Source organism: Sulfitobacter delicatus, assembly GCF_900102535.1.
In the GTDB taxonomy this organism is placed as follows: domain Bacteria; phylum Pseudomonadota; class Alphaproteobacteria; order Rhodobacterales; family Rhodobacteraceae; genus Sulfitobacter; species Sulfitobacter delicatus.
The window spans coordinates 132,754-189,730 of sequence record NZ_FNBP01000003.1; the positions used below are offsets into that span (position 1 = coordinate 132,754).

The window sequence follows — 56,977 nt, forward strand, 5'->3', positions numbered from 1 at the left end:
GGGGGGTAAAGTGGTGGGCGACCCTGGAATCGAACCAGGCGTGCGTCTCCGCGAGGGAGTTACAGTCCCCTGCCACACCTTGCGGCCTGTCGCCCACTTTGCCCTGTGCATTGCACCTGACGTGGGGGCGTGATTACAAGCGACCCAAAGGACCGTCAAGGCGAATTCCCGAGAAATGTCAGGGAAATCGCGCGAAAGGATAAAGAGATGAAAAAACCCAAATGGGTCGTGCAGAAAGAGCAGGACAAGAAGGCCGAAGCGGCGCAGACAGTCTGGCTGTTTGGCCTGCATGCGGTGCGCGATGCGTTGATGAACCCGCGGCGCGAAAAACTGCAGTTGATGGTAACGCCAAACGCGCAAGCCAAGCTGGAAGACGCCATTGCTGAGGCGGGAATCACACCCGAGGTGGTCGACCCGCGCAAGTTCCGCCCGCCGCTTGATCCCAACTCGGTGCACCAAGGAGCTGTGTTGGAAGTGAAGCCGTTGAACTGGGGCAAGCTGGAAGATGTTGCCATCGGCGATGCCGCCCCGCGGGTGCTGTTGCTCGACCGGGTTACGGATCCGCATAACGTGGGCGCGATTCTCCGTTCGGCTGAGGTGCTGGGGGCTTCGGCGGTGATCGGGACGCGGCACCACTCAGCGCCCGAAACCGGCGCACTGGCCAAAACGGCGAGCGGCGCGTTGGAGCGCCAGCCCTATCTGCGGCTGCGCAATCTGTCGGACGCGATACGCGCGCTGCAAGACATGGGCTATCTGGTGCTTGGGCTGGACGGCGAGGCCACACAGACGATTGAAGAGGCCGTTGAGGGCCGCAGGGATCGTCCGGTGGCTCTGGTTCTTGGTGCTGAAGGGCCGGGGCTGCGCGAGAAAACGCGGGAGACCGTGGACGCGCTTGTGCGGATTGATGCAGCAGGGGGCTTTGGCTCGCTGAATGTATCGAATGCGGCAGCGATTGCGCTCTATGCCAGCCGGGTCGGGGGCTGAAGATCGGCAAGAACTGGCTCAAAACCGGGTCAAAGGCGGGGCGTAATGGCTCCGCCCCTTTGAAAACGCGGATCACTCCCTAAATTTAAGAGTGACCGCAGGCCCGGAACGCCTGCTGGCCTACTACTGTCCCTCGTTCCGTACCTCTACGCCTCGTGGTTTTCCATGGGGCGTTTTTTTGTGCGTCGTGCACAGATCCCGAAAACACAAAAGCCGCCCCGGAGGGCGGCTTTGCGTTTCCTACGGGGTGGTAGGATCAACCTGGAGCGGGCGAGGCGATTCGAACGCCCGACCCTAACCTTGGCAAGGTTATGCTCTACCCCTGAGCTACGCCCGCATCCGGTTGGTGAGGCGGGAATACCCATTTGGGTAGGTGGCTGCAAGAGGGAAAATGGGGCCAGCGGGGTAAAGCTGGTGATTTATTTGGCGGCGCAATTTAGGGGGCTGAAAACACAAAGGGCCGCATCCGAAGATGCGACCCTGTGTTGACCAAATGGAGCGGGCGAGGCGATTCGAACGCCCGACCCTAACCTTGGCAAGGTTATGCTCTACCCCTGAGCTACGCCCGCTTACCGTTTGGTGAGGGCGAAATACCTATTGGCGCGGGGGGCTTCAAGAGGGAAATGTCGTTTCTCGCGGAAAAATTTGCGCAGCCGGGGGCGCTGCCCCCGGACCCCCGCGGGTATTTGAAAAAGGATGAAGTAGGGTGGGGGTTAGGTGATTGCGTGAGCCAATAGGCCAAGAGCCGACAGGGCGATCATGGCGAGGGTCAGGAGCATCCCGATCTGGCGTAGGATGATCTTTTGCGGGGTCACGGCAAAGCCTAGCGGGTGCAGAATGCGGCCTGCGATGAGCATCAGGCCAAGTCCGTGCACTGCGAGTGGCGGAGCGCCATTGGCTTCGGTCAGGGCCAACAGGATGAGCGCGATTGGCATATATTCAGCCGCATTGGCTTGGGCGCGCATGCGTTTGAGGAGGGCTTTGTCGCCGGTGTCGCCGAGAGAGATGAGCTTGGCCCGGCGGTAGGCGATCACGTGCCAGCTGAGGCCAAGAAAGACCAGCGCGTTGAGGGCAGCGTAGGTGGCGGTGATGGTCAGCGGCATGGGGTGTCCTTTTGCGCGGGGTGAGCGCTGCGATGTAAACCTGTGTTGCCGCAAAAGAAAAGGCCCCGCGCTGGCGGGGCCTTTTGTGATCTTTCAGCCGATCTTAGTGGCTATGCTGTTTGTCCCAGTCTTCCTGCTTTGGAAGCTGCTCGAACGTGTGCTCGGGCGGCGGGCTGGGTAGGGTCCATTCCAGCGTGTCCGCGAACTCGTTCCAAGGGTTATTGGCCGTGGAGCGGGCGCCGCGGGTCAGCGTGTAGGCCATGATCCCGAAGAAGAACAGGAAGGAGGCGAAGCTCAGGAAAGCACCCCAGCTCGACCACTGGTTCCAGTAGGCAAAAGCCTCTGGGTAGTCGATGTAGCGGCGTGGCATGCCCTGACGGCCCAGGAAGTGCTGTGGGAAGAAGGTCAGGTTTGCACCGATGAACATCATCCAGAAGTGCAGCTTGCCAGCCCATTCGGGGTACATACGGCCAGTCATCTTGGGCAGGTAGAAGTAGATACCTGCGAAGATGGCGAAGACCGCGCCGAGCGACATCACATAGTGGAAGTGCGCCACGACGTAGTAGGTGTCATGATAGGCGCGGTCCACGGCGGCCTGGCTCAGCACGATGCCGGTGACGCCACCGACGGTGAAGAGGAACAGGAAGCCAAAGGCCCAGAGCATTGGTGTTTTGAACTCGATGGAGCCGCCCCACATGGTGGCGATCCACGAGAACACCTTCACACCCGTCGGCACCGCGATGACCATCGTGGCCAGCATGAAGTAGGCCTGCTGGTTCAGGGTCATGCCCACGGTGTACATGTGGTGTGCCCAGACGACAAAGCCCAGAGCGCCAATCGCGATGATCGCCCAGACCATCGGCAGGTAGCCGAAGACCGGTTTGCGCGAGAAGGTCGCGATGACGTGGGAGATGATGCCGAAGCCGGGCAGGATGATGATGTAAACTTCGGGGTGACCAAAGAACCACAGGATGTGCTGATAGAGCACCGGGTCACCGCCACCGGCGGGGTCAAAGAAGGCGAAGCCGAAGTTCCGGTCCATCAGCAGCATGGTGATCGCGCCGGCCAGAACCGGCAGGGACAGAAGGATCAGCCAGCTTGTGACGAAGATCGACCATGCAAAGAGCGGCACCTTGAACAGGGTCATGCCGGGGGCACGCATGTTCAGGAAGGTGGTGATCATGTTGATCGCGCCGAGGATCGAGGAAGCACCCGAGACGTGGACCGCGAAGATCGCGAAGTCCATCGACATGCCTGCTTCGCGCACGGAGAGCGGCGGGTAGAGCACCCAACCCACGCCGGAGCCCAGTTGGCCATTGCCGCCCGGTGTCAGCAGCGAACAGACCGCCAGGGTGGTGCCCGCGACATAGAGCCAGAAGCTGAGGTTGTTCATCCGCGGGAACGCCATATCCGGCGCACCGATTTGCAGCGGCATGAAGTAGTTGCCGAAACCGCCAAACAGAGCGGGAATCACGACAAAGAACATCATCAGGATGCCGTGGCCGGTGATCAGCACGTTCCACAGATGACCGTTGGGCGTACAGGCGGCAGAGCTATCCGCGATGAAACGCGCGCCTTCCATACACATGTATTGAACGCCGGGGTTCATGAGCTCAAGGCGCATGTAAACGGTGAAGGCCACTGAGATAAGCCCAACAAAGGCCGAGACGATCAGGTAAAGGATACCGATGTCTTTGTGGTTGGTGGACATGAACCACCGGGTGAAGAACCCCCGGTCGTCGTGGTGATCTTGGCCGTGAATGGCTGCGTCTGCCATGCGGTGCCTCCTGCAAATGAATTGGTCACAAGGCACCATAAGCGGCGCGCTGCGTCGTCGCGCCCGTTTTAGAGCGCACATCGCTTGGGGGCAATGGGCGCGATGGTCGCAGGTGGGGTATTTTTTGCGCGGCTATTTGTCCCGCTTATCGCGGTATCAACCGGGCAGGGCAGGCTCTTCCGTCGGGCAGGCAGGGCCGGGGGCCTCGTTACCAAAAACGCCGTCAAATGTTGCCTGCAAGGCGAGATCGACATCGTCCATGGTGACCGGCAGGCCCAGATCGACGAGCGAGGTCACCCCGTGGTCGGTGATGCCGCAGGGCACGATGCCGCCAAAATGGCTTAGGTCCGGCTCGACGTTAATGCTGATACCGTGGAAGCTCACCCATTTGCGCAGCCTGATTCCAATCGCTGCGATCTTGTCTTCGGCGGGGCTGCCACCTGCTTGGTTCGGCTTTTCGGGCCGCTGGACCCAGACGCCGACGCGGCCGGGGCGAATCTCTCCGCGCAGGTTGAACTGGTCGAGCGTGGCGATCACCCAGTCTTCGAGTTGGCGCACAAAACAGCGGACGTCGCGGCCCCGGGCGGCGACGTTGAGCATGACATAGGCCACCCGCTGGCCCGGTCCGTGGTAGGTGTACTGTCCACCGCGCCGTGTGGGGTAGACGGGGAAGCGGTCCGGATCGGTCAGGTCGGCAGGCTTGGCCGAGGTGCCTGCAGTGTAGAGCGGGGGATGCTCGACCAGCCAAATGCATTCTTCGGCCTCGCCCGCCGCGATGGCGGCGGCACGCGCTTCCATCCACGCTTCAGCGGCGCGGTAGTCGGTTAACCCGTCCGTGATGATCCATTCAACCATGGGTCAGCCTTAGCAAGCCCTGCGCTGCACCGCCAGCGCTCAGGCCGCCGCTTCGCGCTCTTCCAGCACTTTGCGCAGCAGTTGTGCGTAGTTCTGCGCGCCCTGCGCTCCGGTGATCAGGTATTTCCCTTCAAAGATCATTGATGGCACGCCAGAAATCCCACGCGACGTCCAGATCTGCTGTGCTTCTCGGGTTTGTTCGGCATGGCTGCCACTCGTGAGAACTTCTAGCGCTTCGGCACGGTCTAGTCCCACCGATGTGGCGACATCGGCCAACACGTCTTTATCGCCGACATTCTTACCTTGGGTGAAATGCGCATCGAACAGCGCCATTTTCAGCGGGTGCTGCAGCCCTTTGCCCTGCGCCCAGGTCAATAGCTGATGTGCGAGGAAGGTGTTCTGCATGCGCGTTTCGTCGGAGAAGTTAAAGGTAAAGCCCAACTCGCGGCCCATATCGGTCAGACGCTTGCGGTTCTTGACCGACTGCGCGGGGGTGGAGCCGTATTTCTCCGCCAGATGCTCGGCCATGTTCTGGCCCTCGGCTGGCATTTGCGGGTTCAACTCAAATGGGTGCCAGCGCAGATAGGCGCCCACACCGATTGCACCGAGCGCTTGCTCCAACTGTTTGTAGCCGACGATACACCAAGGGCACATGACATCAGAGACGATGTCGATCTGCACAGTAGGTGCGTCTGTCGGATGGGTTTGAGCGGGGGCGGCGGTGTCTGCAGGCATGTTCTGTTCCTTATGGCTTGGGTTTCAGATGGTCCCGAACGGGCCGCGTTTCAACGGTGAAAATGCGGCGGGGCTCAGGTGAACGGGCATTCAGGCTTTCCCTGTCCTTCAGACAGTTCTCGCGCTCCAGATTGTTTCCATTCCCGACGGTCGTTTTTTCCCTGCAATCGTTTGGCGAAGCTTGTGGTTGTGCTAGGCTGCTCGCGATATTGTGATTCATTTGGAGTAACATCATGTATTTTAAGCATTTGGCCGTGGCTTTGGTGGCCACATCAATGGTCGCGATTCCCGCAGAGCGTGTAGAGGCTGACGCTGGAGACTTTATCGCCGGGGCAATCATCGGTGGGATCGTAGGCGCAAACGCCAAGAAACAACGCGCTACCACCCGTTCAACAAAACGCCGCACGACAACTAAAAAACGCAGCACGCTGCCTTCCACTCAAGAAGGTAAGAATATCCAGTCATCGTTGAACTATTTTGGGTTCGATGCGGGCAGCGTTGACGGCCAGTTGGGTCGCAAGACGCGGGATGCGGTGTCGCAATACCAAGCCTATCTTGGCTATCCCGTGACAGGCAAACTCTCGACATTTGAGCAGAACTTGCTGATTTCCAGCTACAACCGTGCGCAGGCGGGGGGCTATGCGGTGCAGCAGCAAGTCGCGGCCAATCCCGATGGCACGCGCGGTTTACTCAAAGCCTACCGGGCCGAGATGGCTGGGCAGAGCGCGCCCACCACGGCAGGCAATACAACGATTGTCGTGGCCCCTCAGGCCCCCGCAGCTGCAGCGCCCGCGGCGCCTGCGTCCGCATTGGCAGGCGCTTCGACGCTGGCGGCGGCGGTCGCACCTGCCGTACCGGCTTTGCCAAACTTCATGGGTGCGGGCTCGCAAGCCTCGTTGGCCTCGCATTGTAATACAGTGTCGCTCGTGACCAACACCAACGGCGGCTTTGTCACCCTTGCAGGCATGAGCGATCCTGACGTGGCGTTGAACGAACAGTTCTGCCTTGCGCGGACCTACGCTATCGCCAAATCGGAAGAGCTGGTTGGTAAAATCCAAGGGTTCACCCCCGATCAGGTTGCGGCGCAATGCACGGCGTTTGGTCCGGCGATGAAAGATCACGTCGCGGCGCTGTCGCTGAAGCCGCGGGATGCGGTAACTGCGGACGTGGCGGCCTTTATCCCGACCACAGGCATGGCGCCCGCCCAACTCGTCGGTACCGCGCGGATCTGTCTGGGCGTGGGTTACCGGACTGATAACATGGATGTTGCCGTGGGGTCGGCTCTGCTGCTCTATACTTTGGGCGAAGGGGTCTATGGCGAGTTGATGGGCCACCATCTGGCGCAGGGCTTTGGCCCGGCTAAGCGCAACGATCTGGCGCTTGCTTGGTATGAAGCCGGTGTTACTGCCGTTGATTCCGGGGCGGCGGCTGTCTTCGTACCTGGTCAGCCGGAGCGCACGGAACTGATCCGCCAGGCTGCAGCGCGGATGAATGGGGCACCTGTTCCCGCCCAGCCGTTGGTTCAACCCGCTTCGGGCAATGCCCTGCCCACGTTCTCCATCAGCGAGTAACAGGTCAAAACAGAAACGCGCAGGGCCGGGGGTATCCTCCGGCCCTGTTTGGTTTTCGCCCGCTGAAAGCTCGAAAAGGGACCCGCAAAACCGCTTTCGCAAAAGAGTGAAAATATCTGCCGATTGCCTCTTCACAATCTGCAGACCTTTGGCTAAACCCCACGCACCAACCATGGCGTGCGGTCGTGGCGGAATGGTAGACGCGCAGCGTTGAGGTCGCTGTGGGGTAACACCCGTGAGAGTTCGAGTCTCTCCGACCGCACCACTTTATCACCTTTTATTGTTGACCTTCGATTAGAATTGGCACTTTTGGCTTGTTTTGTCCCAATATTTGTCCCCACTGCAACTTGGGACAAATGGTCATGACAAAGGTAGCTGGGAAAGCAGATTGATACATTGCGTTTTGCGGAAGGCACTGCCAATACCTCAGGCATCCCTGCCAATTTACACCCGTATGAAGCCGTTATCCCTCTCTCACGCGGGCAAAAGGTGCCTGTAGAGATGTGCGGAGCAACAGGAGGCGCTCTTACCTTCAATCTCGACAACCATGAACTGTCGAAGGAGGAAGCAACTGAGAGGAGGGCGCCACTAAGATCGCGGTCGCCATTCACACGCAGATGGAGCCCTGATCGGAGAGAAGTTGGTCGATCACATGTAGTACGGCGGGTATCTCAATCAGCGCGGTACATTCTGAGAAGGCGGGGCGCTAGCCGCCCTAATACCTACTTTTCTTTGCTTCAATATAAGGCGGTGCGGTGGGCGTCGTGGGATCGTTGCAGCTAGAGACGCTGCCAATTACCGCAGCAAGTCCGAATAGGGTTTTCCATGATAGGGCACTTCGTGCGGTGAGGATCAGTGCAAGGGCGACCGTTCCGAAGGCATCCCCGGCTTCTCCTGCATCCCCGGCGATCCTCATTTGGAACTTTCTCGGGGCAGCTTTAGCGAAATACGCCTTACGCCGGCGCGCCGGACCCTGTTCGGAAGTGTTATGATCTGTCACGTTCGTCTTCCTCTTCCGGCGTATGAGCAATGACTTCCAGTTCGGTGGCCCTCCAGCGTCGTGTTTCTTCATTGAAGAAAATCCGACCTTCGTCACGATAACGGGCGAGGTAGCTTCGGAAGGTGTTGTAGTTCAGTGTGTCTTCATTTGCCTCAAGAGGAGTCAGAACTTTTCGCTCCTCTTCGCGCTCAAGGCGTTGTGGGTGGGAATTGAAGGCAATGGTGGCGTTTCGATCTCTGCGGATGCCGTCCAGGACCGCCCTGTAGATCTCCTTCGTACTGGCCCCGCCATATATGAAGGTATCAGGTAGGTTTAGGTAATCGAGAACCCGCGCGAGTAATTCGAACTTCGTTGCCGTGCGGGGGGTGAACCGATCGTCATCACGCAAGGCCTGAGGGAATTCGCCTAACAAACGCTGGAACTTATAGAGCATCGCCCGTTCTTGTCGAAGGCGATCAATCTCGCGTTCGAGCTTGCCTATGCGATCCGTGAATAAGGTTGTTGCGTTTTTCATACCCGCAACAAGGAGGCATAAAAGGCCCTGCAGTCAAGCACCTGAGCGGAGAGCTAAGCCGGTATCACCAGAAAATATAAATATAAATCAACTAGTTAGCGTTTTGGTAATTAAGTGATTACCCTGTATCGTTATAACGATACAGGGTAAAACGGGTTATGGCAAATTATTTCTGAACAACTGAAATACTGCCTCGATGTCATGTTAAAAAGCAATTCTGCATCGCTCGAACGGATCGCCGGGACGAAATGTACGAATCACCGCCAGCCTTCCGCCCGTCCTTTGTAACAGGCTGATGCGGAGCTGGTAAAACGCAACAGCAGGACGTTGGGGGGGTGGGTGTCCCAATTATATTCCTGATTTCAGTTGGGAAATAAATGGATTTATCAATTCAAATCAGTGCATTGCCTAATGTTTGGCAGAAAACGAGGAGAGTTCGAGTCTCTCCGAGCGCACCAAGGTTGTTCCTGCAAAGCAGAGCAACCCCGGTAGATCCCTTCTTATATGCTCAATGCGATGCGCAAGAATTTGCCGATTCGCGTTGCGCTGCTACATGCCCAGCATCGTTCTGCAGTTCACATCTGATCTTCTGACCCTCAGAGTGTTTGCAGCTCAGGCGGCGATGCCGTTTAACGGAAGAAATATCGCGCGGGCCGCATTTGCGGGGAGCGGTAGCGAACAGGAGGGCAGCGGGTGACGCGAGCAGGCAATCATGGAACAGCGATAACTCTTGCGATTGGGCTGTTGTTTGGCGGGGCCGGGGCGACCTTGGCTGCTGAGCTCACGCTCACCGGCGTCTCTGAGGATTCTGAGCTCTATGATACGCTGTTGGGCGGGTCGCTGCTGGCAGAGCAGACCGACGAAGATGCGGAGCCCGCCACCCCGCAAGAGATCGTGGCGGCGGCGCAGGCAGACTATGCACGGCTGCTCGCCGTGCTCTATGACAATGGCTATTTTGGCCCGACGCTGAAAATCACACTCGACGGTGTCGACGCTGCGGCGATCCCGCCCGTGCGCCCGCCGCGCCGCGTGGACCGCGCGGTCATCTCCGTTGATCCGGGCCCAAAGTTTAAATTCGGGACTGCCCGTATCGCCCCCTTGACCCCGGAAACTGAACTGCCCGAGGGTTTTGCGACCGGTGCGACAGCGAGCCTCGGCGTGCTTAAAGAAACCGTCTCCAGCGGCATCTCGGGCTGGCGCGCCGTTGGCCATGCAAAGGCGGAACTGGCGGAGCAGGAATTGACCGCCCGTCACCAAGAACGCCAGATCAACGCCGACCTGCGGCTCGCGCCAGGACCGCGCCTGCGTTTTGGCGCGCTGGCGATCACCGGCAACGAAGATGTGCGCACCGAGCGGGTTCGTGAGATCGCAGGCCTGCCGGTGGGGGAGGTCTTTGATCCTGAAGAGGTCGAACTTGCCACAGAACGTCTGCGCCGCACCGGTGCCTTTGACGCAGTGGCATTGACCGAAGCCGACAACATCGGACCGAATGCCACGCTGCCGATCACCGCGCGGGTGGTCGAAGCGCCCAAGCGACGCTTCGGCTTCGGGGCGGAGCTATCCTCGCTCGAAGGGCTAACGCTGAGCACCTTTTGGCTGCACCGCAATTTGCTGGGCGGGGCTGAACGCCTGCGCCTGTCGGCTGAGGTCGAGGGGATTGGCGGCAATTCCGGCGGCGAGGACTACAAACTCGCGGCGCGGTTCGAACGGCCTGCGACCTTCAATCCAGACACGGATTACTACGCGCTGGCCGAGTTGGAGCAGCTTGACGAGGTCAATTACTTCTCCCGCCAGCTTGATCTGGAAACCGGGATCGAGCGGATTGCCAACCAGCAGCGCCGCTATACCGCCGGTGTCGGCCTGCGCACCGCGGAGACACGCGATGCCTTTGGCACCAACCGTTACACGCTCTTGACCCTGCCGCTGAGCGCTGAATTCGACTACCGCGACAAAGATCTCGACGCGAAAGACGGCTATTACGCCAAGGCAAGCATCACGCCATTCGCGGCGATTTCCGGCTCTGACAACGGGCTGCGCACCTATCTCGACGCGCGCTTCTACCGCACATTCGGCACCGAACGGCCCGTCACCTTGGCCTTTCGCGGTCAGTTAGGGTCGCTGAGTGGTCCGGAACTCTCCGAGGCCCCTGCGGATTACCTGTTCTATTCCGGCGGTGGCGGGACCGTGCGCGGGCAGCCTTACCAATCGCTCGGTGTTGAGCTTCCCAGTGGCGATACCGTGGGCGGGCGCAGCTTTCTCGGGGTCTCGGCAGAGGCCCGTGTGACGGTGACCGAGAAGATCGGCGTCGTCGGGTTTGCTGATGCAGGCTATATCGGTGCAGAAGAATTCTACGACGGGTCAGGCACTTGGCACTCAGGCGCGGGGCTGGGGCTGCGCTATGCCACGGGCATCGGGCCGATCCGCGTCGATGTGGCCGTGCCGACCTCGGGGCCAGAGGTCGATGATGATTTCCAAGTCTATATCGGGATCGGACAGTCTTTTTAATGCGACAGCTTCTTCAGTTCCTCACCTTCGCTTTTGTCTGGCTTGCGAGTCTCGCCCCCGCCTATGCTCAAGATGACGACAAAGGGTTTCTGACCCGTACCCTGCAAGACGCGCTGAGCGGCGCGGGGCGGGCGGTGAGCATTGACGGTTTCTCCGGCGCGCTCAGTTCAGCGGCGTCCTTCGACAGCATGACCATCGCGGATGACGATGGCATCTGGCTGACGTTGGAAGATGTTGTGCTGAACTGGAACCGCTCCGCTCTGCTGCGGGGGCGGTTAGAAGTGGAGCAACTCACCGCGGGCCGTTTGAACCTTGACCGGCTGCCAGTGAGCGAAGAGGACGCGCTGCCGGACGCCGAGGCCAAACCGTTTGCGCTGCCTGACCTTCCGGTATCCATTGAAATTGCAGAGTTTTCCGTGGCCGAAATCAATCTCGGCAAACCGATTTTGGGCGAAGCGGCGCAACTGTCGGTGGAGGCGAATGCGCGGTTGACCGACACAGTAGGCATCGTCGATTTTCAGGCCCGCCGCACCGATGGCAAAAAGGGTGTCTTTGACATTCAGGCGGATTTTGACCGCACGGAGGCCGTGCTCGACCTGCTGCTGAAGCTGGAAGAGGATCCTGAGGGCATCGCCTCGAAGCTGCTGAACCTGCCGGGGCAGCCTTCGGTCGAAATGACCGTCGCGGGCAATGGCCCTCTGGATGACTTTGCGACCGATGTGACCATTGCAACGGACGGACAAGAGCGTCTGGCCGGGCAGGTGACGCTGGGCAGCGAAACACCGCAGCGCGCTAATGGAACACCGGACCGCCGCATTCAGGCCGACATCGGCGGTGATATCACAGCGCTCTTGGCCCCACGCTATCGCGACTTTTTTGGCGAGGACGTCCGGCTGGCGCTCGACGCGCTGTTGGAAAGCAACGGGGCTGTCGATGTCAGCAGCTTTACGATCTCCGCCAATGCAGTTGATCTGCAAGGCAAGGTCCGTCTCAATCAGGAAAAATGGCCAAGTCTGATCGACATTGAGGGGCGCATTGCGAACCCCGATGGCACCTCGATCCTACTGCCCGTATCGGGCGAGGGCACGCGGGTCGACGGGGTCACGCTGCGGGTGGACTATGACGCCGCAGATGGCGACCGGTTTGATGGCGATTTTGACATCACCGGACTGGACACCGGCGCCTTGCAGATTGCGCAGACCACGCTGGCGCTGGACGGCATTCTAGAGGGCAACCTCGGCAGTCTCGGACAGTTTCTGGGCGATGTGACCTTTGCCGCCGAAGGGCTGAAGCTGACCGACCCGGCCAGCGCCGCGGCCATTGGCGACAAGATCACCGGCAACGCCGAAGTGCGCTTTGTCGAGGGCGAACCGGTTGAGATCAACGGATTGACGCTCACCGGCGCTGACTATGGTTTGGAAGGTCAGGCCGCGATCGACGGTGTCGACACCGGGCTGCTGACGAACCTGAAGGTGACGTTGGAAGCTGATGATATCAGTCGCTTTTCCGCGCTCGCAGGCCGCGATCTTGCGGGGAGTACGGCTGTGGCGCTGAACGGGACGGTGACCCCGCTTGGGGGCATGTTCGATCTAGCGCTAGCGGGGATCACCGATGACCTCAAGATCGGCGTCGAACAGGCGGATGCCTTGCTGGCCGGACGAACCAATCTGAGCATGATCGCCCTGCGCAATGAGAACGGGACCTTCCTGCGCCAACTTGACCTGAAGAACGACGCGCTTAATCTGACCGGCAACGCAGAGCTGCGCAGCGAGGACAGCCGGGCGGAATTGGATTTCACGCTGGCAGACGTCTCGCTGGTGCTGCCGCAATATGAGGGGCCGATTGCGGTTAAGGCGACAGCAGAGCAGGACAGCCGCGGCTGGACGGTCGATGCGGTGACCGATGGGCCCTATGATGCCGCGCTGACCGCGTCGGGCCTCGTCACTGGTCCGGACGCGCGGATCGACTTTACTGCCGACATCCCGCGGATCGAAGATTTCGTTCCCGAGGCGGACATCACCGGCCCCGTCACGGCAAAAGGCGAGTTGCGCCAGACCCCGCAGGGCTGGCAGATCGACACCGAAGCCGGCGGTCCTTTCGACGCGCAGGCGTCCGTAAAGGGCTTGGTCTCACCGCGCGTCGATGTGTCCTTCGATCTGTCCCTGCCAGACATTCAACCTCTGGTGCCGCAGGTCAGCGGCGCGGTCGAGGCGAGCGGGACGTTGGAGCAGACCGAGCAGGGCTTCGTCGTCGATACCATCGCCAGCGGCCCCTATGGCAGTCGCATCTCGGTCGAAGGGCTAGCCACCGGGCCTGACATGGCGCTGAGCTTCGACCTCTCGCTGCCAGACGTCAGCCCTTTGGCGCCGGGAGTGAACGGACCGCTGAATGCCACGGGCAACGTCCGCCAAACCCCGGACGGCATTGCCTTGGATGTGAATGCCAATGGCCCTTACGGCAGCCGCGCGATGGCCGAAGGGTTGGTGACTGGCGAGGTGTCACTGCGCTTTGACGTTGCAGTGCCCAATGTGAACCCGCTGGTGCCCGGCGTGTCGGGACGTTTTGCAGCGAACGGCGTGTTGCAACAGACCGAGGCCGGTGTGGTCATCGACACCAGCGCCAGCGGCCCTTACGGTGCACAGGCCACCATCGAAGGTTTGGTAACCGGCCCCAATGCCGCAGTGGACTTTCAGCTGAACATGCCCGACATCGGCGCGCTGGTAGATCAGGTGAACGGTCCCCTCAGCGTTGCAGGCTCCGCCCGGCGTGAAGGCGAGGCATGGCGGATCGATACGCAGGCGAACGGCCCCGCAGGCACCAATGCAAGCATCGCCGGTCTGGTTAATCCGGACGGCACGTTGAACCTCGATATCTCGGGCAACGCCCCTCTGGGGCTGAGCCGCCCCTTCCTCGCCCCGCGCGATCTGCAGGGACGTGCGGAATTTGACCTTACGATCAACGGCCCTCCGGCACTGACTTCGGTGAGCGGACGCATCTCGACCAGCGGTGCCACCTTTACCGCGCCGAACCTGCGTGTGGCGCTGCGCGGTATTGATGCGGATCTCCAACTTGGCAACAACCGCGCCCAAGTGAACGTCAGCGCACAGGCTGTAGACGGCGGGCAGTTGCAAGTCGCGGGGGCGGTGACACTGACCCCCGCCTTGCCTGCGGATCTGAATGTCACCGTGCGTGGCCTCGTTTTTGCGGACCCGAGCCTCTATACGACGACGCTGAACGGCGATCTGCGCGTGGCAGGCCCCTTGTCAGGGGGGGCGCAGATCAGCGGGCGTATTGATGTCGGGGAAACCAATGTGCAGGTGCCCTCAACGGGTCTGACATCCATTGGCGACATCCCCCCGATCACCCATGTGAACGCGCCAGCCGACGTCATCACTACCCGGCGCAAAGCGGGACTGGAAGGTGCTGAGGCCGGAAGCGATCCGACCGATAGCGCCTCGGGTCCGGGCTTTGGGCTCGACATTCAGATCAACGCGCCAAATCGTATCTTTGTGCGGGGTCGGGGGCTGGATGCCGAACTCGGCGGCAACCTGCGTCTGACCGGAACCACCAATCAGATCCTCTCTGTCGGGCGGTTTGAGTTGATCCGCGGTCGGCTCGATATTTTGGGCAAACGCTTCCTGCTCGACGAAGGCTCGGTGCAGTTTCAGGGCGAGTTGATCCCCTATATCCGCTTTGTCACCTCGACAGATACCAATGCCGGCGAGGTGCGGGTGATTGTCAGCGGTCCGGCGAACGAGCCGGAGGTAACCTTTGAGTCGACCCCAGCCGCGCCGCAGGACGAGGTGCTGTCGCAACTGCTCTTTGGCCGGAACATCTCGGAAATCTCGGCCTTTCAGGCGTTGCAACTGGCCAGTGCGGTGGCAACGCTCGCCGGGCGCGGTGGCGATGGGATCATCGGCAATCTGCGCGAAGGCTTCGGGCTGGATGATCTGGACGTGACCACGACGGACGACGGTGCGACCGCGCTGCGTTTGGGGAAATACCTCACGGACAACATCTATACTGACGTGACAGCGGCATCGGATGGCACTGGGGAAGTCTCATTAAACCTCGACATCACCGAGAGCCTGAAAGCCAAAGGCACCCTCGGATCAGATGGCGAGAGCAGCATCGGTATCTTTTTCGAGAAAGACTACTAAGCGTGCTAAGGGCGCCGCGACGGTGCCCTTGGACGCAACGGCTCAGTCTTGATCGCGCGGGGTGAATTGCCCGTAGCGGCCTTGGTCGAACATCAGCCCCGACGCGCCGTCTTCGCGCAGGGCGATGTGTCGTACATGGCCTAGAATCAGCGAATGGTCCCCAGCCGGGTGCACTGCGTAGGTGTCACAATGGAACTGGGCGAGCGATCCCGGAAAGCTCGGCGCGCCGCCGGGGCCCTTGGTCCAATCGAAACCTGTAAAGTCATGGCCCTGCGTCGCGAAATGCTGGGCCAGCGCCTCTTGGTCTGCGCCCAATACATGGATGCAGAAAGAGGATGCGGCGGTGAAACTGTCATGTCGCTTGGACGAAATCGCAGGGGACCAGAGCACCAGCGGCGGGTCCAGTGACACGGAGGCAAATGAATTGGCCGTCATCCCCAGCGGCCCTTGAGCGCTTTGCGTGGTGACCACGGTAACACCGGTGCCAAAACGCCCGAAGGCGCGGCGCAGCGCCGTGGTGTCGCCGCCGTCGGCGGAAAAGGGGATCAGGTCATCGCTCATGACGACAAGCGGTGCCATGTGACCGCTGATTTGTCCAGCGGTGGCGGGCGATTGTGGGGCACTTCTGCGTCAGCAGATGCTGATCTCTCGGCCAGCGGGAACCCCCGCCCATGTAGCGGGTTGTCCCCGCGATGAGAGGCAACATTGGCCCCCGCGCGGGGGCGGATGCTGGCTGTCGCGGGGCGGGGCGCATAGCGCGTTCCGCTCAATAAGGCACCCGAATGCCGTTCACTGAGAAAAGGCGCGCAACGTCGCGCCGGAAAGAGACAGATCATGATGAATGCACGTAAATTCACCCTCGCAACCGCACTTCTGACCGCTGGTTTTGGCAGCGCCGCGCTGGCCGATGACAATGAGACCGTCGACCACGCCGAGGTCGGCTCCCTGTCCTGTGATGTGGGCGATGGCACCGGTTTTGTCTTCGGCTCCACCCGCGAGTTGACTTGCACATTTAACCCCGTCGAAGAGGGTCTGGCCGACGAGACCTATGTCGGTGAGATCAACCGCTGGGGTGTCGACATCGGCAAGACCCAGAACGGTCAGATGTCTTGGCTGGTATTGGCTCCGACCGAGCAGGAATATTACGAAGGTGGCCTGAACGGCAGTTACAAAGGCGTCTCCGCTGAGGCGACCGTGGGCGTGGGCGCAGGGGCGAACCTGATGACGGGCGGCTCCGAAAACACGCTGATGCTGCAGCCGCTGAGCGTCAACTCCCAGACCGGCGTGAACTTTGCCGTAGGTGTGGGCGAAATCAACCTGCAGCGCGTAGAAGGTTAATTCTGCTGCAATTTGAGAATTGGGTGGCCGTTCCTTTCGGGAGCGGCCATTTTCTTATGGGTTTCTAAGGTCAGTCAGCGACTACATCCGCCAGCCAATGTACCTTTCCTCGCGCGCCCGTATAGGCCTCTTCAAAGGTGTGAAATACTGCCGCGCCGTGATGGCCAATGCTATACTACCCGCGGCCATCCTCCGGGTCTCTGCGAAACTCGTCGAACCCATAGGCGCCGTCAGGCCGCTGGAAAATGTCGACGCAAATGGTCTCCCCATCAAGATTGACCGAGCGGATCACTTTGTTCTCATGCGCCATGGGCTGCTTTCAGGCGGTTAGGTGCAACCGGCGACGGGAAACCCCACCGCCGGTCTAATTTCGTCCGCCGCCTTAGCGGTTCATCCTGTTGTCGATCAGATCATCCACCACCGAAGGATCGGCCAGTGTCGAGGTGTCGCCCAAAGCGCCGTAGTCATTCTCAGCGATCTTACGCAAGATACGCCGCATGATCTTGCCGGAGCGGGTCTTGGGCAGACCGGGCGCCCATTGGATCAGGTCGGGGGAAGCAATCGGGCCGATTTCCTGCCGGACCCAGTTCCGCAACTCGGTGCGCAGCTCTTCGGACGGTTCCTCGCCGCTCATCAGGGTGACATAGCAATAGATACCTTGGCCCTTGACCTCATGCGGGTATCCGACAACGGCAGCTTCGGCGACCTTATGATGCGCAACCAGCGCGCTTTCCACTTCTGCCGTGCCCATGCGGTGGCCCGAGACGTTGATAACGTCATCTACGCGGCCAGTGATCCAATAGTCGCCGTCCGCGTCGCGTTTGCAGCCGTCGCCTGTGAAGTAATAGCCCGGGTAATCCGCGAAATAGGTTTTCTCGAAGCGCTCATGGTCGCCCCAGATGGTGCGCATCTGGCCGGGCCAACTGTCGGCGATGCAGAGCACGCCTTCGGCGGGGTTGCCGTCGATTTCCTGTCCGGAGGTCGGGTCCAGCACGACGGGTTTGATGCCGAAGAAGGGTTTCATCGCAGCACCTGGTTTCATGTCATGGGCGCCGGGCAGGGGGGTCATCAGGTGGCCGCCGGTTTCGGTCTGCCACCATGTGTCGACGATGGGGCAGCGGCTGTGGCCGACGACCTCGTGATACCATGTCCAGGCTTCGGGGTTGATCGGCTCGCCCACGGTGCCGAGGATGCGCAGCGACGACAGGTCGCTCTTGGTGACGAAGTCCTTGCCTTGCCCCATGAGCGCGCGGATGGCGGTCGGGGCAGTGTAGAACTGTGTCACCTTGTGCTTCTCGCAGACCTGCCAAAAGCGGCTCGCGTCGGGGTAGGTCGGCACGCCTTCGAACATCAGCGTGGTAGCGCCATTGGCCAGTGGGCCATAGACGATATAGCTGTGGCCGGTGACCCAGCCCACGTCCGCGGTGCACCAGTAGATGTCGCCATCGTGGTAATCAAACGTCACCTCATGGGTCAGGGCCGCATAGGTGATATAGCCGCCGGTGGTGTGGACCACGCCCTTGGGCTGGCCGGTGGAGCCGGAGGTGTAGAGGATGAACAGCGGGTCTTCGGCGCCCATGGCGACGGGCTCGCAGGTCTCGGAGGCTTCTTTCGCCAGCGCGTTGTAGTCGCGGTCGCGGGCGTCGTCCCATGCCACATCGCCGCCGGTGCGGCGCACGACGAGGCATTGCACGGAGGCATCGCATTGCGCCAGCGCCTTGTCGGCATTGGCCTTAAGCGGGGTCGCCTTGCCGCCGCGCGGGGCTTCGTCGGCGGTGATGACCACCTTGGCCTCGGAGCCGTTGACGCGGGCGGCCAGCGCATCGGGCGAGAATCCGGCAAAAACGATGGAATGGATCGCGCCGATCCTTGCGCAGGCCAGCATGGCATAGGCGGCTTCGGGGATCATTGGCATGTAGATGATGACGCGGTCGCCCTTGTCGACGCCAAGATCGCGCAGAACATTGGCCATGCGACAGGTATTGGCGTGCAAGTCGCGGTAGCTGATGTGCAAAGCGTCGTCCTTGGGGTCGTCCGGCTCCCAAATGATCGCGGTCTGGTCGCCGCGGGTTTCTAAGTGGCGGTCGATGCAATTGGCGCTGACGTTCAGCTCGCCATCGGCAAACCAGTTGATCTTGACCGCGCCGAGGTCGAAATTCACGTCGCGCACTTGGGTAAAGGGTTTGATCCAGTCGATCCGCTGCGCCTGTTCGCGCCAGAAACCGTCAGTATCGGTGACCGAGGCGTCATACATCGCCGCATAGCGTTCGGCATTCACATGGGCGCGGGCGACCATGTCGGCAGATGGCGGATAGGTCTTGTCGGTGGCGTCGGACATGGTGGTTCCTCCCTGAATGTGCGCGTCATGCCACGGTGTGCAGGCCAGGCCTGCCTCCCCCTGGCGTCCTCCTCGGCGGGATCATAACGGTCCGTGAAAAGAAGTGAATAAGCAACTGGAATACAAGGGCTTGTCTGTAAAGGTTTTTCCGGATTGTCACAGTTATTGTAAATTTTGAGATCGTGGCGGCAGATTCAGGCGTCTTTTCAATCCGTTGACGGTCAAACCTTGGCAATACGGCTTGCGGGCGGGAAATTTGCGCGGCATCACAGGGTTGGCAGGTCGCGCAGCCCGCGCTAGCCTGTCTGCCAATCCGCCCGACAAGGGGCGGCAAAAATGGGAGAGAGATCATGAACAAATTGCTGAGCGGCGCTGCCGCCTGTGCCCTGAGTGTCGCCTTTGTAGGCGAAGCTGCGGCGACCGACTGGAACGCCTCTGTCTGGGGCAAACGCCGCGCCTTTACCGAGCATGTTGAGAAGATTGCTGAACTGGTCAGCGAGAAGACCGACGGCGAATTCACCATCAACGTCAGCTACGGCGGTCTGTCCAAGAACCGTGAGAACCTTGACGGTATCTCCATCGGCGCATTTGAAATGGCCCAGTTTTGCGCGGGCTACCACCCTGACAAGAACCGCGCGATCACCGTGCTGGAACTGCCTTTCCTCGGCGTAAGCAACCTCGAAGAAGAAGTTGCGGTGTCCAAAGCTGTCTATGACCACCCCGCCGTGGCCGAAGAGATGGCGCAGTGGAACGCCAAGATGCTGATGACCTCGCCCATGCCGCAGTACAACCTTGTGGGCACCGGCGATCCGCGGACCACGCTGGAAGATTTCGACGGCATGCGGGTGCGTGCGACCGGCGGTTTGGGCAAAGCGTTTGAAGCCGTGGGCGCTGTGCCTACCTCGGTGACGTCCTCCGAAGCTTATAACGCGATGGAATCGGGTGTCGTCGACACCGTGGCCTTCGCCCAGCACGCGCATCTGTCCTTTGGCACGATCAACAAGGCCGATTGGTGGACCGCGAACCTCAACCCCGGCACTGTGAACTGCCCGGTTGTCGTCAACATCGACGCCTATGATGCGCTGAGCGACGAAGAGCGCGAAGCGCTCGACAGCTCAGTCGACGAGGCGCTGGATCACTATCTGGCCAACTACGGCGAGCTGCTCAAGAAATGGGATTCCATCCTTGAGGAAAAGGGCGTCGAGAAGGTTGAATTCAGCGACGACGTGATCGCCGAGTTCAAGGAAAAAGCCGCTGATCCGGCGCGTGAAGCTTGGATCAAAGAGATGGAAGCCCAAGGCATCCCGGGTCAGGAGCTCTATGACCTCGTGATGGAAACCCTTGAAAAAGAACGCGCTTCCAACTAAGCGGCGCGTGCTCTTTGTGATTTGGGGCCGTGCGGAACACCGCGCGGCCCTTGGTCTCTGCGCAGATATTCATTGAAAGGGATCGCCCATGGCTGGTTCATCTGCCGTGCTGGAGGACAGCAGTCTTCTTAGCCGCCTCGATAGGGGGCTCTTGAAGCTAGAAACCATCTTTGCCCTGGTCTCGGGCATTGCTGTTTTCATGCTGATGGTCTTGGCCGTCTGGTCCGTGGGGGGGCGCAAGTTTTTCTCGACGCCGCTGGCGGGTTACGTCGACTGGATCGAAGCCGCGATGCCTTTCATCGCCATCATGGGCATTGCCTATACCCAGCGGATGGGCGGGCATGTTCGGATGGACATCGTCATTGGCCAGCTTAAGGGTCGCGCACTCTGGGCGGCGGAACTGCTCTCGGTGGTGCTGATCCTTTTGCTCATGCTGGCCCTCACTTGGGGCGCATGGGCGCATTTCGACCGCAGCTTTGACATGACCAAGCCCCTGTGGAGCCGCGACAGTTCAATCGACATCGGGCTGCCGATTTGGCCGAGCAAACTGGTGGTGCCGCTGGCCTTTGGCGTGATCTGCCTGCGGCTGGTGCTGCAAATCTGGGGCTATGGACGCGCCTTAGTCCTGGGGCTCGAGCGCCCTGTCGCCGTGCCGCTGGTGCAATCCGCGGCGGAACAAGCAATGGCCGAGGCCGAACATCTGGATGGACGTGACTGATGGATCCTATTGAAATCGGCCTTTGGGTCTCGGCTGGCATGATGGTGATGGTGATCTTGGGCATGCGGGTGGCCTTTGCCGCCGCCATGGCGGGGCTCGTGGGCCTCATCTGGATTTTCTGGGCCAAGAAGGGCATGGAGTGGGACCAACTGGGCTGGGCACTGACCGTGGCGATCAAGACCGCCGGGCAGGTGCCGCACTCGAAAGTGTCGAGCCAGACGCTGTCGCTGATCCCGACCTTCATTCTCATTGGTTTTCTTGCCTATTACGCGGGTCTGACCAAAGCGCTTTTCGAGGCCGCCAAACGTTGGATCGCTTGGGTGCCGGGCGGCTTGGCCGTGTCGACCGTTTTTGCGACGGCGGGATTTGCCGCCGTCTCCGGCGCGTCCGTGGCCACTGCGGCGGTCTTTGCGCGTATCGCCATCCCTGAGATGCTGAAGATTGGCTATAACAAACAGTTCGCGGCGGGTGTTGTGGCGGCAGGCGGCACGCTGGCCTCACTGATCCCGCCCTCGGCGATCCTCGTGATCTACGCGATCATCGTGGAGCAAGACGTGGGCAAGCTGCTGCTGGCAGGCTTCATCCCCGGCGCATTCTCTGCCGTGGTCTATGCAATCCTGATCGTTGGTATCGCGATGATCTGGAAGAACGTTGGCCCGCCCGTCGGCGGCTTCACATGGCGCGAACGCTTTGCCTCGCTGCCGGCGGCCTTGCCGATCGTGGCCGTGGTCGTGATCATCATCTTCTTCGTCTACAACCCCTTCGGCGACGCTTGGGGCACGCCGACAGAGGGCGGGGCCGTGGGGGCGTTTATCGTCTTCTGCATGGCGGTCTTCCGAGGCATGCGACTGGCCGAGTTGAAAGACGCGCTTCTGGAGACCGCAAAGCTCACCGTGATGATCTTTACCATCATCTGGGGCGTGCTGATCTACGTGCGCTTTCTGGGCTTTGCCGATCTGCCCGGCGCCTTCGCTGACTGGATCTCCTCACTCGAAACCTCGCCCATGCTGATCCTGATCTGCATCCTGCTGGCCTATGCGGTGCTGGGGATGTTCATGGATGCCATTGGGATGCTGCTGCTGACCCTGCCGGTGGTGTATCCGGCGGTCATGGCGCTGAACGGGGGCGAGATGGTCTCGGCCGCGGACAGTGCCTTTGGCATGTCCGGCCCGATGTGCGCGATTTGGTTCGGCATTCTGGTGGTGAAAATGGCTGAGTTCTGTCTCATCACCCCGCCCATCGGTTTGAACTGTTTCGTCGTTGCGGGCGTGCGCCCTGACCTCAGCGTGCAGGACGTGTTCCGCGGCGTGATGCCCTTTTTCGTGGCAGACGGTGTGACCATCGCCCTTTTGGTGGCCTTCCCGCAGATCGTGCTCTGGCTGCCGTCACTGGCGGGTTGATCACCCAATGCTCGGCTTCTCCGCGGCGGCGTCTTCCGTCGCGGGGAGGCTCACATCCGGCTCGGACTTGTCGAGGAAATGCCCGATCATATTGAGGGCGGTGACGTTCTCACAGATCACCTTGAATACCACGAGGAAGGGCACCGCGACCAGGGCGCCCGCAATGCCCCAGAGCCAGCCCCAAAAAACGACCGTCAGGAACACCGCAACCGTGTTCAACTCCAACCGCCGTCCGACGAGGTAGGGGGTGATGAACTGCCCCTCCAGCCCGGTCAAAATCTGGTAACCCAGCGGCGCAAGGATCGCGTAGCCCACACTGTCGAAGGTTGCGATGGCATAGGCACCGACCAGTACCGCGCCGATCACGCCGCCGATATAGGGCAGGAAGTTCAGCAGGAAGGCGGCGAGCCCCCAAACGTAAGGAACCGGCAGCCCAAGCGCGAAAAGGTAAAGCCCGACCGAGACGCCGAGGCCCGCGTTGATCATCGTGATGGTCAGCAGGTAGCGCGAGACGCGGCGCTCCACATCGTAAACGGCTTTCAGCGCACGTTTTTTGCCGGTGAAGGTTTGGAAGGACTGAACAAGCTTAAGATAAAACAGATCGCCCGAGGCCAGCAGGAACAGGGCGAGCACGAGTGCGACCGCAATGGTCCCGCCGATCTTGGCACCGGTGTTCATCGCGTTGTCGAGCAGGCCGGGCTGTTTCATCACAACCTCTTCTGCATTGCCGCCCGCGCCGTTTTCCGTGGTAATCTTTTCGACTTCCTCCGTCGCCGACCGCACATTCTCGACCGTCTGCGCCCAACCCTGAAGTTTGCGTCGTATCTCATTGCCCATGCTGGGTATTTCGTCCGCCCAAGAGGCAACAGTGCCAGCAGATAGGCCAACCAGAACAAAAATCACCAGCCCCGCCGCGCCGATCAGCAGCACGGCACCAAGGGGAGGCGGCACACCGAGCTTTTCAAGCGCGCGGTTTACCGGGCTGAGAGTTAGTGCCAGCAGGAATCCTAGAAGGATCGGCAGCAGCAGGTCTTTGGCAAAATAGGCGGTGACGAAGAGGGCGATGAGCACCAGAACTTCCAATAGCCGTCTGATCGCTGCAATGTCACTCAATGTCCGTCCCCCTTGCCCCGCGCTGGTGTGGTCCGGCGCGGGCTCTGCAAAGGCAACGCACGAGGGGGGTAAAGGTTCACCTCCGCGCTGCACTAAAGTGCGAAATACAATTCTCTACGAGGTGGGCGCAGACGTCTCCAAGCACAGAGCTTTGCCCCCAAGCGCACGAAAGGCACGCTGGCGGCAGGTCAGCACAATGATCTGCATGTCACTCGCCTGCCGGTGCAGAGCGTCAAACATCCGCTCGATCCGGTCGTCGTCGGTAAAGACCAGAGCGTCGTCGAGGATCACCGGGGCGATGCGCCCGGCGCGGGCCAGCATTTTGGCAAAGGCGAGGCGTACCATCAGGGCCACCTGTTCCTGCGTACCGCCCGAGAGGATATCGATCGGCTCTTCCCGCCCATTGCGGATCAGCGCATGTGGCAGCAGCGACTCCTCGCCCCAGGTGAGTTCCGCATCGGGCCAGAGCAATTGCAGCAGCGGTTTAAGCTCGGCCACAATAGGCGCGAAATAGCGGTCGCGGGCCTCGTTCCGGGCGGTTTGTAACGCATCTTCGAGCCGGGTCAGCACCGCGACTTCGTGATCGATCCGCGCCAGCGTGGCTTCTGCGGCCTGCAATTCCTGTGTGGTTTCCGCGAGGCGTTCTTCGACCGCATCGCCTGAGGCACGGCTGATCCGCTCGTTGAGCCGCGCAAGGAGCGGGCGCAGGCGGGCGATTTCGTCTTGGGCCTGTGTCTCGACCGAAGTGGCGCGGTCCAGCGCGGCTTTGAGGCTTGCCAAGTCCGGAGCGCCTTCGGCCTTTTCAGCATGGGCGGCGCGGGCCTGTGCGAAGGCAGCGGCGGTTTGGGTAACCTGCGCGGTGAGGGCATCTTCCGAGAGGTCACCCAGCTTGGCCTGCTGCGCCTCTGCGCGGCGCAACCGATCACGCAGGGACGTGAGCAGAGCGTCCGCCCGTGCGGCTTCTGTGCGGGCTTCGGCGAGCTGTTCGGCGGCGGCTTCGCGGGCGCTGCGGCGCTCAGAATAGGCGGTCTGCGCGGCCAGCAAGGCCTTTTCGGCCTCTTCAAGGTCGGGGGCATCTTCCTCAGCGTCCATATCCGGGATTTCTGCCAGCGCTGCACGAAGTGGGGCGATGCCCTCGGGGGCCAGACTGGCGAGCACGGCTTTCGCCTCACCAAAGCGGCGCTGCGCGTCAGCGCGCGTGGCGGCGGCTGTGCGGGCGGCGTCGAGATCATCAGCGCCCACCTGTGCGAGGGCCGTGCGGAGCTTTTCGGTGGCCGTTTCAAGGGCATGGTCATCTTGCCCGCCCGCGCCGGGGCGGACTTCAAGCGTTCCGAGACCTTCAATCTTCAACTCCGTGGCGTGGCGCAGGGGGAGGGCTTGGCCGTCGGGTAGGGGACCATCGGGGCCAAGGATCGCCGCGCCGCCAGGGGTGTAACGTGCCACCACCTGCGTAGCGGTGGCGTCTCGGGCCGCGCGGGTGGCGGAGAGTTCGGCCGCAAGTGTTTCGATGCGCTGGAGGGCGGCAGCATCAGGGCCGTGTTTTGCGGCGGCTTCGGCAGATTCCATCTGCGCGCGGGTGGCCTCGGCCTGCGCGATGCGGGCCTCCAGAGCTGTGCGACGCTCGGCCCCGTCGCGGGCTGCTCGGGCGCGTTGGGCAAGACGCTGCGTGGCTTGTGCAGCTTCGAGGTTCGCTTCGGCCTTTTTCAAAGCTGCCTCTGCCTCCTCCACCGCCGCGCGCTGCTCGGCAAGCGTTTTGGTAGCTGTTTCAGCAGTCGCTTCGGCCTGACGGACTTCCCTTTGGGCGGTTGCAATCTCGGCCAGTGTCGTGCGCAGGCTCTCCAACTGCGCGGCAGCGCTGTCGGCATTCAAACGCGCAAGTTCAGCGGCCCGCGCAAGTGTCTCAACTTCCTCGGCGTGTCGAAGCGCTGCGGCATGGGCCGCGCGGGCGGTCTCAAGCTTTGTACGCCGTTCCTCGGCGGCATCGGGCGCTTCCAACTCGCGCAGTGCGCGGCGGCTGCGGGCGCGCTCGGCGAGAGCTTCCTGCAACTCCTGCACCGTGGCGGTGAGTGTGTCCCGCCGCTCGGCCAAGCTTGCGACCTGTTCCTGCGCGTCCTTCCACGGCCCGCCAGTGCGTGGGCGCTTGGTGCTGGTGGCATATTGCCCGAGTTCCTCGCGACAGCGGGCCAGCGCCTTATCCATGCGCCGCCCGCCGGTCATTGCCTCAACCTCGGCCCCGACCGAGGTCATCAAATCGCGCCGCGCCTCCAGCGCCTGCTTTTCTTCTTTGCTTGATCCGCCCGCGAGCGAGGTCATCCCCTGCCGGACCCAAATCAGCCCCGAAGGCCCGCCCGCGTCGCCGCCGAGCAATTGGGCGATCCAGGCTTCGGCCTCATCCGCTTGCGCGACGAGCGTGCCTCCGCGGTGCACGGTGGCGAGTGGTTTCTGAAACCAGCGTTTGAACAGCGTAAAGCGGCCATCGTCGGTCTCAACCTCCACGGTCACCTCTGGCGCGCCACCGGCATGGGGGCGTAGGGCAGAGACGTCTTTGTCGCGCGAACCGTAGGGTTTGAAGAACAACGCCTGTATTGCGTCGAATAGGGTGGATTTGCCATGCTCATTGGGCTCGCAAAGCACGTTAATGCCGTCGCCGATGTCGGTTAATTGGGCGGGGTCGGTAAAGCGGCGGACGTTGTTAAGGGTGATGGCGCGGATCTTCATGCCTCGGCCTCCCGCACATAGGCGTGCAACCGGGCCAGCGCATCTGCCGACACGTCGCGCTCAGATTGCGACAGGGTTTCCGATTCCGCTTCCTCGACCAGCGTTTCCGCGGCCAAGCGCAATGCGCCGCCACGGTCGATCTCGTCCAGATCGGCGCTGTCGTACTGGGTGCCAAGCGCATCGGTTACCAGCGCGAAATGCGCGAAGTCAGGCGAGCAGGCCTCAGTGGCGCGGGTGAGGTCGGCACGGTCGGGCAGGCTGGCCCAGCCGCCCACGGTGACCCGCAGCAGGTGGTCTCGCCGTCCCTGCTCGGGAAGGATCGCCGCCAGTGCTGCAGCGGCGTCTTGTCTCGGGTGCAGGGTGAGTTCGGTTTCGGACCACAGAAAGCTGCCGATCTCAATCTCTTCGACGTGCGGCGGCGCGCCCGGACTGTCCAAACTGACCAGCAGGCAAACCCCGCGCCGACCATGTTTGAACCGGTCCTGTTCGGGGGTGCCGCAGTAGTGCACGCGCTCCGACACCGCCATGCGCCCATGCCAGTCGCCAAGCGCCAGATAGTCCAGACGCGCGGACCGGTCCCGGTCCGGCGCAATCGCATCGCCGCTTTCGGTGAAATCGGTCACGCCGCCATGCGCCAAACCGATGCGCAGGCTGCCTTCCGGGCTCTCCATACGGTCCAGCGGCTCAGAAGGATCGCTGGCGCCGGCGCGAAAGGCTACGGGGCAGGGAAGAAGGGTCGCGCCGGGGGCCAGCTCAACCGGCGCGGCCTCGGTCAAGGCCCGGACATTATCAGGCGCGTCTTGCCGGATCGTTTCCCATAGCGGTTCGGCATCGCGCAAGTTGTCGTGGTTGCCGGGCAGGATCCACCACGTCACGAGCGGCGTCTCGCCCATCGCCATCAGCGCTTGGCGCAGGACCGAAGGTGAGGGGGTCGCCGTGTCAAAGGTATCGCCCGCCAAGAGTACATGTGCGGCACCTGCGTCCACCGCAGCCTGACCGAGCTTGCCAATCACCGCATGGCGCGCTTCCATCAGACGCCCCCGAATATTGCCGTCCGGCGGCTGTGGAATATTGGCGAACTTCCGGCCGATATGCAGGTCAGAGGCGTGGATGAAGCGAAAACTCATGCGGATGTCCTGACAAAGGGCTTGGGGTCGAAATAAATGGTGCTTAGGCCAGCGGCCGCTGCCTATTGCATATTCATGGCAGCCTATGCGGGAAGTTCAAGCACAGCCGGTACTCCCCTGCATCCAAATCCGGAACCGCTCGGGTGAACCGGTGTTAACCCTAGGAAAAGGGGGGAGGATCACATGGTGAAAGATCTCGAGAACGCGCGGGCTGTGGTGACCGGTGCAAGCTCCGGTATCGGCGCAGGTATCGCACGGGCCTTTGGCGAAGCAGGGGCATCTGTTGTCGTCAACTATCACTCGGACCAAGATGGGGCAGAGGAGGTCGTCAAAGACATTCGGTCTGCGGGTGCAGAGGCTGTGGCAGTTCAGGCAGATGTTTCGCAACCCGATGATTGCGCGAAGCTTTTTGAGGCCGCAGAGAAACACTTTGGCGGGGTAGATATCCTCATTTCCAATGCTGGCATCCAGCAAGATGCGGCTTTTACAGAATTGAGCCTGAAGGACTGGCAGCAGGTTATCGATCTGAACCTCACAGGCCAGTTCCTTTGTGCGCAGGAGGCAGTGCGCCGTTTCCGTGCACAAGGGCATGACCCGGACCGCTCTCCCGCGCTGGGCAAAATCATCCTGATGAGCTCAGTACATCAGGCGATCCCTTGGGCCGGCCATGTGAACTACGCCAGTGCCAAGGGCGGCGTGAAAGCGCTGATGGAATCCCTTGCCCAAGAGGTCGCCTGCGAGAAGATCCGGGTGAATGCTATCGCGCCGGGTGCAATCAAAACTGACATCAACCGCGAGGCTTGGGAGGATAAAGAAGGTCGTGAGGAAATGCTCAAGCTGATCCCCTATGGCCGGATCGGCGAGACCGAAGACATCGCCCGTGCTGCCGTCTGGCTCGCCTCTGACGCGTCGGACTATGTGATTGGCACGACGCTCTTCGTGGATGGCGGTATGATGCTCTACCCCTCTTTCCGTGAGGGGGGCTGATGGCCGCGCGTCAGGATGGCTATCTGCCTTTGCGCGATTATGCTTTGCTAGGCGACTGCCACGGGGCCGCGCTCGTTGGGTTGGATGGCGCTGTCGATTGGTTCTGCCCGGCCCGATTTGATGCGCAGCCTGCTTGCTGGGCCTTGTTGGATGCCGAACAGGGCGCGCGTTTTTGCATCGCGCCGACTGAGGCCAAGAGTAGCACACGCGCTTACCTGCCGGGCACCAACATCCTCTGCACGACTTTCGCCCATGCAAAGGGCACTCTGACAATTACTGACTTCTTGCCAGTGCGTTCAGCCAAAGACGCAGATGAACCCAGCGTTGATTTGGAAGCACCCGGTTGGCTCATCCGTGTGGTGGACGCCACCGAGGGCGATTGCGACCTCAAGGTGCACTATCACCCCGGCACCTGCGAGTTCGACCCCAGTATCGACCGCACCCCGGACATGCGCCTCTACCGCCCCAATACCGCGCCCGCGGCGGAACTGGATAGCACGGTTAGATTGAAGGCCGGAGAGCGTCAGGTCTTTGTCCTCGCGCCGACGCAGGACGCCGAGCAAGACCCAGCGGCGCAGGCGGAAACCCTGCTCGAAACGACCGAAGCATTTTGGAAAAATTGGTCTCAGGCCTCGCGCTATACCGGACCATACCGTCAAGCGGTTGAGCGCAGTGCGCTGGCACTCAAGGCGCTGACCTATGCACCCACCGGCGCCATTGTCGCCGCGCCCACCACGTCGCTGCCCGAGAATATCGGTGGGGAGCGCAATTGGGACTACCGCTATAGCTGGCTGCGGGATTCTTCCTTTGTCTTACAGGCGCTTGGCGGCTTGGGTTACGACGACGAAGCCGGGCGGTATTGCGAGTATCTCGGCAGCACCTGCGTCAAAGAGCTAAGCATCCTTTACGGGATTTCGTCAGAGAGCGTCATCGCTGAACGCGAGCTTGATCACCTGCACGGCTATGCCGGCTCGCAGCCCGTTCGCGTGGGCAATGCGGCCTCGGACCAGTTGCAGCTCGACATCTATGGCGAGGTCGCCGACTGGGCGCTGGCTTACCGCGCACTTGGCGGGCCGATTGACGACAATCTACGGGCGATGCTCGAGGAGGTCGCCGACCAAGCAGCGGAGCTTTGGAAGGAGCCGGATCAAGGCATCTGGGAGATGCGTGGCGACCCGCGTCATTATGTGCACGGCAAGGCGATGGCATGGGTGGCGCTTGACCGGGCGATCCAGCTTTTGGGTGCGCGAGACACTTGGTGCAAGGCGCGGGAGGAGATACTGCAAGAGCTTCGCGACCATGCCCACGACGGCACCGAGGGGGGCTTTCGCCAGACACTGTCAGATGGTGGCATGGATGCCGCATTGCTGCTTCTACCGATGGTCGACCTGCCGCTGCCAGATACCGTCTTTGACCAAACCGTGCGCGGGGTTGAGCGGGAGTTGCGCGAGGGTGATTTTGTTCTGCGCTACCGGCTGGAGAATACCGACGACGGGCTGAAGGGCGGAGAGGGGGCTTTTTTGATCTGCTCCTTCTGGCTGGTGGATGCGCTGCTCTGTATGGATCGCGAAAAAGACGCGCGAATGCTTTTTGAGCGGCTTTTGGAGCATGCCAATGACGTGGGCCTCTATGCCGAGGAGATTGATCCGAAGACCGAGGCCTTTCTGGGAAATTTCCCGCAGGCATTCACCCATCTGGCGCTCATCAACTCGGCCATCAATCTTGACCTTTACAAGAGTTACGGCCCCGAAGCGCTGCGCGGTACCCATGCAGATCGGGTCGAACGGGCGACATCACAAGCGCGGTCTTAGCCTGCGGGCGACCTCGTCCGTCACCGTGTGGTAGAGGCGCACAAGGTCATAAGACGAAAAAAAACACCACAAACGGTGGTAGAACTTGCGCGGAGCGCTAGATCATGTCGGAATGCGCCAATTGTACGGTCGTATGCCCCAAACGAAGAGCTCAACGCCCCATGTCGCCGATGAAATTTGACCTGTGTTTAACCTTCCAGATAGGGCAGGTGATGCAGGCTGGCCGAGTCGTTGTTCCGCGGATGCGCTGCCTCCAGCCGCAGTCCCCCCTTCATCAAGACCAGCAGATATCAAAGACATGACCCAGAACTTTCAAAAAATCCTCCAAGCCGCGCCTTCGCCATTTCTATTGCTGGACCGCGAATTGCGGGTTGTCTGGGCAAATGAAGCCTATCTGCAAACCACTGGACGCGAGGCGGAGAAACTGTTCGGGCGCAAGCTGATGGAAGAATTTCCATCGGACCCCGACAGCGAAGCCGGCAAGATGCTCAGAGGGTCTTTCGAGCGGGTGCTGCGCGACGCGGTGACGGATCATCTGCCGGTCATCCCCTATCCGATCGCGGGCGCTGACGGTGAGGTCAAGGAACGCTACTGGAGCGCCACGCATACCCCGATCCTCAGCAGCGACGGCGAGATCGAATTTATCCTCCAGCACACGCAAGACATAACAGAGTTCTACGATCACTCAGCCAGCGTCGCCAGTCCGGTGGGCTTGCAGGCCGATATGGTGCGCCGGGCCCGCGAAGTTGCAAATCAGAACCTGGAGCAAGACGCTGCGATCAATTTCTTCCGGCTGATCTTTGAACAGGCGCCGAATTTCATGGTCACCCTGATTGGGCCGGATCATGTGTTCCGCACTGTAAACGAAGCTTATTACCAGATGGTCGGTCACCGCGATCTTATTGGCAAACCCCTGCGCGAAGCGATCCCTGAGATCGAAGGCCAAGGCTTTATTCAACTATTGGACGACGTGTACCGGACCGGCAAGCCAGTGCGCCAGACGGGGGCAGAGGCCTTTGTTCAGCGCACGCCCGATGGCCCACAAGAACGGATATTTGTCGACTTCATCTTCCAACCCCTTTCAAATAGCCATGGCGAGACGGTGGGGATCGTCGTACAAGGCCATGATGTTACAGCGCAAAAGCTTGCCGAGGTAAGCCTGCGCGAGGCCGAAGAGCGCTTCCGCACAATGGCGCATGTCATGCCGGTTCATGTCTGGACGGCCTTGCCGGATGGCGGGTTGGACTGGATGAGCGACCAAGTCTACAGCTACACCGGCGCGACGCCGGGATCGCTGGAAGGCGATGCATGGGCGAATGTCGTGCATCCCGACGACCGCGCCGCTGCCGCAGAGGTTTGGAGCCGGGCTTTGCAGAATGAAAGCCGCTATGACACCGAGTTCCGTATTCGTCGGGCAGACGGCGTTTATCGCTGGCACCTTGTGCGCGCAGCCCCGATCCGTAGCGCGGATGGAACCTTGCTGCGGTGGGTTGGCACCAACTCTGATATCCACGACCAAAAGGCCATGTCCCAGCAGTTGGCCGACCTGAACACCACGCTCGAAGAGCGTGTCGAAAAACGCAATCGGGAGCTGGAAGAACTGCATACGCGGCTTGCCCAAAGCCAGCGGGTGGAAGCCATCGGCAACCTCGCGGGCGGCATCGCGCATGACTTCAACAACCTTTTGCAGGTAATGACCGGCAGCCTGACGATGGCCGCGCGGGAAATGCCTGCCGAGAGCCCCGCCCGCAGCCGGATTGACGCCGCCATGCGGGCGGTGGAGCGCGGCGCTTCGCTGTCTTCGCAGCTTCTGGCCTTTAGCCGCCGCCAGCCCTTGCAGCCCCGTCCGCTTGACCTGCGCGAATTGCTTAGCGACATTGACGACATGCTGCGCAGCGCGCTCGGTGAAGGTGTGAGCTTTGACATAAGAGCGCCAGAGACCCTCTGGCCTGCCTTTGTCGATGCGGCGAGCACGCAAAACGCATTGCTCAACCTTGCCCTGAACGCACGTGACGCGCTGGAGGAGCGCGGCGCCTTGCGGATCACCATGGCCAACAGGGAATTCAGCGCCCAAGACCTCGCCGGCGAACCCGAGATGTCACCGGGCAAATACGTTGAAATCAAGGTCATGGATAACGGCCCCGGCATTCCGCCCGAGACGCTGGAAAAGGTCTTTGATCCGTTTTTCACCACCAAACCTGTGGGCAAGGGCACCGGGCTGGGCCTGTCAACCGTTTACGGCTTTGCAAGGCAGTCTGGCGGGCGCGTGACCATCGATAGCGTGCTCGGCGCGGGCACGACGGTGAGCCTGCTTTTGCCCCGCGCGCAGGATGCGGCTGAGCCGCTGCGCTGGCATGATCCTGACAGTGTCAAAGGAGGCACGGAAACTGTGCTTCTCGTCGAAGACGACGCCGAAGTCCGCGATGCCACCTCTGCGATGCTGAACGATCTCGGCTACCGGGTACGCAGCGCCCAAGACCCAGCGGCAGCGCTGAGCCTTGCGCAGGCAGAGCCGGACTTTGATCTGGTGATCTCGGACGTTGTCATGCCGGGTAAGATGAGCAGCCGCGAACTGGCGGATGCGCTCCATGCCGAGCGTCCGGACCTGCCATTCCTGTTTATCTCGGGCTACTCTCAAGACGCCATCGTGCGCGACGGGCGTGTCGACGCAGGGGTCAACCTGCTGAGCAAACCCTTCAGCCACGACGCGTTGGCACTGCGGGTTCGTGAAGCCTTGGACGCAGGAGGCACGGCTGCCAGCACGAAACCAGACAACCGAACACGCCGCATTCTGCTCTGCGAAGACGATGCGCTGATCCGGTTGGATATTGCGGATATTCTTGAGAGCCTCGGGACCAATGTCACTGAGACCGGCACCGGGCATGAGGCTTTGCAGATGCTGAAAACCGGTGAATTCGATGCCCTGCTGATCGACGTAGGTCTGCCTGATATGTCGGGTGAGGACGTCGCCGCGCAGGTGCGGGACAGCCTGCCCGACATTCCGATCATCTTTGCCACCGGTCAGTCTGACGTGCCAGCGGCGCAGAAGCTCGGCAAATGCGCGATTGTTCACAAACCCTTCGGGGACCGTGACCTTGCCCGCGCGCTGGCCAAAGTTGGCGTGCTGCCCGAAGTGAAAACGCTCGCCTCGGTCTAGGATCTGACAGCGCCGGGGCAAATCGGGCTGCCTTTTGCAAAAATTCGGGCGTGAAACAGCGGTGCGACTTGGCTTTGCCTCTCGCACCGCTACCTTACTTCGCTGACAGGGTATTTTGCCCGCTAAGCCTCGTATTTTAAGGAGTTTGCCCCAACATGACTTCCCGCTCATTGATTGCCGCCACCATCCTCAGCACCGGCTTTGCCTCTGCTGCCGCTGCTGACATCACCGTTTCCTCCAAGATCGACACCGAAGGTGGCCTTTTGGGCAACGTCATCGCCTTGGCGCTCGAAGATGCGGGATTGCCGGTAGAACGCCGTTTGCAACTGGGCGGCACGCAGGTCGTGCGCGAAGCGCTGCTGGCTGATCAGATCGACATTTACCCCGAATACACTGGCAATGCGGCCTTTTTCTTTAACGAAGCCGAGAGCGACGTTTGGAAGGACGCAGAAAAGGCTCATGCCCGCGCGGCGGAGTTGGACAGTGCCGAAAACAACGTGACATGGCTCGACTCTGCGCCTGCCAACAACACCTGGGCCATCGCTATAACCGGGCCGCTGGCTGAGGAGCACAAGCTGACCACCATGTCCGACTTCGGCGCGTGGATCGCGGATGGGGGCGAGGTCAAGCTCGCGGCTTCGACCGAATTTGTCTCTTCGCCCGCCGTGCTGCCCGCAATGCAGGAAACCTACGGCTTTACCCTTTCGCAAGATCAGACCGTGATCCTCTCGGGCGGCGACACCGCAGCGACCATTCAGGCCGCAGCGCGGGGCACCTCGGGTGTAAACGCGGCCATGGTTTACGGCACCGATGGCGGGGTCGGGGCCACGGGTCTTGTTGTGATGGAAGACGACAAGGGCGTGCAGCCTGTCTATGAGCCTGCGCCTATCGTGCGCGCCGAGGTTCTGGAGGAATACCCCCAGATCGCCGAGGTGCTGAACCCGATCTTCGGCGGGCTCGACATGGCGACGCTGCAAAAGCTCAATGGTCGCATTCAGGTCGGCGGTGAACCTGCCGAAAAGGTCGCGCGGGATTACCTGACCGAAACCGGGGTTCTGGACTGATCTCCGCCGCCGAGATGAAATCAACCGGCGCGGCAATCTCCGCGCCGGGGCTGCTTTTTGCCGTGGCCGGGGTGGCGGCGCTGCTGACCCCCTTTATGACCCTCGCAGCCAACCGGATCGTCGCGGGTGAGGGGGTCTTGGCGTGGAATATCGCTGGGCCCGCAGCCGTGACCCCCGGTTTGATCGCTGTGCTGGGCGGCCTAGGCCTCGGGTTGCTACAACGTCCTGCTTCTCTTCGGCTTGGCGGGGCGGTTCTCGGCCTTGGCGGGCTGCTTTGGCTGCTAACCCAAGGCGCCTCGTGTCTGCTTGCCGAGACCGGGGAATATGCCCGTGTTTCCCCCGCAGTAGGGTTCTGGGTCTTACTGGTCGTGCTGATGCTGCTGATGGCAGATGCCCTGACCGCGATGGCCCCCAAACCGCTCATGCGGGGCGCGATCCTGGTCGCAGTGCTCGGCGCTTTGGCGATCATTCTCGGTTCGGGCGCGCTGTCTGACCTGTCGGTGATGCAGGAATACGCGGGCCGCAGCGATGCATTTGCGCGCGAAGCGGTGCGACATCTCGGGCTCGCTTTCGGGTCGCTTGCCGCCGCTGTCGTCATCGGCTTTCCGCTCGGCGTAGTCGCCCACTGCCGCGCGGCCCTGCGCAGCGCGACGCTCCCGGTGCTGAGCTTCCTGCAAACGATCCCCTCACTTGCAATGTTCGGGCTGATGATCCCGATCCTCGGCTGGGTCGGCGCGACCGTTCCGGGGGCGCGGGCTCTGGGTATTGCGGGCATTGGGTTCGCCCCAGCTTTCACCGCATTGGTGCTCTATTCGCTGCTGCCAGTCGTGGGCAACACAGTCGCAGGCCTAGCCGCCGCGCCGCCAGCCGCGCTTGAGGCTGCGCGGGGCATGGGGATGACACCCGGCCAGCGCCTTCTGCGTGTGGAACTGCCCCTGGGCCTGCCGATCATCCTCACTGGCTTGCGCATCGTGCTGGTGCAGAACATCGGCCTTGCCGTCATCGCGGGCCTAATCGGCGGCGGGGGGTTTGGCACCTTTGTCTTCCAAGGCTTGAACCAAACCGCCACCGACCTGATCCTGCTAGGCGCTTTGCCAACCGTTGTACTGGCCCTCACAGCGGCAATCGTAATGGACATTCTGGTCGACCTGACCCGCCGCTTACCCGAGGACGCGACATGATCGAGATCGACAGCATTACCAAGACCTACGGGCCGACCAAAGCCGTCGACGCAGTCTCAATGACGGTCGAAACCGGAACGATTACGGTGATCGTCGGCACCTCGGGCTCGGGCAAAACGACGCTTTTGCGCATGATCAACCGGCTGGAGGAACCGACCTCGGGCGAGGTGCGGATCAACGGGGAATCTACCCTCTCGGTCAAACCGCATATCCTGCGGCGGCGCATCGGCTATGCGATCCAAGGCCACGGCCTTTTCCCGCACCATACCGTCGCCCGCAACATCGGCGCAGTGCCGCAATTGCTGAACTGGCCCAAGGACAAGATTAGCGCACGGGTGGATCAGTTGCTTGAACTGTTTTCCATGGACCCGGCAGAGTTCCGGGACCGCTATCCTGCAGAACTCTCCGGCGGCCAACAGCAACGTGTCGGGGTCGCGCGTGCGCTCGCTTCGCGGCCTGATCTACTGCTGATGGACGAGCCCTTTGGCGCGCTTGATCCCATCATCCGCACCCGCGCGCAGGAAGACCTGCGCCATATCCAACAGCGGCTGGGCTCGACCATCATGCTGGTCACGCACGACATGGAAGAGGCGATCCGGTTGGGTGACCGCGTGGCGGTGATGGATGGGGGTAAACTGGTGCAATATGCCTCGCCCGCTGAGATTATTGCGCGGCCTGCGACGGATTTCGTCGCCGATATGGTCGGTGATGTTGAGCGCCCCCTGCGCCTGCTGTCGCTGATCCCGCTTTCCGATATCGTTGAGGAAGGCCCAGCGGAAGGCGCGCCACTGTCCGCTGATGCAAGCCTGCGCGAGGCACTCTCCGCCTGCTTGTGGAGCGGGCGCAGTGCGGTGCCGATAGAGCGTGACGGGACGCCCTTGGGTCGGGTGACCTTTGAAGCGATCCGCGCACGGGCGGAGATGCAGGCATGAAGATCGGGACGGTGCTGCGCCCAGTGCTGGTCCTGCTGCTGCTGGCGCTGGTCCTTCGCCCACAGTGGTTCGCGCCGCTGTTTGCGCCGCTGGCCCCGAGTGGCGGGCCGGTGATCTATGAACGCGCCTCATTGCTGTCGCTGTCGCTCAGCCATCTCGCCTTGGTCGCAGCGGCCTCTGCGGCGGCGACTGTGGTGGCTGTCACGCTGGCGATCCTCGTGACCCGTCCGGCAGGGGCGGCCTTTCGACCGTTATCCCGTACGATCACCAACATGGGTCAGACCTTTCCGCCCGTCGCAGTGCTGGCACTGGCCGTGCCTGCTCTTGGCTTTGGTGCAGGGCCGACGCTGGTGGCATTGTTCCTCTACGGGTTGCTGCCGATTTTCGAGAACGCCGTCACCGGCCTCACAACCCTGCCGCCCGCCACGATGGAGGCGGCGCGGGGCATTGGGCTTAACCGCTGGCAGCGCCTCTGGCGCGTTGAACTGCCGCTGGCATTGCCGGTGACGCTGACAGGTATCCGGCTGTCGGTGGTGATTGCGCTTGGGACGGCCACAATCGGCTCAACCGTCGCGGCGCGCACCTTGGGCGAAGTGATCATCGCAGGGCTGCTGACCAATAACACAGCATTTGTGCTGCAAGGCGGGCTGGCCGTGGGGCTGTTCGCGGTGCTGATCTATGATGCGATGGTGCAGATCGAACGGCGACTGGCAAAGCGGATGGGTGGCTGAAGCGCCGCGTCTGGGCCGAGAATGTGATACTGTTTGCCAGACCGTTTACACAATAAGTCCGATTGAGGAGCAATTCGATGAGCTGGAGCCCATGCCCCGATCCCGTTCCCGGTAACGCCAAGAGTGTCGATGCGATCGAGACGCTTATCGTTCCGCGGGCGGTGGATATCGGAGAAATGGAAGTTCGCCGTGCGCTCCCGTCCGACAAGCGCCAAATGGTCGGGCCGTTTATCTTTTTCGACCAGATGGGCCCGGCAGAGTTTCTGACCGATCAGGGCATCGACGTGCGCCCGCATCCGCATATCAATCTGGCGACACTGACCTATCTCTTCGAGGGGCAGATACATCATCGCGACAGCCTCGGCACGGATCAGGCGATTGAGCCGGGCGCGGTGAACTGGATGAAGGCGGGCAGGGGGATCGTGCATTCGGAGCGCACTGCGCCCGAGCGCAAGAAGACCGGCCAGCGGCTTTTTGGTCTGCAAACTTGGATGGCGCTGCCGGAGAATGAAGAAGAAACCGATCCGGCATTCATGCATCACGACAAGACCGACCTGCCCGTGGTGGAGGCCGAGGGGATGACTGCGCGGCTCATCGCAGGAGCGGCCTTTGGTGTTTCGTCACCGCTCAAGACCGCGTCTGATACGCTCTATGCTGACATCACCCTCGCGTCCGGGGCCAGAGCGCCCATCGCGGCCAATACTGAGGAACGCGCGCTCTATACCATTCGCGGCAAATTAGAGGTTTCCGGTGATACCTTTGACCCCGGCCAGCTATTGGTACTGCGCCCGGGGGACGAGATCACGGTTAAGGGGATCGACGATGGCACCGGCAGTCATGCGCGCTTTATGTTGTTCGGCGGCGCGCCAATGGAAGGGCTGCGCTATATTTGGTGGAATTTCGTTTCCTCGCGCCGCGACCGGATCGAACAGGCGCGTGAGGAATGGCGCCGGGGTCGGTTTGAGACCGTGCCCGGCGATGAGGAGGAGTTCATCCCCGCTCCTGAGGGAAAGCCCAAGATCATGCGTGCGCAGGGGGGCGTGTATTACCCCTGACGTTGGCCAATTGGGCATCGTGTTTTTAAAGGATGATAAAGGCCGGTCATTCTCTTTGCGCGTCATCACTCTGCGAACATCGCACCTTGGTGTCTTTCAGCTGGTTCTCCAGCAGCGCTGTCCCGCCCTTGGTTACCCAAACCTCAGCGCCCGAGACATAGCGCGCGCCCGAACCTGCAACGACCCCGACAAAAATGCGCATTGCGCCATTGATCTTCATTAGAGCGAGCGCGTTTGGACCTGCGTTCACATATTGCACGCGCAGCGCGGCGCCAGTGTCGCAACTATAGTTTATGGTCTCGACGCTATCGGCAGGTCCGAGCGTGAGGTTCAGGCTGGTTTGCGCGACAGCCGGCAGAGCCATCATTGCGCAAGTAAGAGCGGTCAGAAAAAGGCGCATCTGTTGTTCCTTTCGTGAAATCCTAAGTCGCGCTAGGCCGCCCGACGCTTCGCCGCAAGCCGAGAGGGGCGGCTGCCTCGGCAGGTGCCGCAGATCAGGGCTGTGGCGCCTTGCAGCGGTATGGGCGTGTTGCATCGACGGCATTTGATGGATCTCCTTGCCAACGTCTCAGCGAATAAGAAACGGCAGCTTGGACAGCGTCCGGCTGCGGCGCGGGGGATAGGCGCGGCACAGGACGGGCATTGGGAGGGAAGGTGAAAGGTCATGGCATATCTCCGGCCTGAATAGGGTCTGCCGCTATAACGGCGGGCTCACTCCCGGACGGTGCGCCATGCGTTACCACATGCGCAGGCACCCCCCGGGACGCGCATGGTTTTTGCGCGCCCTCAAGTTTGGCGCCCTCATCTCATGTCTCCTGCAAAGTTTCTTGCGCGAGGGAAGATACCTTCAAGATCTTCAACGCGCGCCGCTGTCCGTCTCGTGTTTCCCAATGGAACACAGCGTCTTCGGCCAAACCGATCAGCGCGACGCCGATGGGTGTCATGACCGAGACGCGACCGCTCGAGATATCAGCCTCCTGCGGCAAGACCAGTGTCACCGTATGATCCTTACCCGTTGTTTCGTCATGGTAAGTTACCTCGCGCCCCAGATCGACGACATCCGCGCGCAGCCGCGACGGGGTAACAATGCGCGCGCGGCCAAGCTCTTCGACCAGTTGCTCGGCCAGTCCCGGATTGCGGCGCATCATCCCTTCGGACAGGGCTTCAAGCTCCGCCAGGCGGGTACTGCTGAGCACGATTTTGGGGCGCCGAGGGCGGCGAGGTTTAGGTGGTGTGGACATGGGGTAACTCCTTCAATTGAATGGTATGGTTGCTGAGGCAGACTCCCCCACGCTACGCGCCGCGCACGTCCAGGACGACAAGCGTATCGATCCAGCCGTCTTCGCGGAGCAGGGGGGCTCTTTGCTGCTTCCTCATGCCCAGCAGTGTCGCGCCGAGGAATGAGGTCACAGGGATGCAGCCAGCATCGTGGCCCGGAACTAAAGTCAGCATGCCACTGCGGGCTTTGCCGCCACTGGTCATGAAAAAGACCGTCCGCCCTGCGATAACTAGGGTCGCTGGTGCAGGCTCAGGTGCTGGCCCGGCAAGCCGCAGTTTATGGCGCAGGAAACCTCCGATCAGCGTCGGGTTCGGGCATTCCGCCGTGAGCTCAAGGCTCAACAGACGTTCAACCCCGATCCGATCGGCGCGGATCAGTTGGAACCTGCCTCTCAGCGGCGGGCATTTGAAGGTTGGTTGATAGGCATTGCCCATGGGCAAATGCGTCGGATTGGAGATGTACATGATGGTCCCCCGGAAAGGATCGCAGTCTCAAGGATGAAATTGAGAGGGCCCCGGGGGTTGTATATACGCCTAAGCGTGCGCCACCCGGGGACGGGGGCGGTTCAGAAGCAGAAACCGAAAATGATTCTCATGCGTAACCATGGGGCATAGCCTACCCTGAATAGGTGTACTGTCAATCGAGGCGACCACGGTCGTGGCGGTGGCTGCGGGGTCGACCAGCAACGACAGTTGAACGCCGGAAGGGAATGATGTTATCGGACGTGGTCGTCTTTCGACCTTCCGCACCGTCGAAGGTATAACCGAACGGCGACAACTCGGACTTCAAATTCACTTCGCCATCCGCCCGGTAGGAAACGATGATCAAAGACGCAAATTCGACAGCCTATCGCGCCGCCCGGCTCTCCGTGGCCCCCATGATGGATTGGACCGACCGTCACTGCCGCTATCTCCACCGGCTGCTGAGCCGCGATACGTTGCTCTATACCGAAATGGTTACTGCACCTGCGCTTGTGCGCGGCGGTGCGCTGCATCTTTTGGATCACGACCCTTCGGAGCATCCTGTCGCGCTGCAACTTGGCGGCTCTGACCCTAAGGAACTGGCGCAGGCGGCGCGGCTCGGGGCGGATGCGGGCTATGACGAGATCAACCTGAATGTCGGCTGCCCGTCGGACCGGGTGCAGTCGGGGGCCTTTGGCGCGGTGTTGATGCAACAGCCGGGGCTGGTGGCGGATTGCGTTGACGCGATGCGTGCAGCTTGTGACGTCGAGGTGACTGTGAAGTGCCGCATCGGTGTGGACGACCAGATCCCCGAAGAGGTCTTGCCAGAGTTTCTGGCCCGGATCGTGGGGGCAGGCTGCACGCGGGTGACCGTCCATGCGCGTAAGGCGTGGCTGCAGGGTCTTAGCCCTAAGGAAAACCGCGACATTCCGCCTTTGGATTACGGGCTAGTGCACGAGATGAAGGGGTTGTTTCCCAATCTGCATATCTCGGTCAACGGCGGCATCACCTCCGTTGATCAGGCGCTTGGGTTCCTCGAAGGCGGGCTGGACGGCGTGATGGTGGGCCGCAGCGCCTATCATGCGCCGACCGATATTCTCGCCACAGCAGATCGCCGCATTTTCGGTGGGGACCGTGACAGCAGCGCAGAAGAGGCTGTAGAAGGCATGCTCCCCTATATCGAAGCGCATCTGACGCAGGGTGGACGGCTGGGGCAAATCACGCGCCATATGCTCGGGCTCTTTGCCGGACGTCCCGGTGCGCGGCAATGGCGGCGCATCCTGTCAGAAGGGGCGCATAAGCCCGGGGCAGGGCCCGAACTGGTCGAGCATGCTTTGGCGGAAGTCACTGCGGCGCAGGAACTGGCGGCGGCGGGCTAGGGCGTCCCGACCCATGCCGCGATGCATCGTGAGGGCTACCCTCCGCCCTTATCCCCTTGCAGTCTAACGCATAACCCGCTTGATAGGGGCATATTCACCCCGAGGAAGCGCCATGCCTGAGATGTCTCAACTGTTGCCGATGCTGGCGCTTATCGCGGGGATCGGTGGCTTTGCTGGCGTGCTCGCCGGGTTGTTGGGCGTCGGCGGCGGGATCGTTCTTGTGCCGGCGTTCTTCTATGCGTTCCAGTCGCTGGGCTTTGGCGGGCCAGAACTGATGCAGATCTGTCTTGCGACATCATTGGCCACGATTATCGTCACTTCAGCCCGATCTGTGCACGCGCATAACAAGAAGGGCGCGGTGGACTGGCAGATTTTGCGAACCTGGGCACCGGGCATCATGATTGGCGCGGTGTTAGGCGTGCTCTTGGTGGCGCAGCTGCGCACAGTGACTTTGCAGGCGATCTTTGGCGGGCTGGCACTGATCGTGGGGCTTTACCTCGGCTTTGGTCGCAGCGATTGGCGGTTGGGCACCTCCATGCCACGTGGATGGCGGCGGGCGGTTCTGTCGCCGTTGGTGGGCTTCTTGTCAGTGCTCATGGGCATTGGCGGCGGCAGCTTTGGGGTGCCGTTGATGACCCTCCACGGTCGTTCCATTCACAAGGCCGTGGCCACGGCGGCCGGGTTCGGCCTGCTGATCGCGGTGCCTTCGGTCATTGCCTTCCTGTTCGTCGAGATTGACACCGCCCGCCCGCCGCTGACCGTGGGAGCGGTTAATGTGGTGGCCTTTGGGATTGTCGTGGCGATGACGTTGCTCACGGCGCCATTGGGCGTAAGGCTGGCCCATGCGATGGACCCGAAACCGTTGAGGCGGGTATTTGCCGTGTTTCTCGTGGTGGTTGCGCTTAACATGCTGCGCAAGGCCTTCGGCGGCTAGGCAGGGCATCTATGTCCTAAGACATAGCCATAAACGCAAATCTGTCGTTTTAAGGCCCGATCACGCCAATCTTCGGACAATATTCATCAATTCGCCGCATTTCTGCCACATGGCCCCGGATAGTGGGGGGTGGATAGTAGAATCAAGGGACAGAAGACATGGGTCAGAAACGGACCAAGGCGATCATTCTCAAAGGTCGGGGCGACAGCCTTGCCTATTGGAAGCCCACGCGATCCGGCCGTCGTGCCTTTCGCTTTGATGGGATGTTCACCCGAGAGACAAGCCTGTCCTTTGTCCGTGTCGCCGTTCCTTCGGCCAACAGCAACCATGCACCAGCCGATATCGCCGCCGTGCCCGTCGGGGATGCCGCTTTGGTCTTCTTGCACGAGTTGCTTCAGCGCCGGGGCGCCTGATCGAGCTAGCTGCGGCGGGTTGCTAATTTCGCAGCACGTCCGCCGCGACGTTTCTTCGACAGATCTGCACGCTCGGGGAGGTCTGCCAGTACCTCACGCCGCGCGTCGTCGCTCATGCGGGACCATTGGCTGATCTCGTCGATGGAGCGCAAGCAGCCGGTGCAAATCCGTGCTTCGGGATGCACCACACAGATGTTGATGCAGGGGCTTTGGACCTCGTCGCGTTTCCAAACCTCGTCACTCATAACGGGCTCTGCGTACGCCGCATGACCTGCAAACGGTCGAGCAATCCCTGCAAAATATATCCCGCCGCCACATGGTCGATCACCTCAGCCCGGCGCTTGCGGGTGGTGTCGGCCTCCAACAGCGCGCGTTCAGCGGCCACGGTAGACAGGCGCTCGTCCCAAAAGGTGATGGGCAGGGGAGTCAGACGGTCAAAGTTGCGCGCGAAGGCCCGTGTGGATTGGCAGCGCGCGCCCTCAGAGCCATCCATATTGCGGGGCAGCCCGAGCACCAGCCCACCGATGCGGCGCGTTGCGATGATCTCGGCCAGCCGTGCGGCATCAACGCCAAATTTTTTGCGACGCACGGTTTCCAAAGGCGTGGCGACGGATTGAAAGCTGTCGCTCACCGCAACGCCGATGGTCTTTTCGCCAAGGTCCAGCCCAATCAGGGCCTGCATGGGGGGCAGGGCGGCGACAAAATCTGCGGTGTCGTCAAAGATCATCCGGCCACCCCTGCGCGTTCGCCTGCTGCCCGGATCATATCGAGTGCCGCGTTGTTGCCGGTAAAGACCTCAAGCGCGTTTTCATAGACCGCACGGGCCTGATCGGTATCGCCCAAGACCCCGAGCGAGGTGATCAGCCGTGCCCAATCCTGCGGCGGGCCGCCTTCGTTGGCGAGCCGGTCAGAGAGGCCAGCGACCATGCCGCCGATCATCTCCATCCGGTCATCTGCGGTCATCTCAGTGGCCGCTTCGATGTCCTCCGCACTTGGTCCCCGCGCAGGGGCACCGGTGCCGACCTGCGGTAGCTCATAGTCTACGCCAGCGAGCGCTGCGACCTGCGGGATCTGTGCGCGAATGGGTTCGATCCATGCCGCATCCTCTGGCCCCCGGCGCAGCAGCGCGTCCCAAAGGCGGAAGCCCACGTCGGGCCGTCCGGTCTGCACCATCATCAAGCCGAGGTAGTAGCGCGCTCGGCCGTTGTCTTCGTCGCGGTTCAGCACTTCGCGCAGGGCGGTTTCCGCCTCGGGCGAAACATAGCCACCTGCGGCCAGCACCAGCAGTTCGGCATAGTCGGCAATGTCCTTGGCGCTCCGCTCGGCACCCTTCAGACGCAGCACATTGGCCTGTGCGTCGGCTGCGGCAGCGAAATTTCCGATCCGCGCTTCGTTCTGGGCAAGCAAGACTTGCCCCTGCACATCATCGGGCCGTTCCTTAACCGTGGCGCGCAGCTGTTGGATCAGCTTAAGGTAATCGGCGCTCAGCCCTTCGGTCGTTGGGCTGGCGGGCAGGCTTGCCACGGCGCTGGCCTGATCGGGGCGGTTGCGGCGCATGTCTTCGGCAAAGGCAATGCGGTCCGCGAGGGCCAGATCGCCATAGCCGGGCTGGCCGAGCTTCCAGTAAAGCCCGAGTGCGCTGCCGCCCAGCACCAGCACACCGAGGGCCAGAACCCAAGGCGCAGGACGGCCGCCACCGCTTGCCACCTTATCGCACGCGGCGTCGGCGGCGAGGATACGGCGCGAGATTTCGGTGCGGATGCGGGCCGCGTCGGCCTCGGGCACCACGCCGCGGGCGACGTCGCGCTCCACCTCGGCCAATTGGTCGCGGTAGACCTTGAGGTCGTAATCCGCCTGAGCGGGCAGGGGCGTGTCCGCGCCGCGCCATGCGGCCCGCGCCAGCAGCCCGCCTACGAGAAGCGCCATCGCGCCAGAGATGATCCAGAATGTCATGGCCAATACCTAACCTCTGTCCCGCGTCGACAAAAGGCCGCAATTGCGCCAGCCCCTGCGGCATTTTTTACCAATCGCGCCGCATGTCGCAAAACCGCTCAAAAATGCCGTGGTGGTCATTTCGATTTTTCGCTCCTAGGCTCACAAGAACACACAGCCGCCGACGCGGTCCGAATCCTTGCCGGGAAGATACGTGATGAAGAAATACTCCGTTTTCGCCGTGGCCCGCGAGGCGATGCGCCACCACACAGGCTGGACCCGCGCGTGGCGCGATGCCCAGCCGAAAAAGCGCTATGATGTCATCATCGTCGGCGCGGGCGGGCACGGGTTGGCGACGGCATACTATCTGGGCAAGAACTTTGGGATCACCAATGTCGCGGTGCTGGAGAAGGGCTGGCTCGGCGGGGGCAACACTGGGCGGAACACGACGATCATCCGCTCGAACTACCTGCAAGACCCCTCGGCGGCGATCTATGAGAAGTCCCGCAGCCTCTATGAAACAATGAGTCAGGACTTGAACTACAACGTGATGTTCTCCCCGCGCGGCGTCATCATGCTGGCGCAGACCGAACATGAGGTCCGCGGCTACAAACGCACCGCCCATGCCAACGCGCTTCAGGGCGTTCAGACCGAGTTCATCGGGCCGGACCGCGTCAAGCAATTGGTGCCGATCATCAACCTCGACGGGCCACGCTATCCGGTGTTGGGCGGGCTGTGGCAAGCACGCGGCGGCACGGCCCGGCATGATGCGGTGGCGTGGGGCTATGCGCGGGCCTGCTCGGACATGGGCATGGACATTATCCAGAAATGCGAAGTGACCGGCGTGCGCCAGACGGGCGGGAAGGTGACGGGTGTCAGCACCACGCGGGGTGATATTGACTGCGACAAGCTGGGGCTGGTCGTGGCCGGGCATTCGGGGCAACTGGCTGATATGGCGGGCTTCCGTCTCCCGATCGAGAGCGTCGCCCTGCAAGCGCTAGTGAGCGAGCCCATCAAACCCTGCATGGATGTCGTCGTCATGGCCAACACGGTGCATGGCTATATGAGCCAGTCCGACAAGGGCGAGATGGTGATCGGCGGCGGCACAGACGGATACAACAACTACACCCAACGCGGCAGTTTCCACCATGTTGAGGAAACCGTGCGGGCCTTGGTGGAAACCTTCCCAATGATCTCGCGCCTGAAAATGTTGCGGCAATGGGGTGGCATCGTGGATGTGACGGGCGACCGCTCTCCGATCCTGAGCAAAACCCCGGTTGAGGGCATCTTTATCAACGCGGGCTGGGGCACGGGCGGGTTCAAGGCAATTCCCGGTTCGGGTTGGGGCTTTGCTGAACTGATGGCCAAGGGGCAGTCGCCGCTGACGCAGGCCTTCGGGCTGGAGCGCTTCGCAGAAGGCCGCTTTATCGATGAATCCGTTGCCGCCGGGGTAGCACACTGATGTTGCACCTGCGCCACAATCCGCCGCTGTGCGATGAGGGGGGGAACGCTATCGTTCCGACCGAAGTTTCCTGTTCAGACAATGCAATAAGTGGAGCTGAACAATGGCAACCCCTGAACACAACACAACCGACCGTACCGACCACACCAACACCACCACGACCACCACAACAGCAACCGACCGCGGGAACAGCGGTTTGGCGTTCATCGTGGGCGCCGTTGTCGTGGTTGTCGCGCTGCTGGCCTATTTCCTCTTTGCTGGCGCAGATGTGGACGGCACGAGCGACGTTAACGTCAATGTCGAAGGCGCAGGCGAAAGCGCTGGCGAAGCCATTGAAGATACAGGTAACGCCATTGAAGGTGCTGCCGAAGGCACAGCCGATGCCGTCGAAGAAGGCGCAACCGCGACTGAATAATATTGTTATGGCTGCATCCTTTGGGATGCCGACCACAGCAGATGAACGCCGTTCCGCGCCTTTGCGCCGGGGCGGCGTTTTTACGTTCACCACCCCGATAGGAGCCTGCCCATGCTGATCCTTACCTGTCCCTGCTGCCATGTCACCGCAGAGGAAACGGAGTTTCACGCAGGCGGGGAGGCCCATTTGAAGCGTATCGGCCCTGACGGCGCTGAGGGGGAGTTTGAAAGCTATCTCTTCATGCGGCAGAACCCCAAAGGCGTGCATCTCGAACGCTGGCGCCATGTCTATGGCTGCGGCAAGTGGTTCCATCTGGCCCGTGACACCGCGACGCTCGAGGTCTTTGGCGCCTATAGCGCGCAGACGACGTCTCCGCCCGACCACATCCGCAGCGCGATCCAAGAAAAACACCCGGAGTGGCAATGGCAAGGGGCATCCTGAGCCATGCCAACTTCGTTGCCTAATTCCCCGCGAGAGGTCCGCAAACCCTCCACCAGCCCGCAAGGTTCGACAAGATGAGCACAAGATTGGCCACTGGCGGCCGCCTGCTGAACAAGACGGCCCCGCTGACATTTTCCTTTAACGGCAAACAGATGCGCGGTTATGCGGGCGACACGCTGGCCTCGGCCCTGTTGGCGAATGATCAGATGCTGGTGGGGCGCTCGTTCAAATATCACCGCCCCCGCGGCATCGTCACCTCGGGGCCGGAAGAGCCCAACGCGCTGATGAATTTGGGCCAAGAGGGCCGGTTTGAGCCCAACGCTCGCGCCACCACCACCGAGTTGTTCGACGGGCTGGAGGCCGCGAGCCAGAACCACTGGCCAAGCCTTGAGTTCGATGTGGGCGCGATCAACAAGCACCTCAGCCGCTTTCTGCCCGCCGGGTTCTACTACAAGATGTTCATGCATCCGCGCCCGCTGTGGAAGCATGTCTATGAGCCGATCATCCGCCATTCTGCGGGCTTGGGCAAAGCGCCGAAGGCCACGGATGCGGACACCTATGAACACTTCTACGCCTTCTGCGATGTGCTGATCGTCGGCGGCGGTGTAGCCGGGTTGCAGGCGGCTTTGGCAGCAGGTCAAAGCGGCGCGCGGGTGATCTTACTGGAGCAGACTCCCCATTGGGGCGGCCGTGCGCCGGTGGACGGTGGGCGCATCGACGGTGCTTCGGTCGACGATTGGATCGCGCAGACGCTGATCAAACTGCGCGGCATGGAGAATGTGACCCTGCGCGAGCGCACGATGGGCGCGGGCGTTTATGACCATGGCTATGTGCTGGGCTATGAACAGTTGCGGGATCACGCACCCGAGGCCGCTGGCCCGCGCCACCGTCTGTGGCGCATCAGGGCAGGCCATGTGATCACCGCAACCGGGGCGATTGAACGCCCGCTGAGCTTTGCCGGGAACGATGTGCCCGGCGTGATGCTGGCCTCGGCGGTGCGGGACTATGTCGCGAATTTTGCGGTGTCGCCCGGCGACCGCACGGTGCTGGTGACCAACAACGACAACGCCTATCTCACGGCGATTGCGCTGAAACATGCGGGGCTTGACGTGCCCGCCATCCTCGACGCTCGCGTGTTGCCGCAGGACTCGCAGCTTGTCGCACAGGCCAAGGCGCTCGGCATTCGGGTGCTCATGGGGCAGGGCGTGTCTTCGGTGTTGGGTAGCAAACGGGTGACCGGGGTCGCGGTCTGCTCGCAGGCGGGCGAGGGCGCGGTGCTTGAGGAAATCGCCTGCGATGCCGTGGCGATGTCGGGCGGGTGGTCGCCTGTGGTGCATCTGTGGTCCCATTGCGGTGGCAAGCTGACGTGGGACAAGGCCCGCGCGTGCTTCCGCCCGGATCAGGACAACCCGCCGACCGGGGCCGATGGGCTGGGTTTTGTCACCCCCGCCGGGGCCGCAGCCGGGGTCTTTGCGCTGGACGACGTCTTGCACGACGCCCATGCCGCTGCCGAGGGCGTGGCCACGACCTTGGGTCTCAAACTGCCCCGCGATGCGCGTTCCCCGGTCGCCGACCGCCGCGAAGAAGCGCCAATGTCGCCGGTCTGGCAAATGCCGCAGGGCGCCAGTGTCAAACTGCGCGAAAAGACCTTTTTGGACTATCAGAACGACGTGAAGGTCTCAGATGTGCGGCTAGCAGCGCAGGAGGGCTTTGTCTCGGTTGAACACGCCAAACGCTACACCACGCTGGGCATGGCGACGGATCAGGGGAAGCTGAGCAACATCAATGGTCTGGCGACCCTCGCGGGGGCTTTGGACGCTGAAATTCCCAGCGTCGGCACCACCACCTTTCGCCCGCCCTATCACCCGATCTCAATGGGCGCGATCACGGGCGACGCACGCGGCGATACGTTTCAGCCGATCCGGCGCACGCCGCTGCATGACTGGCACGAGAGCAATGGCGCAATCTGGGAGCCGGTCGGCCAATGGCGGCGGCCCTATGCCTATGTGCAAAGCGGGGAAAGCACCCATGACGCGGTGATGCGCGAGGTGACGAACACGCGCCAGAACCTCGGCCTGCTGGATGCCTCGACGCTGGGCAAGCTCATCGTGCGCGGGCCGGATGCAGGGCGGTTCCTCGACATGCTCTACACCAACATGATGTCGACGCTAAAACCGGGCAAATGCCGCTACGGTCTGATGTGCAACGAGAACGGCTTCCTGATCGACGACGGCGTGGTGGCGCGGCTCGATGAGCAGACCTTCCTTTGCCACACGACGACAGGCGGGGCCGAGAGCATCCATGCGCATATGGAGGAATGGCTTCAGACCGAGTGGTGGGATTTCAAGGTTCATGTGGTCAATGCGACCGAACATTACGCGCAGATCGCCGTGGTCGGGCCGAACGCCCGAAAATGCCTCGAAAAACTCGGCGGCATGGACCTGAGCCGCGAGGCGCTTGGGTTTATGGAATGGACCGAGGGCGAGTTGGGTGGCTTTAAGGTCCGCGTCTTCCGCATCTCCTTTTCCGGGGAGCTAAGCTATGAGATCGCCGTTGAGGCGGGGCAGGGTCAAGCCTTCTGGGACGCGCTGCTGGTGGCGGGGCATTCCTTGGGCGTGATGCCCTATGGCACGGAATGTCTGCACATCCTGCGGGCCGAAAAGGGCTTCATTATGATCGGGGATGAGACCGACGGCACGGTGATCCCGCAAGACCTTGGGCTGAACTGGGCGATCTCGAAAAAGAAAGACGACTACCTCGGCAAACGCGCGCAACAGCGCAGCCATATGCAGGACCCGACCCGCTGGAAATTGGTGGGGCTGGAGACCACGGACGGCAGCACACTGCCGGACGGGGCTTATGCTCTGGGCGAGGGGAAGAATGAGAACGGGCAGAAGGTCGTGCAGGGCCGCGTGACCTCGGCCTATCATTCACCGACGCTCGACCGTGGCATCGCCATGGGGCTGGTGCTGCATGGGCCGGACCGGATGGGCGAGGTGCTGACTTTCCCCGGCACCGACGGCAAGACCTATGAGGCCAAGATCGTCGACCCGGTGTTTTATGATCCCAAAGGGGAGAAGCAGAATGTCTGAGACTGTCACCGCCTTGAAGAACGCCCACTATGATGCCGGAATCGCTGAGGTTTCTGAGATCGGCCCTCTGGGCATGATCACCATTCGCGGCGATCTGGACGCGCCTTTTGTGCGCAAGGTGGCTAAGAAAGTCACCGGGGTCGAACGCCCTGAGCGCGGCATGTGCAATAGCGAAGGCGGGGCGGGCATCGCTTGGATGTCGCCGGACGAACTGCTGTTGATGTGCCCCCATGCGCAGGTGCCTGATGTGCTCGCCCGTCTGCACGCCGCTTTTGAAGACACCCATACGCTTGCGGCGAATGTCTCTGGCGCGCGGGCGGTGTTTCGGGTCGATGGCCCCCATGCCCGCGAGGTGCTGGCCAAACTCGCCCCCGTGGACCTTGCGCCCGAAAAATTCACCCCCGGCATGTTCCGCCGCACCCGCGTGGGGCAGGTGCCCGCTGCGATCTGGCTGCGCGCGGACGGTAGCTTTCAGATTTTCTGTTTCCGCTCAGTCGCGCAGTATATGTTCGACCTGCTTAAAGCCGCCGCCCAGCCCGGCAGCGAAGTGGGGTATTTCCCGCCGGAGAGTGGGGTAAACCGGGAGAAAGTCTGACTATTTCGCTCGGAACACTTATCATTTGCAGACGTTGACCTTGACGTTGCCGCTTGATCCCCATCAAGTGGCCGCAGCGAAATTCCCAAATGAGGAGGCCCAGAAATGGCTTTTGAACTTCCCGATCTCCCCTATGCCCACGACGCGCTTGCATCCAAAGGCATGTCCAAGGAAACGCTGGAATACCACCACGACAAGCACCACAACGCCTATGTCACCAACGGCAACAAGGCGATTGAAGGCACCGAGTGGGAGGGCAAGACCCTCGAAGAGATTATCAAGGGCACCTACGATCCTAAAGCGGTCGCTCAGTCCGGCATCTTCAACAACATCAGCCAGCTGTGGAACCACAACCAGTTCTGGGAAATGATGACCCCGAACGACAGCCAAATGCCCGGTGAGCTCGAAAAAGCGATCACCGAGAGCTTTGGCTCCGTCGATAAATTCAAGGACGAGTTCAAAGCCGCAGGCGCTGGCCAGTTCGGCTCTGGCTGGGCGTGGCTGGTGAAAGATACCGACGGCGGCCTGAAGGTCACCAAGACCGAAAACGGCGTGAACCCCGTTTGCTTTGGCCAGACCGCGCTGCTTGGCTGTGATGTGTGGGAGCACTCCTACTACATCGACTACCGCAACGCGCGCCCTGACTACCTGTCGAACTTCCTCGACAACCTTGTGAACTGGGAAAACGTCGCCTCGCGCATGTGATCTGACTGCGCGCAGTTAATAGCGCACCGCTAACCAAAACCCCGCAGCCCGCCTGCGGGGTTTTTTCGTTGGAACCCAAAACCCCCGGCAACTGTTTTTCCAGTGACACTTCACGTCATAAGGAGAACATCATGGCCGAGCGGAAGAGATCCAACGACGGTACGCAGGAGACTGAGAAATTCGTCACTGACACCGAAACACCAGATCACGGCGGCCGCGCCGGGGGCGACCTACAAAAGGATGTCGGCACCCAAGACGCCATGCGCCGCGCTGAAAAAGGCGAAGACGGCGTGACCCGCGTCACCGGCGAGGACAAACGCAACCACGGAGAGCCTTCATGACAAAACTAAGTCAAGACACATGGGTACTGATCGCGGATGGCGAAAAGGCCCTTTTCCTGCAAAACCACACGGATGGCGATGACCCCTACCTTCAGGTTGTCCGCAAGGAAGAGCAGGAAAACCCATCCACCGGCGAACAGGCCGCAAACCGGCCCGGACGCATGAGCGATGGTCCAAGCGGGCACCGCTCAGCCTTTGACGACACCGACTGGCACGAGTTGGGTAAGGAGCGGTTCGCCAAGGACTTGTCGGATATCCTGTATAAGTTGGCGCACAAAGGCCGCTATGACCGGATCGTTCTGGTCGCGCCGCCCTCCATTCTGGGTGATCTGCGCGACAATCTGCATAAAGAGGTGCAAGACAAGGTCGTGGGAGAGATTCCCAAGACCCTGACCAACCATCCGATTGACGAGATCGAAAAGATCGTCGCAGGCGAACTCGCAGACGCCTGATTTTCCCCTTGGCGCGGGAAATGATTGCCTTCACAAGGAGAGCAACCAGCCGCGCCAAGGATTTCTGATGACCGACACCACCAAGGGTTTCGCCGCGATGATCGCGGCTTGCTGCGTCTGGGGGCTGTCGCCAATTTTCTACAAATTACTGTCACACGTGCCCGCCGCTGAGGTGTTGGCGCATCGCACCCTGTGGTCACTAGCGTTCTTTGCCATCGTGCTGACTGTGCAAGGGCGCCTTGGCGCCATTCGGAGCGCCATGGCAGGGCCGCGTGCTTTTGGCTTGCTGCTCTTTGCCGCCATTGTCATCGCAACCAACTGGTTTTTGTTCATCTGGGCGGTGCAGACGGGGCAGGCGACCGAGGCGGCGCTTGGTTATTACATCTTCCCACTGGTGTCCGTGCTGCTGGGTCGATTGGTCTTTGGCGAGCGGCTAAGCCGAGTGCAGCAGTTTGCCGTGGCCTTGGTTACCGTTGCGGTGTCTTTGCTGACCTATGGCCTTGGCACAGCCCCTTGGCTGGCCCTTGCTCTGGCGACCTCTTTCGGGCTCTACGGCTTGGCGAAGAAACGGTTGGCGGTGGGGCCGGTGGTCTCGGTCACTGCCGAAGTCCTACTGCTGTCGCCGCTGGCAGTCATTGTCCTGTGGCAAACGGGTAACAACGGAGCGGGGGCCTTTGGCGCCTCGCTGCAGGACAGTGCGCTGCTGATCCTCGCGGGTCCGATCACTGCGACGCCCTTGATCCTGTTCAGCTATGCCGCCCGTCGCCTCTCGATGGCGACGACCGGCTTGCTGAGTTACCTCAACCCGACACTACAATTCTTCTGCGCCGTGGTGCTGTTTCAAGAGCCGTTCACCGGCTGGCATGTGCAGGCTTTTGCCCTGATCTGGTGCGCGCTTGCACTCTATTCCGTCAGCACGTTTCGTCAGGACAAAGCCCGGCGCAAAGCGCTTAGGGCCGCGTCCGCATCCGCCACCACGGTCACGTAATCCAGCAGGGTTGCGTCGGCAAAGCCCCGGTCAACCACATGGCGCAGGAGCGACATGAACGGATCCCAGTAGCCTTTTGTATTTACTAGAATAACCGGCTTTTCGTGCAAGCCGAGCTGGCGCCATGTCAGCACCTCGAAAAGCTCGTCCAAAGACCCTGCGCCGCCCGGCAGAACAGTCACCGCATCGCAGTTCATGAACATCACCTTTTTGCGCTCATGCATCGTCTCGGTGACGATGTAGCTGGTCAGGTCCGTCTTGCCAACTTCCCACGCCACGAGATGCGCGGGGATCACGCCGAAAGTGTCGCCACCTGCCTCCTGCGCCGCGCGGGCGACAGAGCCCATCAGCCCGACATCACCTGCGCCGTAAACCAGCCGCAAGCCGGTTTCGGCCAGACCGCGGCCCAGAGCTTCGGCGTCTTTGGTATAGGCCGGATCATCGCCGGGGCGCGAGCCGCAATAGACACAGACCGAATGTTGTACCATGGTAAGCTCCTGTTGGTTCTGGAAAAATCGGGCGCAGATCATTTGCGCTTTTGACCCCTGTTACCCTGCTTGCTAAAAAGGCTCAACCACAGGGGAAGTACGTGATGTTCAAGGGATTAGGCCGGTCGGGCGGCATAGGGGCCACGGTGGCCGGTGCGGTCGCGGCCGCGGTATTGGCGCTCGGGGTCTGGATCGGCGGTCAGCGTGAGCTGTCTGACGAGGCGGGCGAGGGGGCAATCGCCGTATTGCCCGAGCGTGATCCGACACCTGAGAATGCCACGCTTTCCCAAGATGCTGTGCAAGGCGCGTCTGTCGGCCCGGAGGGCACGGCGGCGACCGAGCCGGATGCCGAGACCGCAGAAAGTGCGCGCGCTGCGGAGGCGCCTGCCTTTGACGAAGTGCGCCGCGATCCGGACGGCATGACCGTCATCGCAGGCCGCGCGGCGCCAGGCAGCACCGTGGCCGTGTTGAAGGACGGGGAGGAGATTGCCAGCGCGACCGCAGACGGGGCCGGGAAGTTCGCCACCCTCGCGATGATCCCGCCTGACGGCGCGGGGCATGTCTTGACGCTGCTGGCGCAGGACGGGGACGAGCAGGTGGCCTCGGCAGAGGAGATCCTTTTGGCGCCGATTGCCGCGCCGACTGTGACGGCAGAGGCTTCGGCGGAAGAGGAAACAGCGGCTGATCAAGACGTAGCGAGTGATGACGCCGCCGCAGGCGCTGAGGCGGACGTTGCCAGCAGTGCCGTGACGGAGGCCGAAGATGTCGCCCAAGTGGATGATCAGGCAGCAGAAACGCCCGTTGAAGAAATAGTTGTCGCCGAAGCGGACGCCGCGCCGGAGGAAGTGCCAAGCCCGACAGACCCCGCCGCGACGACACCGCTGGTGGGCACGGGTGAAGCCGAAGCTGGCGCAGAAGTCGCTCAGAGCGCTGAACCGACGGCCGATACGTCAAGCGGGTCGCAGGGGGCTGCAGACAGTACTGCGAACACCGAAGCGAGCCAGAGCGGCGACAACGGCCCAACAGCAAGCGATGGCGCGACCCCATTGGCGGGTACTGCAACCGCAGACAATGCCACCGGATCGGATGAAGCTGCCGACATGTCTACGGACGCCGACCTCACATCAACCGAGGATGAAGCCGCGCCCGCAAGCAGCGATGAGACTTCTCTGGCGAGCTCTGCCACCGCTGAGATGGAAGAGGAAACACCGACTGATCCTGCCCAAGCCACGCCGCTGGCGGGCACGGCAACAGCTGATGCCGCAGGCGACGAAGAAGAAGCGCCATCTCAAGAGACAGCTTCAACGGAGACTAGCGCGAGCGCCACTGAACCATCTGAGGAAAACGGAGTAGCCAGCAGCGAACCTGCTCCCTCGGCGACGCCTTTGGCAGGCACGGGCAGCGAGCAGAATACGTCAGCGATGATCGCTGGAGCCGACACAAGTGACGCCCCTGTAGTGGCCGAAACCACGCCCAGCAAACCGACCGCGACAGCGCCGACTTCCGGCCAGCAAACCGCCGAGCCTCCTGCACTGGCAGACGCCAGCCCGACAGTCACGGCACCCACCCCTGCCGAGGAAGCACCGGCCAAACCCCCGGCGCCTGCGCCAGCCGATGCGCCCGTTGCGGTGCTGAAATCTACTGCCGAAGGGGTCGAGCGGATCGACACCGCGCCGCCGCAGGTGATGACCAATGTGGCGCTGGATACCATCGGCTACTCCGACCAGGGCGATGTGCAGCTTTCGGGCCGGGCCCAGCCGGACACAAGCGAGGTGCGGGTCTATCTCGACAACGATGCGGTCATCAGCCTGCCGGTCGATAAGGAGGGCCGCTGGCGTGGCGACCTGCCGAATGTGGATGAGGGCGTCTATACCCTGCGAGTGGACGAGCTTTCTGCAGGTGGCGACGTGACCAGCCGGGTCGAGACCCCCTTCAAACGCGAATCCCCCGAAACGCTGGCTGCGGCCTCGGCGGGGGTGAGCGGCCCTCTGAGTGCTGTGACGGTGCAGAAAGGCGATACGCTCTGGGCGATTTCGCGCGAACGCTACGGTGATCCGTTCCTCTATGTGAAGGTCTTTGAGGCCAATAGCGACAACATCCGCGACCCCGATCTGATCTATCCCGGTCAGGTGTTTGACCTGCCTGAAGAAGCCATCTCGGAGTGACCTGAACGCGTTATTGAAAGCCGGTCTGTGCATGGCGCAGACCGGCTGTGCGCGCCCCCGCTCTGGCAACCTCAGCGCAAGCGGCCTATGTAGCCTGTAACCATTTCAGGAAATTACATGCCAGCCGATACAGACCAGCCCGCCGCCCAAAAGCACGACCCGCGCGCCAAACCCACCAAGCCTGAGCGCATCCCGACCGAGGCCGAGATGATCGACGCCGCCGAGCGGCAGTCGGGCTTTCTGGTGCTGCGCAAGGTCGCGCCGTACCTTTGGCCGTCAGACATGCCTTGGGTCAAGCGCCGCGTGGTTTGGGCGCTACTAGCGCTCTTGGTGTCGAAACTGGTGATCGTGGCCACGCCGTTCTTCTACCGCGACGCGGTGGATGCGCTGGCAGGCGAGGGCACGCCGATGTTGGCGCTTGGTGCAGTGGGGCTGACGGTGGCCTACGGCATGGCGCGGCTCATGGGCGTGGGCTTCCAACAGCTGCGCGACGCGGTCTTTGCCCGCGTCGGCCAGCGTGCGCTGCGGATGCTGGCGCTGGAGACATTTCAGCATATCCACAAACTGTCGATGCGCTATCACATCACGCGCAAGACCGGCGGGCTGAGCCGGATTATCGAGCGCGGGGTCAAAGGTGTCGACTTCCTGCTGCGTTTCCTGCTGTTCTCCATCGGCCCGCTGATCCTTGAGCTGATCCTCGTCGGCATCATCCTCGCCGTGCTTTTCGACATCTGGTATCTGGCGGTCGTTGCGGTGACGATCGCGGTCTATGTCTGGTTTACCTTTGCCGTTACCGAATGGCGCGTGCGTCTGCGGCGGCAGATGAACGACAGCGACACCGACGCCAACCAAAAGGCCATCGACAGCCTGCTCAACTATGAGACAGTGAAATACTTCGGCGCCGAAGGCCGTGAGGCCGCACGCTATGATGCTGCGATGGCGGACTATGAAGACGCCGCGATCAAGACGAACCATTCGCTCGCGTTCCTGAACTTCGGTCAGGCGCTGATCATCACAGCGGGGCTCGTTGGTGTTATGGTCATGGCCGCGATGGGTGTGCAAAGTGGCGAGCTTAGCGTCGGCGATTTTGTCATGGTGAACTCCTATATGATCCAGCTGACCGTGCCGCTGAACTTCCTCGGCACCGTGTACCGCGAGATCCGGCAAGCGCTGGTGGACATGGGCCAGATGTTT

The 56,977-nt window shown here is 61.6% G+C and carries 48 protein-coding genes and 4 tRNA genes (1 of these 52 cut by a window edge); 31 read left to right on the forward strand and 21 right to left on the reverse strand.

Translation table 11 applies throughout. The annotated features are described in order from the left end of the window. Positions 1-11: 11 nt before the first annotated feature. Positions 12-95: transfer RNA gene (locus BLS57_RS19850), tRNA-Tyr, on the reverse strand. A gap of 112 nt (positions 96-207) precedes the next feature. Here BLS57_RS19850 and rlmB point away from each other — a divergent pair. After that, the gene (rlmB, locus tag BLS57_RS07040; protein WP_093740624.1) at positions 208-984 is read left to right on the forward strand and encodes a 23S rRNA (guanosine(2251)-2'-O)-methyltransferase RlmB; all 777 of its coding nucleotides are present in this window, start codon (positions 208-210) and stop codon (positions 982-984) included. A 262-nt stretch (positions 985-1,246) separates the two neighbouring features. Here rlmB and BLS57_RS07045 read toward each other — a convergent pair. The 6 genes from BLS57_RS07045 to BLS57_RS07070 form a co-directional block, all read right to left on the reverse strand. Continuing rightward, positions 1,247-1,321, reverse strand: a tRNA-Gly gene (locus BLS57_RS07045). A gap of 157 nt (positions 1,322-1,478) precedes the next feature. Continuing rightward, positions 1,479-1,553: transfer RNA gene (locus BLS57_RS07050), tRNA-Gly, on the reverse strand. A gap of 144 nt (positions 1,554-1,697) precedes the next feature. Continuing rightward, complete coding sequence (locus tag BLS57_RS07055; protein WP_093740627.1) at positions 1,698-2,087, reverse strand: MAPEG family protein; 390 nt, start codon at positions 2,085-2,087, stop codon at positions 1,698-1,700. A 103-nt stretch (positions 2,088-2,190) separates the two neighbouring features. After that, positions 2,191-3,864 (reverse strand): cytochrome c oxidase subunit I, encoded by a 1,674-nt coding sequence (gene ctaD, locus BLS57_RS07060; RefSeq protein ID WP_093740629.1) that lies wholly within the window; start codon positions 3,862-3,864, stop codon positions 2,191-2,193. Positions 3,865-4,020: 156 nt separating this feature from the next. After that, entirely contained in the window at positions 4,021-4,719 is a 699-nt protein-coding gene (gene lipB / locus BLS57_RS07065; RefSeq protein WP_093740631.1) for a lipoyl(octanoyl) transferase LipB, read from the reverse strand. Between the two features lie 39 nt (positions 4,720-4,758). Further along, positions 4,759-5,454 (reverse strand): DsbA family oxidoreductase, encoded by a 696-nt coding sequence (locus BLS57_RS07070; RefSeq protein ID WP_093740633.1) that lies wholly within the window; start codon positions 5,452-5,454, stop codon positions 4,759-4,761. Between the two features lie 233 nt (positions 5,455-5,687). Between BLS57_RS07070 and BLS57_RS07075 the strand changes: the two genes are divergently transcribed. Both BLS57_RS07075 and BLS57_RS07080 read left to right on the forward strand, forming a co-directional pair. Further along, positions 5,688-7,025, forward strand: a complete 1,338-nt coding sequence (locus tag BLS57_RS07075; protein WP_093740635.1) for a peptidoglycan-binding domain-containing protein — start codon at positions 5,688-5,690, stop codon at positions 7,023-7,025. Positions 7,026-7,204: 179 nt separating this feature from the next. Continuing rightward, positions 7,205-7,290: transfer RNA gene (locus BLS57_RS07080), tRNA-Leu, on the forward strand. Between the two features lie 721 nt (positions 7,291-8,011). Here the strand turns inward: BLS57_RS07080 and BLS57_RS07085 are convergent. Then, positions 8,012-8,539, reverse strand: a complete 528-nt coding sequence (locus BLS57_RS07085) for a hypothetical protein (protein WP_139186616.1) — start codon at positions 8,537-8,539, stop codon at positions 8,012-8,014. Between the two features lie 768 nt (positions 8,540-9,307). On the opposite strand from BLS57_RS07085, the gene BLS57_RS07090 reads away from it, so the two are divergent. Further along, a complete protein-coding gene (locus BLS57_RS07090) occupies positions 9,308-11,044 on the forward strand; it encodes an autotransporter assembly complex protein TamA (protein ID WP_244153621.1) in 1,737 nt (578 codons plus the stop codon). Beyond that, complete coding sequence (locus BLS57_RS07095) at positions 11,044-15,204, forward strand: translocation/assembly module TamB domain-containing protein (RefSeq protein ID WP_093740641.1); 4,161 nt, start codon at positions 11,044-11,046, stop codon at positions 15,202-15,204. Before BLS57_RS07090 ends, BLS57_RS07095 begins: the two co-directional genes overlap by 1 nt. A 42-nt stretch (positions 15,205-15,246) precedes the next feature. Here the strand turns inward: BLS57_RS07095 and BLS57_RS07100 are convergent, their stop codons facing one another. After that, entirely contained in the window at positions 15,247-15,783 is a 537-nt protein-coding gene (locus tag BLS57_RS07100; protein WP_093740643.1) for a flavin reductase family protein, read from the reverse strand. A 255-nt stretch (positions 15,784-16,038) separates the two neighbouring features. Here BLS57_RS07100 and BLS57_RS07105 point away from each other — a divergent pair, with 255 nt between their 5' ends. Further along, positions 16,039-16,542 (forward strand): DUF992 domain-containing protein, encoded by a 504-nt coding sequence (locus tag BLS57_RS07105; protein WP_093740645.1) that lies wholly within the window; start codon positions 16,039-16,041, stop codon positions 16,540-16,542. Between the two features lie 175 nt (positions 16,543-16,717). Here the strand turns inward: BLS57_RS07105 and BLS57_RS20025 are convergent, their stop codons facing one another. Both BLS57_RS20025 and acs read right to left on the reverse strand, forming a co-directional pair. Continuing rightward, entirely contained in the window at positions 16,718-16,852 is a 135-nt protein-coding gene (locus BLS57_RS20025) for a hypothetical protein (protein ID WP_279626427.1), read from the reverse strand. A 72-nt stretch (positions 16,853-16,924) separates the two neighbouring features. Further along, complete coding sequence (acs, locus tag BLS57_RS07110) at positions 16,925-18,880, reverse strand: acetate--CoA ligase (RefSeq protein WP_093740647.1); 1,956 nt, start codon at positions 18,878-18,880, stop codon at positions 16,925-16,927. A gap of 350 nt (positions 18,881-19,230) precedes the next feature. On the opposite strand from acs, the gene BLS57_RS07115 reads away from it, so the two are divergent. The 3 genes from BLS57_RS07115 to BLS57_RS07125 all read left to right on the forward strand — a co-directional run bounded on the left by BLS57_RS07115 (position 19,231) and on the right by BLS57_RS07125 (position 22,365). Beyond that, positions 19,231-20,247 carry a C4-dicarboxylate TRAP transporter substrate-binding protein gene (locus BLS57_RS07115; protein ID WP_093740649.1) on the forward strand — a complete coding sequence of 339 codons (1,017 nt, stop codon included), beginning with the start codon at positions 19,231-19,233 and terminating at the stop codon, positions 20,245-20,247. Between the two features lie 88 nt (positions 20,248-20,335). Beyond that, entirely contained in the window at positions 20,336-20,965 is a 630-nt protein-coding gene (locus BLS57_RS07120; RefSeq protein ID WP_093740651.1) for a TRAP transporter small permease subunit, read from the forward strand. Then, on the forward strand, positions 20,965-22,365 hold the full coding sequence (locus BLS57_RS07125; RefSeq protein WP_093740653.1) for a TRAP transporter large permease: 1,401 nt from the start codon (positions 20,965-20,967) through the stop codon (positions 22,363-22,365). Before BLS57_RS07120 ends, BLS57_RS07125 begins: the two co-directional genes overlap by 1 nt. Here BLS57_RS07125 and BLS57_RS07130 read toward each other — a convergent pair whose 3' ends face one another. From BLS57_RS07130 to BLS57_RS07140, 3 genes are all read right to left on the reverse strand, one after another. Beyond that, positions 22,366-23,478 (reverse strand): AI-2E family transporter, encoded by a 1,113-nt coding sequence (locus BLS57_RS07130; protein WP_093740655.1) that lies wholly within the window; start codon positions 23,476-23,478, stop codon positions 22,366-22,368. It lies immediately after the preceding gene. 114 nt (positions 23,479-23,592) lie between these two features. After that, on the reverse strand, positions 23,593-26,196 hold the full coding sequence (locus BLS57_RS07135) for an AAA family ATPase (protein ID WP_093740657.1): 2,604 nt from the start codon (positions 26,194-26,196) through the stop codon (positions 23,593-23,595). Continuing rightward, on the reverse strand, positions 26,193-27,323 hold the full coding sequence (locus BLS57_RS07140) for a metallophosphoesterase family protein (protein ID WP_093740659.1): 1,131 nt from the start codon (positions 27,321-27,323) through the stop codon (positions 26,193-26,195). The genes BLS57_RS07135 and BLS57_RS07140 overlap by 4 nt, the downstream gene beginning before the upstream one ends. A 183-nt stretch (positions 27,324-27,506) precedes the next feature. Between BLS57_RS07140 and BLS57_RS07145 the strand changes: the two genes are divergently transcribed. The 8 genes from BLS57_RS07145 (at position 27,507) to BLS57_RS07180 (ending at position 38,241) form a co-directional block, all read left to right on the forward strand. Further along, positions 27,507-28,310, forward strand: coding sequence for an SDR family oxidoreductase (locus BLS57_RS07145; RefSeq protein WP_093740661.1), 804 nt, complete (start codon positions 27,507-27,509; stop codon positions 28,308-28,310). Next, on the forward strand, positions 28,310-30,121 hold the full coding sequence (locus BLS57_RS07150) for a glycoside hydrolase family 15 protein (RefSeq protein WP_093740663.1): 1,812 nt from the start codon (positions 28,310-28,312) through the stop codon (positions 30,119-30,121). Before BLS57_RS07145 ends, BLS57_RS07150 begins: the two co-directional genes overlap by 1 nt. Positions 30,122-30,419: 298 nt before the next feature. Further along, positions 30,420-33,278 carry a hybrid sensor histidine kinase/response regulator gene (locus tag BLS57_RS07155; RefSeq protein WP_093740665.1) on the forward strand — a complete coding sequence of 953 codons (2,859 nt, stop codon included), beginning with the start codon at positions 30,420-30,422 and terminating at the stop codon, positions 33,276-33,278. A gap of 155 nt (positions 33,279-33,433) precedes the next feature. Then, positions 33,434-34,342: a glycine betaine ABC transporter substrate-binding protein OsmF gene (gene osmF / locus BLS57_RS07160; protein ID WP_093740667.1), complete on the forward strand. Its 909-nt coding sequence runs from the start codon at positions 33,434-33,436 to the stop codon at positions 34,340-34,342. Between the two features lie 14 nt (positions 34,343-34,356). Next, entirely contained in the window at positions 34,357-35,523 is a 1,167-nt protein-coding gene (locus BLS57_RS07165; protein WP_093740669.1) for an ABC transporter permease, read from the forward strand. Continuing rightward, the gene (locus BLS57_RS07170; RefSeq protein ID WP_093740671.1) at positions 35,520-36,455 is read left to right on the forward strand and encodes an ABC transporter ATP-binding protein; all 936 of its coding nucleotides are present in this window, start codon (positions 35,520-35,522) and stop codon (positions 36,453-36,455) included. Before BLS57_RS07165 ends, BLS57_RS07170 begins: the two co-directional genes overlap by 4 nt. After that, the gene (locus tag BLS57_RS07175) at positions 36,452-37,186 is read left to right on the forward strand and encodes an ABC transporter permease (RefSeq protein WP_093740673.1); all 735 of its coding nucleotides are present in this window, start codon (positions 36,452-36,454) and stop codon (positions 37,184-37,186) included. Before BLS57_RS07170 ends, BLS57_RS07175 begins: the two co-directional genes overlap by 4 nt. Before the next feature lie 77 nt (positions 37,187-37,263). Beyond that, positions 37,264-38,241, forward strand: coding sequence for a pirin family protein (locus tag BLS57_RS07180; RefSeq protein WP_093740675.1), 978 nt, complete (start codon positions 37,264-37,266; stop codon positions 38,239-38,241). Positions 38,242-38,287: 46 nt separating this feature from the next. On the opposite strand, the gene BLS57_RS07185 is transcribed toward BLS57_RS07180, so the two are convergent. The 3 genes from BLS57_RS07185 to BLS57_RS07195 all read right to left on the reverse strand — a co-directional run bounded on the left by BLS57_RS07185 (position 38,288) and on the right by BLS57_RS07195 (position 39,984). Then, a complete protein-coding gene (locus tag BLS57_RS07185; protein ID WP_167356382.1) occupies positions 38,288-38,641 on the reverse strand; it encodes an MliC family protein in 354 nt (117 codons plus the stop codon). A 406-nt stretch (positions 38,642-39,047) separates the two neighbouring features. Next, positions 39,048-39,482, reverse strand: a complete 435-nt coding sequence (gene rnk / locus BLS57_RS07190; protein ID WP_093740679.1) for a nucleoside diphosphate kinase regulator — start codon at positions 39,480-39,482, stop codon at positions 39,048-39,050. A gap of 52 nt (positions 39,483-39,534) precedes the next feature. After that, positions 39,535-39,984 (reverse strand): hypothetical protein, encoded by a 450-nt coding sequence (locus tag BLS57_RS07195; RefSeq protein WP_093740681.1) that lies wholly within the window; start codon positions 39,982-39,984, stop codon positions 39,535-39,537. Between the two features lie 356 nt (positions 39,985-40,340). Here BLS57_RS07195 and dusA point away from each other — a divergent pair, with 356 nt between their 5' ends. The 3 genes from dusA to BLS57_RS07210 all read left to right on the forward strand — a co-directional run bounded on the left by dusA (position 40,341) and on the right by BLS57_RS07210 (position 42,707). Further along, the gene (gene dusA, locus BLS57_RS07200) at positions 40,341-41,360 is read left to right on the forward strand and encodes a tRNA dihydrouridine(20/20a) synthase DusA (protein WP_093740683.1); all 1,020 of its coding nucleotides are present in this window, start codon (positions 40,341-40,343) and stop codon (positions 41,358-41,360) included. A gap of 112 nt (positions 41,361-41,472) precedes the next feature. Then, the gene (locus BLS57_RS07205) at positions 41,473-42,294 is read left to right on the forward strand and encodes a sulfite exporter TauE/SafE family protein (protein WP_093740685.1); all 822 of its coding nucleotides are present in this window, start codon (positions 41,473-41,475) and stop codon (positions 42,292-42,294) included. Positions 42,295-42,452: 158 nt separating this feature from the next. Continuing rightward, positions 42,453-42,707, forward strand: a complete 255-nt coding sequence (locus tag BLS57_RS07210) for a hypothetical protein (RefSeq protein WP_093740687.1) — start codon at positions 42,453-42,455, stop codon at positions 42,705-42,707. Positions 42,708-42,712: 5 nt separating this feature from the next. On the opposite strand, the gene BLS57_RS07215 is transcribed toward BLS57_RS07210, so the two are convergent. The 3 genes from BLS57_RS07215 to ccmI are packed head-to-tail and all read right to left on the reverse strand — an operon-like array spanning position 42,713 to position 44,660. Further along, entirely contained in the window at positions 42,713-42,952 is a 240-nt protein-coding gene (locus BLS57_RS07215; protein WP_093740689.1) for a DUF1289 domain-containing protein, read from the reverse strand. Then, positions 42,949-43,434: a Holliday junction resolvase RuvX gene (gene ruvX / locus BLS57_RS07220; RefSeq protein ID WP_093740691.1), complete on the reverse strand. Its 486-nt coding sequence runs from the start codon at positions 43,432-43,434 to the stop codon at positions 42,949-42,951. Before ruvX ends, BLS57_RS07215 begins: the two co-directional genes overlap by 4 nt. Further along, a complete protein-coding gene (gene ccmI / locus BLS57_RS07225) occupies positions 43,431-44,660 on the reverse strand; it encodes a c-type cytochrome biogenesis protein CcmI (protein WP_093740693.1) in 1,230 nt (409 codons plus the stop codon). The genes ruvX and ccmI overlap by 4 nt, the downstream gene beginning before the upstream one ends. A 196-nt stretch (positions 44,661-44,856) precedes the next feature. On the opposite strand from ccmI, the gene BLS57_RS07230 reads away from it, so the two are divergent. The 9 genes from BLS57_RS07230 to rarD all read left to right on the forward strand — a co-directional run bounded on the left by BLS57_RS07230 (position 44,857) and on the right by rarD (position 53,130). Further along, positions 44,857-46,101, forward strand: a complete 1,245-nt coding sequence (locus BLS57_RS07230) for a sarcosine oxidase subunit beta family protein (protein WP_093740695.1) — start codon at positions 44,857-44,859, stop codon at positions 46,099-46,101. Between the two features lie 103 nt (positions 46,102-46,204). Continuing rightward, positions 46,205-46,516 carry a hypothetical protein gene (locus tag BLS57_RS07235; RefSeq protein WP_093740697.1) on the forward strand — a complete coding sequence of 104 codons (312 nt, stop codon included), beginning with the start codon at positions 46,205-46,207 and terminating at the stop codon, positions 46,514-46,516. A 111-nt stretch (positions 46,517-46,627) separates the two neighbouring features. Then, a complete protein-coding gene (locus tag BLS57_RS07240; RefSeq protein WP_093740699.1) occupies positions 46,628-46,957 on the forward strand; it encodes a sarcosine oxidase subunit delta in 330 nt (109 codons plus the stop codon). A gap of 74 nt (positions 46,958-47,031) precedes the next feature. Further along, entirely contained in the window at positions 47,032-50,049 is a 3,018-nt protein-coding gene (locus BLS57_RS07245; protein WP_093740701.1) for a sarcosine oxidase subunit alpha family protein, read from the forward strand. Beyond that, entirely contained in the window at positions 50,042-50,644 is a 603-nt protein-coding gene (locus BLS57_RS07250; RefSeq protein WP_093740703.1) for a sarcosine oxidase subunit gamma, read from the forward strand. The genes BLS57_RS07245 and BLS57_RS07250 overlap by 8 nt, the downstream gene beginning before the upstream one ends. Positions 50,645-50,749: 105 nt before the next feature. Then, positions 50,750-51,349 (forward strand): superoxide dismutase, encoded by a 600-nt coding sequence (locus BLS57_RS07255; protein ID WP_093740705.1) that lies wholly within the window; start codon positions 50,750-50,752, stop codon positions 51,347-51,349. 131 nt (positions 51,350-51,480) lie between these two features. Next, on the forward strand, positions 51,481-51,690 hold the full coding sequence (locus BLS57_RS07260) for a hypothetical protein (protein ID WP_093740707.1): 210 nt from the start codon (positions 51,481-51,483) through the stop codon (positions 51,688-51,690). Then, the gene (locus BLS57_RS07265) at positions 51,687-52,142 is read left to right on the forward strand and encodes a host attachment family protein (RefSeq protein WP_093740709.1); all 456 of its coding nucleotides are present in this window, start codon (positions 51,687-51,689) and stop codon (positions 52,140-52,142) included. Before BLS57_RS07260 ends, BLS57_RS07265 begins: the two co-directional genes overlap by 4 nt. Before the next feature lie 67 nt (positions 52,143-52,209). Beyond that, entirely contained in the window at positions 52,210-53,130 is a 921-nt protein-coding gene (gene rarD, locus BLS57_RS07270) for an EamA family transporter RarD (RefSeq protein ID WP_093740711.1), read from the forward strand. On the opposite strand, the gene BLS57_RS07275 is transcribed toward rarD, so the two are convergent. Beyond that, positions 53,067-53,618, reverse strand: a complete 552-nt coding sequence (locus tag BLS57_RS07275) for an LOG family protein (RefSeq protein ID WP_093740713.1) — start codon at positions 53,616-53,618, stop codon at positions 53,067-53,069. The genes rarD and BLS57_RS07275 overlap by 64 nt on opposite strands. 104 nt (positions 53,619-53,722) lie before the next feature. Here BLS57_RS07275 and BLS57_RS19920 point away from each other — a divergent pair, with 104 nt between their 5' ends. Continuing rightward, a complete protein-coding gene (locus BLS57_RS19920; RefSeq protein ID WP_244153622.1) occupies positions 53,723-55,783 on the forward strand; it encodes a LysM peptidoglycan-binding domain-containing protein in 2,061 nt (686 codons plus the stop codon). 207 nt (positions 55,784-55,990) lie between these two features. Then, a protein-coding gene (locus BLS57_RS07285; RefSeq protein ID WP_208597541.1) for an ABCB family ABC transporter ATP-binding protein/permease crosses the window boundary here: on the forward strand, positions 55,991-56,977 show its 5' portion. Its footprint extends 798 nt past the window's final position; only the first 987 of its 1,785 coding nucleotides appear in the window; its start codon is at positions 55,991-55,993; its stop codon lies beyond the right edge, outside the window.

What these genes read in the sequence shown, in the direction of transcription:
- rlmB (WP_093740624.1), top strand. Translation starts at nt 208, where the DNA reads ATGAAAAAACCCAAATGGGTCGTGCAGAAAGAGCAGGACAAGAAGGCC.
- BLS57_RS07055 (WP_093740627.1), bottom strand. Translation starts at nt 2,087, where the DNA reads ATGCCGCTGACCATCACCGCCACCTACGCTGCCCTCAACGCGCTGGTC.
- ctaD (WP_093740629.1), bottom strand. Translation starts at nt 3,864, where the DNA reads ATGGCAGACGCAGCCATTCACGGCCAAGATCACCACGACGACCGGGGG.
- lipB (WP_093740631.1), bottom strand. Translation starts at nt 4,719, where the DNA reads ATGGTTGAATGGATCATCACGGACGGGTTAACCGACTACCGCGCCGCT.
- BLS57_RS07070 (WP_093740633.1), bottom strand. Translation starts at nt 5,454, where the DNA reads ATGCCTGCAGACACCGCCGCCCCCGCTCAAACCCATCCGACAGACGCA.
- BLS57_RS07075 (WP_093740635.1), top strand. Translation starts at nt 5,688, where the DNA reads ATGTATTTTAAGCATTTGGCCGTGGCTTTGGTGGCCACATCAATGGTC.
- BLS57_RS07085 (WP_139186616.1), bottom strand. Translation starts at nt 8,539, where the DNA reads ATGAAAAACGCAACAACCTTATTCACGGATCGCATAGGCAAGCTCGAA.
- BLS57_RS07095 (WP_093740641.1), top strand. Translation starts at nt 11,044, where the DNA reads ATGCGACAGCTTCTTCAGTTCCTCACCTTCGCTTTTGTCTGGCTTGCG.
- BLS57_RS07100 (WP_093740643.1), bottom strand. Translation starts at nt 15,783, where the DNA reads ATGGCACCGCTTGTCGTCATGAGCGATGACCTGATCCCCTTTTCCGCC.
- BLS57_RS07105 (WP_093740645.1), top strand. Translation starts at nt 16,039, where the DNA reads ATGATGAATGCACGTAAATTCACCCTCGCAACCGCACTTCTGACCGCT.
- BLS57_RS20025 (WP_279626427.1), bottom strand. Translation starts at nt 16,852, where the DNA reads ATGGCGCATGAGAACAAAGTGATCCGCTCGGTCAATCTTGATGGGGAG.
- acs (WP_093740647.1), bottom strand. Translation starts at nt 18,880, where the DNA reads ATGTCCGACGCCACCGACAAGACCTATCCGCCATCTGCCGACATGGTC.
- BLS57_RS07115 (WP_093740649.1), top strand. Translation starts at nt 19,231, where the DNA reads ATGAACAAATTGCTGAGCGGCGCTGCCGCCTGTGCCCTGAGTGTCGCC.
- BLS57_RS07120 (WP_093740651.1), top strand. Translation starts at nt 20,336, where the DNA reads ATGGCTGGTTCATCTGCCGTGCTGGAGGACAGCAGTCTTCTTAGCCGC.
- BLS57_RS07125 (WP_093740653.1), top strand. Translation starts at nt 20,965, where the DNA reads ATGGATCCTATTGAAATCGGCCTTTGGGTCTCGGCTGGCATGATGGTG.
- BLS57_RS07135 (WP_093740657.1), bottom strand. Translation starts at nt 26,196, where the DNA reads ATGAAGATCCGCGCCATCACCCTTAACAACGTCCGCCGCTTTACCGAC.
- BLS57_RS07140 (WP_093740659.1), bottom strand. Translation starts at nt 27,323, where the DNA reads ATGAGTTTTCGCTTCATCCACGCCTCTGACCTGCATATCGGCCGGAAG.
- BLS57_RS07145 (WP_093740661.1), top strand. Translation starts at nt 27,507, where the DNA reads ATGGTGAAAGATCTCGAGAACGCGCGGGCTGTGGTGACCGGTGCAAGC.
- BLS57_RS07150 (WP_093740663.1), top strand. Translation starts at nt 28,310, where the DNA reads ATGGCCGCGCGTCAGGATGGCTATCTGCCTTTGCGCGATTATGCTTTG.
- BLS57_RS07155 (WP_093740665.1), top strand. Translation starts at nt 30,420, where the DNA reads ATGACCCAGAACTTTCAAAAAATCCTCCAAGCCGCGCCTTCGCCATTT.
- osmF (WP_093740667.1), top strand. Translation starts at nt 33,434, where the DNA reads ATGACTTCCCGCTCATTGATTGCCGCCACCATCCTCAGCACCGGCTTT.
- BLS57_RS07165 (WP_093740669.1), top strand. Translation starts at nt 34,357, where the DNA reads ATGAAATCAACCGGCGCGGCAATCTCCGCGCCGGGGCTGCTTTTTGCC.
- BLS57_RS07170 (WP_093740671.1), top strand. Translation starts at nt 35,520, where the DNA reads ATGATCGAGATCGACAGCATTACCAAGACCTACGGGCCGACCAAAGCC.
- BLS57_RS07175 (WP_093740673.1), top strand. Translation starts at nt 36,452, where the DNA reads ATGAAGATCGGGACGGTGCTGCGCCCAGTGCTGGTCCTGCTGCTGCTG.
- BLS57_RS07180 (WP_093740675.1), top strand. Translation starts at nt 37,264, where the DNA reads ATGAGCTGGAGCCCATGCCCCGATCCCGTTCCCGGTAACGCCAAGAGT.
- BLS57_RS07185 (WP_167356382.1), bottom strand. Translation starts at nt 38,641, where the DNA reads ATGCGCCTTTTTCTGACCGCTCTTACTTGCGCAATGATGGCTCTGCCG.
- rnk (WP_093740679.1), bottom strand. Translation starts at nt 39,482, where the DNA reads ATGTCCACACCACCTAAACCTCGCCGCCCTCGGCGCCCCAAAATCGTG.
- BLS57_RS07195 (WP_093740681.1), bottom strand. Translation starts at nt 39,984, where the DNA reads ATGTACATCTCCAATCCGACGCATTTGCCCATGGGCAATGCCTATCAA.
- dusA (WP_093740683.1), top strand. Translation starts at nt 40,341, where the DNA reads ATGATCAAAGACGCAAATTCGACAGCCTATCGCGCCGCCCGGCTCTCC.
- BLS57_RS07205 (WP_093740685.1), top strand. Translation starts at nt 41,473, where the DNA reads ATGCCTGAGATGTCTCAACTGTTGCCGATGCTGGCGCTTATCGCGGGG.
- BLS57_RS07210 (WP_093740687.1), top strand. Translation starts at nt 42,453, where the DNA reads ATGGGTCAGAAACGGACCAAGGCGATCATTCTCAAAGGTCGGGGCGAC.
- BLS57_RS07215 (WP_093740689.1), bottom strand. Translation starts at nt 42,952, where the DNA reads ATGAGTGACGAGGTTTGGAAACGCGACGAGGTCCAAAGCCCCTGCATC.
- ruvX (WP_093740691.1), bottom strand. Translation starts at nt 43,434, where the DNA reads ATGATCTTTGACGACACCGCAGATTTTGTCGCCGCCCTGCCCCCCATG.
- ccmI (WP_093740693.1), bottom strand. Translation starts at nt 44,660, where the DNA reads ATGACATTCTGGATCATCTCTGGCGCGATGGCGCTTCTCGTAGGCGGG.
- BLS57_RS07230 (WP_093740695.1), top strand. Translation starts at nt 44,857, where the DNA reads ATGAAGAAATACTCCGTTTTCGCCGTGGCCCGCGAGGCGATGCGCCAC.
- BLS57_RS07235 (WP_093740697.1), top strand. Translation starts at nt 46,205, where the DNA reads ATGGCAACCCCTGAACACAACACAACCGACCGTACCGACCACACCAAC.
- BLS57_RS07240 (WP_093740699.1), top strand. Translation starts at nt 46,628, where the DNA reads ATGCTGATCCTTACCTGTCCCTGCTGCCATGTCACCGCAGAGGAAACG.
- BLS57_RS07245 (WP_093740701.1), top strand. Translation starts at nt 47,032, where the DNA reads ATGAGCACAAGATTGGCCACTGGCGGCCGCCTGCTGAACAAGACGGCC.
- BLS57_RS07250 (WP_093740703.1), top strand. Translation starts at nt 50,042, where the DNA reads ATGTCTGAGACTGTCACCGCCTTGAAGAACGCCCACTATGATGCCGGA.
- BLS57_RS07255 (WP_093740705.1), top strand. Translation starts at nt 50,750, where the DNA reads ATGGCTTTTGAACTTCCCGATCTCCCCTATGCCCACGACGCGCTTGCA.
- BLS57_RS07260 (WP_093740707.1), top strand. Translation starts at nt 51,481, where the DNA reads ATGGCCGAGCGGAAGAGATCCAACGACGGTACGCAGGAGACTGAGAAA.
- BLS57_RS07265 (WP_093740709.1), top strand. Translation starts at nt 51,687, where the DNA reads ATGACAAAACTAAGTCAAGACACATGGGTACTGATCGCGGATGGCGAA.
- rarD (WP_093740711.1), top strand. Translation starts at nt 52,210, where the DNA reads ATGACCGACACCACCAAGGGTTTCGCCGCGATGATCGCGGCTTGCTGC.
- BLS57_RS07275 (WP_093740713.1), bottom strand. Translation starts at nt 53,618, where the DNA reads ATGGTACAACATTCGGTCTGTGTCTATTGCGGCTCGCGCCCCGGCGAT.
- BLS57_RS19920 (WP_244153622.1), top strand. Translation starts at nt 53,723, where the DNA reads ATGTTCAAGGGATTAGGCCGGTCGGGCGGCATAGGGGCCACGGTGGCC.